The organism is Streptomyces sp. NPDC021356, from assembly GCF_040641015.1.
Lineage (GTDB): Bacteria > Actinomycetota > Actinomycetes > Streptomycetales > Streptomycetaceae > Streptomyces.
Genome location: NZ_JBFACU010000046.1, coordinates 1 through 49,757 on the forward strand (window position 1 = coordinate 1; position 49,757 = coordinate 49,757).

The 49,757-nt window shown below is 68.1% G+C and carries 42 protein-coding genes and 4 pseudogenes; 25 read left to right on the forward strand and 21 right to left on the reverse strand.

Features of this window, described 5'->3' with window-relative positions:
- Positions 1-828: 828 nt before the first annotated feature.
- Positions 829-4,059, forward strand: coding sequence for a TIM-barrel domain-containing protein (locus tag AB0G56_RS37200; protein WP_360979104.1), 3,231 nt, complete (start codon positions 829-831; stop codon positions 4,057-4,059).
- Positions 4,060-4,372: 313 nt separating this feature from the next.
- On the opposite strand, the gene AB0G56_RS37205 is transcribed toward AB0G56_RS37200, so the two are convergent.
- Entirely contained in the window at positions 4,373-4,711 is a 339-nt protein-coding gene (locus tag AB0G56_RS37205) for a hypothetical protein (protein WP_360979106.1), read from the reverse strand.
- Positions 4,712-4,717: 6 nt separating this feature from the next.
- On the opposite strand from AB0G56_RS37205, the gene AB0G56_RS37210 reads away from it, so the two are divergent.
- The 4 genes and pseudogenes from AB0G56_RS37210 to AB0G56_RS37225 all read left to right on the forward strand — a co-directional run bounded on the left by AB0G56_RS37210 (position 4,718) and on the right by AB0G56_RS37225 (position 7,069).
- A complete protein-coding gene (locus AB0G56_RS37210; RefSeq protein ID WP_360979109.1) occupies positions 4,718-4,924 on the forward strand; it encodes a hypothetical protein in 207 nt (68 codons plus the stop codon).
- Between the two features lie 172 nt (positions 4,925-5,096).
- Positions 5,097-5,804 carry a class II aldolase/adducin family protein gene (locus AB0G56_RS37215; protein ID WP_360979112.1) on the forward strand — a complete coding sequence of 236 codons (708 nt, stop codon included), beginning with the start codon at positions 5,097-5,099 and terminating at the stop codon, positions 5,802-5,804.
- A gap of 153 nt (positions 5,805-5,957) precedes the next feature.
- A pseudogene (locus AB0G56_RS37220) lies at positions 5,958-6,515 on the forward strand (Nramp family divalent metal transporter); the annotation flags it as partial.
- Between the two features lie 86 nt (positions 6,516-6,601).
- Positions 6,602-7,069 (forward strand): Nramp family divalent metal transporter, encoded by a 468-nt coding sequence (locus AB0G56_RS37225; protein WP_360979115.1) that lies wholly within the window; start codon positions 6,602-6,604, stop codon positions 7,067-7,069.
- Between the two features lie 119 nt (positions 7,070-7,188).
- Here the strand turns inward: AB0G56_RS37225 and AB0G56_RS37230 are convergent, their stop codons facing one another.
- The 5 genes from AB0G56_RS37230 to AB0G56_RS37250 form a co-directional block, all read right to left on the reverse strand.
- Positions 7,189-7,374 carry an MbtH family NRPS accessory protein gene (locus AB0G56_RS37230; RefSeq protein ID WP_360979118.1) on the reverse strand — a complete coding sequence of 62 codons (186 nt, stop codon included), beginning with the start codon at positions 7,372-7,374 and terminating at the stop codon, positions 7,189-7,191.
- 61 nt (positions 7,375-7,435) lie between these two features.
- The gene (locus tag AB0G56_RS37235; RefSeq protein WP_360979121.1) at positions 7,436-8,734 is read right to left on the reverse strand and encodes an MFS transporter; all 1,299 of its coding nucleotides are present in this window, start codon (positions 8,732-8,734) and stop codon (positions 7,436-7,438) included.
- A 60-nt stretch (positions 8,735-8,794) separates the two neighbouring features.
- On the reverse strand, positions 8,795-12,718 hold the full coding sequence (locus AB0G56_RS37240; protein WP_360979124.1) for an amino acid adenylation domain-containing protein: 3,924 nt from the start codon (positions 12,716-12,718) through the stop codon (positions 8,795-8,797).
- A 12-nt stretch (positions 12,719-12,730) separates the two neighbouring features.
- On the reverse strand, positions 12,731-19,162 hold the full coding sequence (locus AB0G56_RS37245) for an amino acid adenylation domain-containing protein (RefSeq protein ID WP_360979127.1): 6,432 nt from the start codon (positions 19,160-19,162) through the stop codon (positions 12,731-12,733).
- Positions 19,163-19,433: 271 nt separating this feature from the next.
- The gene (locus AB0G56_RS37250; RefSeq protein ID WP_360979130.1) at positions 19,434-19,703 is read right to left on the reverse strand and encodes an acyl carrier protein; all 270 of its coding nucleotides are present in this window, start codon (positions 19,701-19,703) and stop codon (positions 19,434-19,436) included.
- Between the two features lie 976 nt (positions 19,704-20,679).
- Between AB0G56_RS37250 and AB0G56_RS37255 the strand changes: the two genes are divergently transcribed.
- Entirely contained in the window at positions 20,680-21,054 is a 375-nt protein-coding gene (locus AB0G56_RS37255) for a hypothetical protein (protein ID WP_360979133.1), read from the forward strand.
- A gap of 717 nt (positions 21,055-21,771) precedes the next feature.
- On the opposite strand, the gene AB0G56_RS37260 is transcribed toward AB0G56_RS37255, so the two are convergent.
- Positions 21,772-22,248: a transposase gene (locus AB0G56_RS37260; RefSeq protein WP_360979136.1), complete on the reverse strand. Its 477-nt coding sequence runs from the start codon at positions 22,246-22,248 to the stop codon at positions 21,772-21,774.
- A gap of 691 nt (positions 22,249-22,939) precedes the next feature.
- On the opposite strand from AB0G56_RS37260, the pseudogene AB0G56_RS37265 reads away from it, so the two are divergent.
- The 4 genes and pseudogenes from AB0G56_RS37265 to AB0G56_RS37280 all read left to right on the forward strand — a co-directional run.
- Positions 22,940-23,317, forward strand: a pseudogene (locus AB0G56_RS37265) (alpha/beta hydrolase); the annotation flags it as partial.
- Positions 23,318-23,383: 66 nt separating this feature from the next.
- The gene (locus AB0G56_RS37270; RefSeq protein ID WP_360979139.1) at positions 23,384-23,644 is read left to right on the forward strand and encodes an alpha/beta hydrolase; all 261 of its coding nucleotides are present in this window, start codon (positions 23,384-23,386) and stop codon (positions 23,642-23,644) included.
- Positions 23,641-24,234, forward strand: coding sequence for an alpha/beta hydrolase (locus AB0G56_RS37275; protein ID WP_360979142.1), 594 nt, complete (start codon positions 23,641-23,643; stop codon positions 24,232-24,234). The genes AB0G56_RS37270 and AB0G56_RS37275 overlap by 4 nt, the downstream gene beginning before the upstream one ends.
- A complete protein-coding gene (locus AB0G56_RS37280; protein ID WP_360979145.1) occupies positions 24,231-24,458 on the forward strand; it encodes a hypothetical protein in 228 nt (75 codons plus the stop codon). The genes AB0G56_RS37275 and AB0G56_RS37280 overlap by 4 nt, the downstream gene beginning before the upstream one ends.
- A gap of 9 nt (positions 24,459-24,467) precedes the next feature.
- Here AB0G56_RS37280 and AB0G56_RS37285 read toward each other — a convergent pair whose 3' ends face one another.
- Positions 24,468-25,496, reverse strand: coding sequence for an AsnC family transcriptional regulator (locus AB0G56_RS37285; protein ID WP_360979148.1), 1,029 nt, complete (start codon positions 25,494-25,496; stop codon positions 24,468-24,470).
- Between the two features lie 271 nt (positions 25,497-25,767).
- Here AB0G56_RS37285 and AB0G56_RS37290 point away from each other — a divergent pair, with 271 nt between their 5' ends.
- The 7 genes and pseudogenes from AB0G56_RS37290 (at position 25,768) to AB0G56_RS37320 (ending at position 30,871) form a co-directional block, all read left to right on the forward strand.
- Positions 25,768-26,433, forward strand: coding sequence for a transposase domain-containing protein (locus AB0G56_RS37290; protein WP_360979151.1), 666 nt, complete (start codon positions 25,768-25,770; stop codon positions 26,431-26,433).
- A complete protein-coding gene (locus tag AB0G56_RS37295; RefSeq protein ID WP_360979154.1) occupies positions 26,369-27,310 on the forward strand; it encodes a transposase in 942 nt (313 codons plus the stop codon). Before AB0G56_RS37290 ends, AB0G56_RS37295 begins: the two co-directional genes overlap by 65 nt.
- 89 nt (positions 27,311-27,399) lie before the next feature.
- A pseudogene (locus AB0G56_RS37300) lies at positions 27,400-27,813 on the forward strand (transposase); the annotation flags it as partial.
- Positions 27,797-28,033, forward strand: coding sequence for a hypothetical protein (locus tag AB0G56_RS37305; protein WP_360979157.1), 237 nt, complete (start codon positions 27,797-27,799; stop codon positions 28,031-28,033). The pseudogene AB0G56_RS37300 and the gene AB0G56_RS37305, both read left to right, overlap by 17 nt.
- Positions 28,034-28,127: 94 nt before the next feature.
- On the forward strand, positions 28,128-28,760 hold the full coding sequence (locus tag AB0G56_RS37310) for a DUF6461 domain-containing protein (protein ID WP_360979160.1): 633 nt from the start codon (positions 28,128-28,130) through the stop codon (positions 28,758-28,760).
- 629 nt (positions 28,761-29,389) lie between these two features.
- Entirely contained in the window at positions 29,390-30,289 is a 900-nt protein-coding gene (locus tag AB0G56_RS37315; RefSeq protein ID WP_360979163.1) for an aminoglycoside phosphotransferase family protein, read from the forward strand.
- A gap of 147 nt (positions 30,290-30,436) precedes the next feature.
- Positions 30,437-30,871, forward strand: a complete 435-nt coding sequence (locus AB0G56_RS37320; protein ID WP_360979166.1) for a hypothetical protein — start codon at positions 30,437-30,439, stop codon at positions 30,869-30,871.
- A gap of 663 nt (positions 30,872-31,534) precedes the next feature.
- On the opposite strand, the gene AB0G56_RS37325 is transcribed toward AB0G56_RS37320, so the two are convergent.
- A complete protein-coding gene (locus AB0G56_RS37325) occupies positions 31,535-31,954 on the reverse strand; it encodes a VOC family protein (protein WP_360979169.1) in 420 nt (139 codons plus the stop codon).
- Positions 31,951-33,192, reverse strand: coding sequence for an IS256 family transposase (locus AB0G56_RS37330; RefSeq protein ID WP_360979217.1), 1,242 nt, complete (start codon positions 33,190-33,192; stop codon positions 31,951-31,953). Before AB0G56_RS37330 ends, AB0G56_RS37325 begins: the two co-directional genes overlap by 4 nt.
- A gap of 383 nt (positions 33,193-33,575) precedes the next feature.
- Between AB0G56_RS37330 and AB0G56_RS37335 the strand changes: the two genes are divergently transcribed.
- On the forward strand, positions 33,576-34,241 hold the full coding sequence (locus AB0G56_RS37335; RefSeq protein WP_360979172.1) for a hypothetical protein: 666 nt from the start codon (positions 33,576-33,578) through the stop codon (positions 34,239-34,241).
- Between the two features lie 140 nt (positions 34,242-34,381).
- Here AB0G56_RS37335 and AB0G56_RS37340 read toward each other — a convergent pair whose 3' ends face one another.
- The 5 genes from AB0G56_RS37340 to AB0G56_RS37360 all read right to left on the reverse strand — a co-directional run bounded on the left by AB0G56_RS37340 (position 34,382) and on the right by AB0G56_RS37360 (position 36,725).
- Positions 34,382-35,491: an MFS transporter gene (locus AB0G56_RS37340; protein WP_360979220.1), complete on the reverse strand. Its 1,110-nt coding sequence runs from the start codon at positions 35,489-35,491 to the stop codon at positions 34,382-34,384.
- Positions 35,455-35,736, reverse strand: a complete 282-nt coding sequence (locus AB0G56_RS37345) for a hypothetical protein (protein ID WP_360979223.1) — start codon at positions 35,734-35,736, stop codon at positions 35,455-35,457. The genes AB0G56_RS37340 and AB0G56_RS37345 overlap by 37 nt, the downstream gene beginning before the upstream one ends.
- 17 nt (positions 35,737-35,753) lie before the next feature.
- On the reverse strand, positions 35,754-36,275 hold the full coding sequence (locus tag AB0G56_RS37350; RefSeq protein ID WP_360979175.1) for a hypothetical protein: 522 nt from the start codon (positions 36,273-36,275) through the stop codon (positions 35,754-35,756).
- An 84-nt stretch (positions 36,276-36,359) separates the two neighbouring features.
- Positions 36,360-36,557: a hypothetical protein gene (locus tag AB0G56_RS37355; RefSeq protein ID WP_360979178.1), complete on the reverse strand. Its 198-nt coding sequence runs from the start codon at positions 36,555-36,557 to the stop codon at positions 36,360-36,362.
- Positions 36,558-36,563: 6 nt separating this feature from the next.
- Positions 36,564-36,725, reverse strand: a complete 162-nt coding sequence (locus tag AB0G56_RS37360) for a hypothetical protein (protein WP_360979181.1) — start codon at positions 36,723-36,725, stop codon at positions 36,564-36,566.
- Positions 36,726-37,561: 836 nt separating this feature from the next.
- Between AB0G56_RS37360 and AB0G56_RS37365 the strand changes: the two genes are divergently transcribed.
- Entirely contained in the window at positions 37,562-37,864 is a 303-nt protein-coding gene (locus tag AB0G56_RS37365) for a hypothetical protein (protein WP_360979226.1), read from the forward strand.
- A gap of 674 nt (positions 37,865-38,538) precedes the next feature.
- Here AB0G56_RS37365 and AB0G56_RS37370 read toward each other — a convergent pair.
- On the reverse strand, positions 38,539-39,558 hold the full coding sequence (locus tag AB0G56_RS37370; protein WP_360979184.1) for a DMT family transporter: 1,020 nt from the start codon (positions 39,556-39,558) through the stop codon (positions 38,539-38,541).
- Between the two features lie 88 nt (positions 39,559-39,646).
- Between AB0G56_RS37370 and AB0G56_RS37375 the strand changes: the two genes are divergently transcribed.
- From AB0G56_RS37375 to AB0G56_RS37395, 5 genes and pseudogenes are all read left to right on the forward strand, one after another.
- Positions 39,647-40,267: a helix-turn-helix domain-containing protein gene (locus AB0G56_RS37375; protein WP_360979187.1), complete on the forward strand. Its 621-nt coding sequence runs from the start codon at positions 39,647-39,649 to the stop codon at positions 40,265-40,267.
- A 651-nt stretch (positions 40,268-40,918) separates the two neighbouring features.
- Positions 40,919-41,218 (forward strand): hypothetical protein, encoded by a 300-nt coding sequence (locus AB0G56_RS37380; RefSeq protein ID WP_360979190.1) that lies wholly within the window; start codon positions 40,919-40,921, stop codon positions 41,216-41,218.
- Positions 41,215-41,739, forward strand: a complete 525-nt coding sequence (locus AB0G56_RS37385) for an IS3 family transposase (RefSeq protein ID WP_360979193.1) — start codon at positions 41,215-41,217, stop codon at positions 41,737-41,739. Before AB0G56_RS37380 ends, AB0G56_RS37385 begins: the two co-directional genes overlap by 4 nt.
- Before the next feature lie 15 nt (positions 41,740-41,754).
- Positions 41,755-42,006 carry a hypothetical protein gene (locus tag AB0G56_RS37390; protein ID WP_360979196.1) on the forward strand — a complete coding sequence of 84 codons (252 nt, stop codon included), beginning with the start codon at positions 41,755-41,757 and terminating at the stop codon, positions 42,004-42,006.
- A 131-nt stretch (positions 42,007-42,137) separates the two neighbouring features.
- A pseudogene (locus AB0G56_RS37395) lies at positions 42,138-42,738 on the forward strand (transposase); the annotation flags it as partial.
- A 534-nt stretch (positions 42,739-43,272) separates the two neighbouring features.
- On the opposite strand, the gene AB0G56_RS37400 reads toward AB0G56_RS37395, so the two are convergent.
- From AB0G56_RS37400 to AB0G56_RS37415, 4 genes are all read right to left on the reverse strand, one after another.
- Positions 43,273-44,163, reverse strand: coding sequence for an NmrA/HSCARG family protein (locus AB0G56_RS37400; protein ID WP_360979199.1), 891 nt, complete (start codon positions 44,161-44,163; stop codon positions 43,273-43,275).
- A gap of 83 nt (positions 44,164-44,246) precedes the next feature.
- Positions 44,247-44,687: a MarR family transcriptional regulator gene (locus tag AB0G56_RS37405; protein ID WP_360979202.1), complete on the reverse strand. Its 441-nt coding sequence runs from the start codon at positions 44,685-44,687 to the stop codon at positions 44,247-44,249.
- A 430-nt stretch (positions 44,688-45,117) separates the two neighbouring features.
- Positions 45,118-46,161: an alcohol dehydrogenase catalytic domain-containing protein gene (locus tag AB0G56_RS37410; RefSeq protein WP_360979205.1), complete on the reverse strand. Its 1,044-nt coding sequence runs from the start codon at positions 46,159-46,161 to the stop codon at positions 45,118-45,120.
- 132 nt (positions 46,162-46,293) lie between these two features.
- Complete coding sequence (locus tag AB0G56_RS37415) at positions 46,294-47,562, reverse strand: MFS transporter (protein WP_360979208.1); 1,269 nt, start codon at positions 47,560-47,562, stop codon at positions 46,294-46,296.
- A gap of 136 nt (positions 47,563-47,698) precedes the next feature.
- On the opposite strand from AB0G56_RS37415, the gene AB0G56_RS37420 reads away from it, so the two are divergent.
- Positions 47,699-48,604: a helix-turn-helix transcriptional regulator gene (locus tag AB0G56_RS37420; RefSeq protein ID WP_360979211.1), complete on the forward strand. Its 906-nt coding sequence runs from the start codon at positions 47,699-47,701 to the stop codon at positions 48,602-48,604.
- A 55-nt stretch (positions 48,605-48,659) separates the two neighbouring features.
- Here AB0G56_RS37420 and AB0G56_RS37425 read toward each other — a convergent pair whose 3' ends face one another.
- Positions 48,660-49,418, reverse strand: a complete 759-nt coding sequence (locus AB0G56_RS37425; RefSeq protein ID WP_360979214.1) for a helicase associated domain-containing protein — start codon at positions 49,416-49,418, stop codon at positions 48,660-48,662.
- Positions 49,419-49,757: the final 339 nt, after the last annotated feature.

Below are 49,757 nucleotides of genomic sequence, written 5' to 3' on the forward strand. Positions count from 1 at the left end.
CGACAGTCGGGCCACCGGCCTGACCATCACCCACCGGACAAAGCAAAACGGTCCGCCGACTCCGTCGGCAGACCGTCACGCAAGATCGAGGTTAGAGACTCCCTTTTTGGAGGGTCACGGACAGGTCGTGATCTTCGTAGCGGTGCCCTAATGCGGCACGCCCGGAATCAGCCCTGTGTCACTCCCAGGGTGGGTAAATCGCACCGGTAGGCTCTGCCCGCCCCGCCCTCCTCAAAGCTCTGCACCCCCAGGTACGGGGAACAGATTTCGTCACCAGCCGGTTGCCCGCGGCACGTCGGGGCGGCGGACAGCGGCGGCAGTCGAGCCCCAGCCCGACTGCCTCCATCCTGTTGCCGATCGCCTCGGCCAGCATCCTGGCCTGGCGCTCGCTGACGCAGTGCACAACCGCGTCGTCCACGTACCGTTCGAACTGGACGCCCGGGAACTCCCGGGCCATCCAAGCATCGAACGCGTAGTGGAGGAACAGGTTCGCCAGGACGGGGAAAGACCGCCGCCGACCCCTGCCGAGGGGCCGCCCGTCGACCCACCTAGCCGGCCGTGCCGACGCATTGACGAAGTGTGGCGCGGTGGGTTGATATTGAAAGGAACATGATCTGAGGTACCGGTGCCGGTCGAGAGGCGGTCGCGGATGGCTCGGACTACGTGTCCCATCGGCAACCGCCGTACTCGTACTCACACTTCGAGACGCGCCCCCGTCCTTTCCCGCACCCCGGTGCGCGCGCCCCAGCTGCCGCTTCACCGATTCTTGACATCGTTGTCAGTAGTGAAGCACCCCCTCGAGGAGATACCGAAGGAGTACCGGGTTCCATGACTCACAGACGGCGACAACGTCGCAAACTCACGGCGGCCGCTGCCGCGGCTGGCGTTCTGGTGGCCCTGGGGGCCGCCGGGTCCCCCGCACAGGCAGCGCAAGGCGCGCAAGCGGCTCGCGGTCACAGCGCCGCGCGTTCTGAGGTCGTCTCGGGCGACGCCCGGTTCGAGGTCCTCTCCTCGACGCTCATACGCACCGAGTACGCGGGGGACGCGAAGTTCGTCGACGCGGCGACCTTCAACGCCATCGGCCGCGACACGTTCGGCAGGACCCCGTTCACGTCGTCGACGCGCCACGGCGAGCTGACGATCCGCACGAGCGCCATGACGCTGACGTACAAGGTCGGCTCAGGGAAGTTCACAGCGGACAACCTGAAGGTGACGGAGAAAGCCGGCAAGCAGTCGGTCACCGCCGCTCCCTGGCCCAACGCGCCGGTCTGCGCAGTCGGGACGCGGTGCGAGGCAGAGGACCAGACCCTCAACGGCGTCGGCGTCGCCATGGACCACTCCGGTTACACCGGCTCCGGCTTCGCGGCGGGCTTCCAGTCGACGGGCAACTCTCTGTCGTTCTCCGTGACCGTCCCCAAGGCCGGCGCCTACCAGGTCGCCACCCGCTACGCGAACGCCGTCGGCGGCGACGGCGGCGACGAGGACCGCACCCTGAGCGTGTCGGCGGACGGCGGCGCGGCGAAGACGCTGACGCTCCCGAAGACCGCGAGCTGGGACACCTGGTCCACGACGTCGGTCACGCTCAACCTGTCGGCCGGCACCCACACCGTCACCTTCGCACGCACCGCGGCCGACTCCGGCAACGTCAACCTTGACAACCTTGCCGTCCTGACGCCGGGAGCGCCCTACCCGGATCCCGTGACGCCACCGGTCGAGGACTGCTCCTTCGGCACCGTCTGCCAGGCCGAGACCGCGGGCCTCGGCGGTTCCGCCGCGCTCAAGTCCGACCACAACGGCTACTCGGGCCGCGGGTTCGTGGCCGGTCTCGAGTCCTCGGGCGCGCGGGACACGCTGCACGTCGTCGACGTGCCCAAGGCCGGCGACTACGCCCTCCAGCTTCGGTACTCCAACGGCGACGCGAGCGGCGCCGCCCGTGACATCTCCGTCAAGGCCGGCGCGGGCGTCCCCGTGAAGGCCTCGCTGCCCGCCACGAGCGACTGGGACGCCTGGCGCACCGCCACCGTGCCGGTGCACCTGGCCGCGGGGGCCAACGACGTGACCGTCGGCTGCCCGGAGGACGACGGATGCCGCGTCAACCTCGACACCGCAGCGGTGACCTCGCGCACCTCGCCGCTGCTCTCCCCGCACGCGCCGCTCGGCGGGTACCGCCGCAGCCTCGACGGCGTCAACGGCGAGGCGCCCACGACGCCGGGCCTGCTCTACCAGGACGGCTGGACGCTGCTCGACGACACCGCCTCGGCGATCTTCGACAACGCCGCCCGGAAGGTCACGCAGCGGGGCGACCACGCGGGGAAGGGCTACCAGGACGGGTACGTGTTCGGCTACGGACACGACTACCAGCAGGGCCTGGCCGACCTCGCCACCCTGACCGGGCCCTCCGCGCTGCTGCCGCGCTGGGCGTACGGCGTCTGGTACTCCGAGTACTACGACCGCAGCGCCGCGGACTACGAGAACACCATCCTGCCCAAGTTCCGCAAGGACGGCGTCCCGCTCGACGTCCTGGTGACCGACACGGACTTCAAGTCGCCCAGCACCTGGGACGGCTGGGAAATGGACCCGAAGAAGTTCCCCGACCCCAAGGCGTTCTTCGACTGGTCGGCCGCGCAGGGGCTGCACAACTCGCTCAACATCCACCCGAGCATCTCCGGTGACGACCCCAGGTTCGCCCAGGCGCAGGCCACGGCCAAGGGCAAGCTGAAGGACAGCGGCAACAACACCTACACCTTCGACTGGGGCGACCCCGACCAGCTCAAGGCGTACTTCGATCTGCACGAGCCCATGGACAAGGCCGGCGTGGACGTCTGGTGGCTCGACTGGTGCTGCGACGCGTCCGTCTCGTCCCTCGGCGGGGTGACGCCTGACGCCTGGATCAACCAGCAGTACGCCGACGACTCGGCGAAGAACGGCCAGCGCTCCTTCGCGTTCTCCCGGGCCTTCGGGGCGCTGCCGCAGGGCAACTACAACCCGCACGGCCTGCCGACAGGGCCGTGGGCCGACAAGCGCACCACCGCACACTTCACGGGTGACTCCACGTCCAGTTGGGCCACCCTCAAGTTCGAGGTCGGCTACACCCCGGGCGAGTCGGCGTCCACCGGCCTGTCCAACGTGTCGCACGACATCGGCGGGTTCAACAACGACGGCACCCAGGCCAAGGGCGCGGAACCCGGGACCACGAAGCTGCCCGACGACCTGTACGCCCGCTGGGTGCAACTGGGCACCTTCCAGCCGGTGGACCGCCTGCACGGCAACCACGCCGACCGGCTGCCCTGGCAGTACGGCCCGGCCTCTGACGCGTCCGCCGAGAAGTTCCTGAACCTGCGGGAGGACCTCGTCCCGTACACGTACAGCCTCTCCGAGCAGGCCAACCGCACCGGGACCCCCGTGGTGCGACCGACCTACGTGCAGTACCCGGAGAGCCAGGACGCGTACGCGACGGCGGGCAGCGAGTACTTCTACGGCCCCGACGTGCTGGTCGCCCCGGTGACCACGCCCGGCGAATCGGCCACGACGTCCGTCTGGTTCCCGGCCGGCTCCTCGTGGACCGACTACTTCACCGGCAAGACGTACGCGGGCGGCACCACGCAGAAGATCACCACGGGTCTGGACACGATGCCCGTCTTCATCAAGTCCGGCGGCATCATGACGACGCGCACCGGCAACGTCGCCAATGATGTCCCGAACCCCCTCACCAAGGCGACGGTCACCGTCGCGCAGGGCGCGCCGGGGGCCACGAGCCTGTACGAGGACAACGGCACCACGGCCGACAGCAGGCAGAGCGCCACGACGGCGATCCGCTACGCCGAGCACGGCGCGAACCACACGGTCTCCATCGCCCCGGCGTCGCGATCGTTCAAGGGCCAGGTCTCCCGCCGCGCGTGGACGGTCTCCTTCATGAACGCGCACGCGCCGAAGCAGGTCTTCGTCAACGGGCGGCGGGTCTCCGCCTCCCACTGGTCCTTCGACGCGGGCTCGCGGACCCTGACCGTCACCGCACCGGCCCAGTCGGTGCACCGTCCGCTGGAGGTCAGGTACCACTGAGGCAGGCGGTCGAGCCCCGGCGGCAGCGCCGGGGCCGGCCGCGCGGCCGGCCAGCCGGCCCCTCCCGACGGGTGTGGCCCCCGGAGCAAAGGGCGGATTCAATCGATCGTCGCAACACCTTGATCGAGAGGTGGAGCGATGGGTGTCTTGGATCGGCGGCGGCCAGGGCGTCGATGACGAGATCGGTGCGCATGTGATGCGCGATCGCCCAGCCGAGGAGGCGGCCTGAGGCGAGGTCGATGAACGAGTGCCCGCCTGGTCTCTCTCGAGGGCTGTACGTGTGGAGCCGTCGAGCGGCGCTGGAGCGGCTGGGTCAGTGCGGGGCTTGGGCGCCGGCGCCGTGGCGGATGCGGTCGAGTACGTCGTGGTGGAGGGTCTGGAGTCCGTTGGGTGGGATGGGGGTGGGGCTGCCGGGGAGGGTGTACCACTCGTCGGCTTCCGCGTACTGGATGGTGAGGCGGGCCTGGCCGTCGGCCTGGGCGGTGGTGGCGAGGGTGAGGTCGCCGGTGGTGACGCCGACCTCGTCGGTCATCGCGCCGCCCGGGCCGGCCTGCACATCATCGACCAGCCTGCCGTCCTCCCGAGCCTGGCCCGGGGCTGGGGCTGGGGCTGTGTCGCCGGTGCCGCTGCTGCTGTTCTTGTCGTGGGTCATGAGCAGGTGTGCAGCATCTTGGTGGGTTTCGACCGCTCTGCCGTGGTGACGGTCAGGTCGAGGACGCCTACGGTCCTGTCTCGCTGGCTCGACGTGAACCGCGAGGACCCCGAGCTGGCACTGGCGGAATTCCGCAACGTGCGTATTCCCCGGGCACACGCCGTCCAGCGCCAGTCTCTCCTCAACAGCAAGCTCGTGCACGCCGGGGACTGAGAGAAGCGCCAGGAGACGTTCAAGGCCCGCGAACGACAGGGCGACACCCCCCTCGGCATGAACTGGATCTACGGCTACGACCCAGAGAGCGAGTGGCGTCACCGCCGGGAATATCCGCTGTCCTTCGCGTCCGTCGAAGACGCCACCGTTTGATCGCGGGGAGGGGCAGCCGATGAACACGACAGACCCTGCCGTCGAAGTCGCCACAGCGACCCGCGCACTTGGGGCCGCCGGACAGTCCGACCTGGTCTGGGGGCACGTCTCCCTGCGGGACCCGGACGGTCGCGGCGTCTGGATGAAGGCGTCGGGCTGGGGGTTCGAGGAGGTCACACCTCAGCGCGTTCTCCTCGTGTCCCCCGCAGGGGAAGCGCTGGCGGGGGAGGGGCGCCCCCACCTGGAGTACCTCATCCATACGGAGATCATGGCCGTGCGCCCGGACGTCGGCGCCGTGGTCCACACCCACGGACCCGCGGCGGTGACCTTCGCCTCTTTGGGCATGCCTCTTCTGCCGCTTTCCCATGACGCCGTGCCCTTCGTCGATCCGGACGTACGCCGCCATTCGTCGGGGAGGCTCATCAGCGATCGCCGGCTCGGCGCGCGGCTCGCGACGTCGCTGGGCGACGGTGCCGGGTGTCTCATGGTCAGTCATGGCCTGGTCACGGTCGGGCCCGATCTCGCCTCCGCGGTGATGCACGCCGTCCTGCTCGAACGGGCCTGTGCGATCCAACTGCGGGCTCTGGCGGCGGGCGGTCCGACCGCCTGGTCCGACGCCGACGAAGTGGCGCAGAAGAGAGCGGAGACCTGGTCCGCCCGGCAACTGAACGCCGGATACGCCTATCTCTGCCGAAAGGCACTCGACGATCCGATCCCCACCGAATGAAAGTGCTCCGCCATGACCACAGGTGTTGAGACTTCGACGGGCACCGTGCCCGGTTCCGTCCGGCCTCGTGTCGGGCGGCGGGTGCTTTCGGTGGTCGGCCCCGCATTCGTCGCGGCAGTCGCCTACGTCGATCCGGGCAACTTCGCGACCAACATGGAGGGCGGAACTCGCTTCGGTTTCCTGCTGCTGTGGGTGGTCCTCGCGGCCAACGTCGTGGCGATGCTCCTCCAGTACCTCTCCGCCAAGGTGGGCACGGCTACCGGCCGCAACCTGCCCGAACTGTGCCGCGACCACTACCCCCGCCCGATCGTGTGGGGCCTGTGGTGTCAGGCGGAGATCGTGGTGATCACGACGGATCTGGCCGAACTCATCGGCGGCGCCGTCGCGTTGAATCTGCTCTTCGGCCTTCCCGCCCTGCAGGGCGGGGTGCTGGTCGCAGCCGCCTCATTCGCCCTGCTGGCCGTCCGCACGGCCGGCCAGCGGCGGTTCGAGGCGTTGATCACTGCCATGCTCGCCGTAGTGACGGGAGCCTTCTTCTACCAAACCTTGCAGGCCGGCGTTCCGGCGACGGATCTGGCCGCGGGTCTCGTCCCCCGTTTCGACGGCAGCGCGAGCCTGCTGCTGGCCGCCGGGATCGTCGGGGCGACGGTCATGCCGCACGCCATCTACCTGCACTCCGGCCTGACCCAGGAGCGCTTCGCCGCGGGACACGGACTCTCCCGGCGGGCGCTGCTGCGCGCCCAACGACTTGACGTCGTTCCGGCCATGGGGGGGGCGCCGGCCTGGCCAACATCGCCATGCTGGTCGCCGCCGCGACGATGCTGCACGGCTCCGGTGCCGCACCGACTCTCCGAGGCGCCCACGCACAGTTCGCCACCAGTGCGGGCCCGTTCGTCGCGGTGCTGTTCGCCGTCGCACTCCTGGCCTCGGGCCTGGCCTCGTCCAGCGTCGGCATCTACGCGGGCCAGGTCGTCATGCAGGGCTTCCTGCGGCGCAGGATCCCGTTGTACGTGCGCAGGAGCTTCGCGGTCGTACCTGCACTGGCGGTCCTGGCCCTCGGCGTGGACCCGTCCCGGGTTCTGGTGATCAGCCAGGTGACACTTTCCTTCGGCATCCCGTTCGCGTTGATCCCGCTCCTCCTCCTCACTCGTCGGCCGGACGTCATGGGCAAGTGGGTGAACCGCTCGCTCACCACAGCGTTCGCAGGTGCTGCGACCCTGGTCATCGTCGCCCTCAACGCTCTGCTGATCGTGCCGGCGTTCTGACTGCCCAGACGGAGAAGCCAGATTCTGGGCGAACGAGCCGGGGCGCGGAATCATCCAGTCCGCGCCCGAGCCGGTGACGGCCCGTCTCCAGCGCTGTGATGGACACAAGCTAAACAAAGTCACTGGCGGATGCTGAGCGGACGCAGATCGGTCCAGACGCTCCTGATGTGCTCGAGACATTCACTCCGAGTGCCTCGATACCCGGTTTCACGCCACCCCTGGGGTACGGGTACGCGAACGGGCCAGACCGAGTATTGCTCCTCGTGGTTGACGACGACGGTATGTGCGGACGAGTGCTCGGACATTGCAGAGTGTTCCATTTCTTGTCGGTACGGATCCATAGCGAACATCCGGGGGAGGAAATGATCACCCGGCGATCGGGTCCGGCAGGTCGTGACGAATACGCGCTAGAGATGAGGTGCCCAGAGGAACCAGGGCGAAGCACAGTCCGATGGTGGTGATCAGGACGGTGCCACGCAGGCCGACGGTCGATCCGAGTATTCCGCCGAGGAGTGCGCCGAGTGGGGCGACTCCCATCGCTACGAAACGATTCGTGGCGGCCACGCGCCCCTGAAGGTGGTCCGGAGTTATCGACTGTCGGATCGTCATAACCGCCACGGTGTTGGCTACTCCGAACGAGGCGAAAAGAAAATTGATCACCATCAGAGCAGCGACTGTAAGGAAACCCCAGGGGCCCAGCAAGGCGATCAGCGGCATTACGGCATTGGCTACGCATGCAGTGAGTATGAGCGCTCGGCCGTAGCCCAACCGCTTCGGGAGCCCGGCGGCGAACATCGCACCGACCAGGAAGCCGGGTCCAAGCGCGGCCATCACCAGGCCGATCTCGCCGGCTGTCAGCTTCAGGTCGTGGGGCATGTACTGGACGAAGGCCACTTCGAATGCGGTGAACGAAAGGTTGAAGACCGCGGCCATCAGGCTCATCGACCGCAGTGGCTCGTTGCGCAGCACCAGCGCGAGCCCATCCCGTACCTGACGGAACGTCCCGGCGACGCCGCTGCCCGAGGAGGGCTCGGTGGCCGTCTCTCGGTGCCTGATCAACCAGACGTTGAGCACCGAGAGCAGATAGGAGAACGATGCTGCGCACACCGCGACGGGCGCGGTGAGCCACTGGACCAGGACACCGCCGAGCGCCGGGCCGCCGATGGTTGCCGCCGACTGGGCGCTGCCAAGGTGCGAGTTGCCGAGCACGATGTCGTCACGATCGACCAGCCTCGGCAAGTAAGCCTGCGCGGCGACATCGAACAGCACGGTGCCGCAGCCTGCTACGAAACCGACGACGTACAGAGAGCTGAGACCCAGCGCCTGCAGCCAGTACAGAAGCGGAATCATGCCGAGGACGAGTGCCCTGCCCAGATCCGCGCCCATCATGAGATGGCGTCGCCCCACCCGGTCGACGAGTACGCCAACGAACAGCGCGACCAGCAGATAGGGAAGCCGGATGGCGGTGGACAAGAGCCCGACCTGTTGGGACGTTGCGTGCAGCGCGAATACCGCGGTCAGCGGCAGGGCCAAGTCGCCGATCTGGGCCCCGACCAATGAGGCGGTCTGGCCGATCCACAACTTGGTGAAGTCCGTGTTCGCCCACAAACTTGGACGAACCGGCGGTTTTGGATCTGATAAACCCTTTGCGGCAGTGGATGACATGCAGCTTCCTGGGGTGTGAAGGGGAGCCGGGCGGGGACCCGCCGCAGTGGTTGATCGTGGTCAGCGGGCCAGGACGCCCGCGGGTCGGCCCGCAAGGGCTGCCGCGATCCGGGACGCGAGCTTTGAGGCGTTTGCGTCGAGAATCATGGAGAGGTGCTCGCCGGGCGTCTCATCGATCAGCAACTGACCGTCGACGCGCTGCTTCCATCCGTAGTCCCAGCCGGGGAAGGGCCCCTGCTCCGCCCTGATCAGCAGCACATCGCCCCGGTACGGCTTGCGGGGGGTGTCCCGGTACCTGATCAGGGCGCGGGAGTGCCGCTGGTACAGCCGGACCAGGCGGCGCAGATCCTCGACGTTGCCCGCATCGACGCGCTCGCTCGTGGTGCCCTGGGCGAGCCGTATGACGCATTCCAGCCGGGCATCCGGGTCCAAGACCTCGAGCTCTGCCTCGGTGATCGGCAACTTGTGGGCGAACGCGCCGAGGATCGCCGCGGCCTCCGATGTGATGTACCGCGGCGGCACCGGGTCGTCGATGCTGGCACTGACGATGGTCAGTGACCCTATCCGCTCGCCGACGGCCTGAAGCTGGCGGGCCATCTCATAGGCAACAATACCGCCCATACACCAGCCGCCCAGATGGTACGGCCCCTCCGGCTGGACAGCGCGCAAGTCGGCGAGGTACAGCTCGGCGATCGCCTCGACGGTCTCCGGTTTGGGGACCTGAGGCCCGGCGTACTCCGGCGCCTGGATCGCGTGGAACGGCTGGTCGGCGCCGAGTGCCTCGGAGAGGTCCGCATAGCTGACGACACTCCCTCCCAGCGAATGCACGAAGAAGAGCGGAGGTTTGCTGCCTGCCGCACGGAGCGGCAGTACGACGCTGCTCACGGCTTCCCGCTCGCCGTCGATGATCTCGGCAAATTCCTCGAGCGTACTGCTTGGTAGAGCAGCGAACGGAATATCGCGCTTGGCCAGCGAACGAAGCCGCATGATCACACGCAGGGCCGCCAGCGAGTTGCCGCCGAGTTCGAGGAAGTTGTCTGTGGCACTGATCTGATCGACGCCGAGGACGTCGCACCAGATCTCGGCGATGGCACGCTCGGTCGCGGTACGTGGCTCGATGAACGCTTTCGTCGCCAGCTCCTCCGCGCCGGGTGCCGGGAGCCGGTTACGGTCGATCTTCCCGTTCGGAGTCAGTGGAAAGGAATCGAGCACCACGAAGGCACCTGGCACCATGTATGCAGGCAGAGCAGAGGCGGCAGCGGCGCGCAGTTCCGCCGCACTGGGGGTGGCACCCTGCGGTGTCACATACGCGACCAGCCGCTGATGGCCCACTCGGTCCTCCCTGGCGGCCACTGTCACACCGCCGACGCCGGGGTGCCTGGACAGAACCGACTCGATCTCGCCCAGCTCGATTCGGTAGCCGCGGACCTTGACCTGATGGTCCGCACGTCCGAGGAAGTCCAGCGCGCCCGAGGGAAGTCGGCGCACCACGTCGCCGGTGCAGTACATGCGGCTGCCGTCCTGCGCGAACGGGTCGGGCAGGAACCGTTCAGCAGTCAAGTCCGCGCGGCCGAGGTAGCCGCGTGCCAGGCCGGCGCCGGCGATGTACAAGTGGCCCGGTACACCTTCGGGGACGGGGTTGAGGGCATAGTCCAAGACATAGGTCAGTGTGTTGGCGATCGGATGGCCGAGTGTGACCGGATCGTTGGGGCGGAGACGCTGGAGGGAGGACCAGATGGTGGTCTCGGTCGGTCCGTAGGCGTTCCATACCGCTGGGAACCGGCTGGTCAGTTCCGAGGCGAGGTCGGCCGGGAGGGCCTCGCCTCCCGAGATCGCCTTCACGGCCGGGTTCCGTTGCAGCCCGGCCTCCATGAGCAGCTGCCAGCTCGACGGGGTGGCCTGTATGAAGGTAGTACCGCTGTATTGCAGGAACTCGCGCAGTCGAATCCCGACCGCCGCGATGTTCGGTGCGAGAACAAGTTCGCCACCCGTCATCAGGGGCAGGTAGACCTCAAGTGCGGCGATGTCGAAGGAGAGCGAGGTTACCGCCAGCAGCCTGTCGTGTTCGGTGAACGCCAGATCACGCTGGAAGGACAGCAGTAGGTTCAGCAGGGCACCGTGAGTGATCTGCACCCCTTTAGGACGTCCGGTCGAGCCTGACGTGTAGATGACGTACGCGAGGTGTTCAGGTGTGACGGCGAGCGGGGGTTCGTGGTCGGGGTACGCGTCGCCGACGATGCCCACAGAGAGTACCGGCACATCGCCCGATTGGAGTGTCCCGGCCAGCTCCGGGTCGCACAGCAGCACCTTGACATGGGCATCGGCCAGCATGTACTGGAGCCGGTCTTTCGGGTACTCCGGATCCAGTGGTACGTAGGCGCCACCCGCCTTGAGTACCGCGAGCAGGCTTACCATCAGCTCGGCGGACCGGGCGAGATGAACTCCGACCAAGACGTCCGGCCCGACGCCGAGTTCGCGCAGACGCCAGGCCAGACGGTTCGATCGGGCGTGCAGTTCGGCGTAGGTGAGTTCTGCCCCCTCGGCACGAAGCGCCACAGAGTTCGAATGGGTGTCCGCCTGTTTGGTGAGGAGCTCGGGCAGCGTCACGGAGGGAAGGCCCCTCGCGGTGTCGTTCCAGCGCCATACCAGCCGGTCGAGTTGCTCGGGGCCGAGCAGGTTGGCCGCCATCGCCGGGGCGGTGGGGTCGGCGGTCAGCGCGGTGAGTGCCGCCGCGTAGTAGCCGCCGATCTCGGCGATCCGCTGCTCGGAGAAGGCAGCCCGGTCGAAGTTGATCCGCAGCCGTAGGTCGCCAGTCTTCGGATCAGTGCCAAAGTTGGCGGTGAACGGGAAGTTGGTCTGCTCGAAGAAGTCGTCGGACACGATGGCGATCCGGTCGAGCGGCATGTCGTAACTACGGAAGTTGCGGTGATCGACCATCGTTTCGAAGAGTTCGAGCCGCTGGAGGTCCTGCAACATCTGGGCCATCGGGTAGCGGCGGTACGGCAGAGCCTCGCTCTCCTGGCGGTGAATTTGCTGTGCCAGCTCGATCCAGCTGACCTCGGCCACCTCGGCGACCAACGGTAGTGTGTTGAGAAAAAGGCCGATCGTCTCATCACCGTCCGTCGTCTCTGGCCGGCCGTTGCTCACCCGGCCAGTCACCACCCGGGTATGCCCGGACAGCAACGCCAGGACCCTGGCGTGTGCAGCGAACATGACCGCCTTGACAGTGACCTTCGCCTGCGCCGCCACGGAGCGCAGCTCCACCGCGACGCCGTCCGGCAACGGAACCTCGACCACCTGTGCCTGACGGTGAGTGGTGAGGCCCGGTTCGTCATCCCTGAAGATCCCGGTGAACACGGTGCCGTCCAGGGCACCGGCCCAGTAGTCGCGGGCCTCCGCGCTGGCTAGTGCCTCCTGCTCCAGCATCACGTAGTCCCGGAACCGTGTGACCGGTGTGGTGGCGGGAGCGGTGCGGCCGGCCAGCACTGCGTCGTATCCGGTGAGCAGCTGAGAAGTGACGAGTGACAGGCTCCAGCCGTCCAGGACAGCGTGGTGGAAGCTGACGCCGACCTGGAAGTGCGCGTCGCTGAAGACATGGACGTGCACCCTGAGCAGCGGGGCGTTGGCCAGGTCGAAGGGGGTTGCCTTCTCTCGGGCGGCCCACTCCTCGGCCTGGCGCCGCTGCTCCTCCTCGGGTATCTCGCGCAGGTCGTCAACGGTGAGCGGTGTCGGCACCGAGGCATGCACCAGTTGCATCGGCTGGCTGAAATTGGTCAGATCGACGCTTGTGCGCAGGACGTCGGAGTCCTGGACAACCTGGGCGAGGACCGTGCGCAGAGCCGTCTCGTCGAAACGCCCGGCCAGCCGGATGACGGAGACGTCGTGGTACGTGGGCGTGTCCGGATCTTGCAAGCTGTGATACAGCATCCCTGCCTGAAGCCTGGTCAGTGGGTAGGCATCGATGATGTCGGAGGGGTTCGTCATGTCGTTCCTCTTCTAACGTTCGTTCTCGGACGCGTGGCCGGGGAGCTTGGCGAAGTCTTCTGGCGAGAGCAATCCGAAGGCGGCGAGCGGCATCTGTTTCTTCACCGCCGAGGTGGCGGATTTCTGGCCGGCGACGGTGGTGGAAGCCAGCCAGGCGGCAAGTGACTCGACCGTGGGATGGGTGAACAGTTCGGTCAGAGCGAAGTCGAGACCGTGTTCCCGGGCGAGCCCCACGAGCCGGACTGCGTGCATCGAGTCGCCGCCCAATTCGAAGAAGCTGTCGGTGAGGCTGACGTGCTCCTCTCTCAGCACCCGCTGCCACAGTCCGACCAGTCGGCGTTCGGTGTCGGTGCGCGGCGCGGTGTGCCCGGCGTCCAGGGGCCTGTGGTGCTTGGGCACCGGGAGGGAGCGGCGATCCAGTTTGCCGTTCAAGCCAGTCGGAAGTGTGTCGAGTACCACGAAGGCGCTGGGCAGCATGTGCTCGGGGAGCGTCTTGCCGAGTGCTCTCCGCAAGCCGGTCTGGTCAGGAGCGCCGCCAGCGTCTGCGGTGAGGTAGGCGACGATCCGCGGATCGCCCGGCTCGTCCTCGCGCACCACCACCACGGCCTGTCCGACACCGGGCTGCCGGGTGAGGGCTGTCTCGATCTCGCCCAATTCGATCCGGAAGCCGCGAACCTTGACCTGGCTGTCGATCCGGCCGAGGTACTCAAGCGTGCCGTCAGACCGCCACCGCGCAAGGTCGCCGGTGCGATACAGCCGGGCACCGGGAGCGGAGAACGGGTCGGGGACGAAGCGGTCGGCGGTCGTGTCCGGTCGGCCGCCGTACGCCCTGGCCAGTTGGGCCCCGCCCACATGGAGTTCGCCGGGCACTCCGATCGGAGTGGGTGTCATCCGGCCGTCCAGAACGTACACCTGGGTGTTGGCGATGGGGGCACCGACCGGTACGCTCTGCCCGGCCCAGTCCGGTCTGCTGGACCACCGGGTCACGTCGACGGAGGTCTCAGTCGGGCCGTACAAGTTTTCCAGCTTCGCCGGAAGCGTCCGGTGGAATTTGAGGGCGAGCTCGACGGGCAGCGCCTCCCCGCTGCACACCACGAGTCTTAGTGACCTGCATTGCGCAGCCGGTGGGGCCGAAAGGAAGAGGTCCAGCATGGGCGGCACGAAGTGGCAGACGGACACGTGCTCGTGCTGGATGAGGCGCGCCAGATAGTCGGGGTCGCGATGACCGCCGGGCTCGGCGAGAACCATCCGGGCACCGGTGATCAGCGGCCAGAACAGCTCCCACACCGACACGTCGAAGCTGGTCGGTGTCTTCTGAAGGACGACGTCGCCCGGCTCGAGCCGGAACGCCTCCTGCATCCAAAGCAGCCGGTTGACGATTCCCCTATGCGGCACCTGAACACCCTTGGGGCGTCCCGTGGAGCCGGAGGTGTAGATGACGTAAGCCAAGTGGTCCGAGCTGACCGGCGATTCGGGCGGCTGGTCGTCACGGCCGGCCCCGGGGTCGGGCCCGACGGCGACGACCCTGATGCTCCCGTCGGTGGCCAGCCCGTACGCGTGTGTTCCAGGACCGGTGAGCAGGACGTGAGCCTGGGAGTCGGTGAGCATGAACTCCAGCCGTTCCCGTGGGTAGCCGGGATCCAGTGGCAGATAGGCTCCGCCTGCTTTGAGCACCGCCAGGAGAGCCACCACCAGCTCGACCGAGCGCTCCATGTGGATGGCGACCACGACGTCCGGGCCCACCCCTAGTTCCCTCAGTTTCCAGGCCAGCCAGTTCGCCCGTCGGTGCAGTCCCGTCCAGTCGAGTTGGTCGTTACCGCAGCGCACGGCGATCCTGCTGTCCTCGCGCCGTGCCTGCTCTTCCAGGAGCGAGGTCAACGTCAGATCTGGATATGCGGCGCGGGTGGAGTTCCACTCGTGCACGACAAGGGCGCGCTCGGTCTGGCTGAGCAAGTCCACAGTGGTGACACAGGTCAGCGGCTCGGCAGATACTGCGGCCAGCAGGTTGGTGAAGTGGCCGGCCATCCGGTCGATCGTCGCCGCGTCAAACAGGTCGGTGTCGTAGTCGAGCCACCCGATGATCTCGTCGCCGGTGTCCGACATCCTCAGATTCAGGTCGAATTGAACGTTCGCTTCGGAGACCTCGACCTGTTCACTGATCAACCCTGGCGCCTCGAACGTACCGAGCCGGACGCTTTGCAGGGCGAAGAGCACTTGGACCAGCGGGCTGCGCGAAAGATCCCGGTCGGGTACGAACTCGTTGACCAACATGCCGAACGGCACTTGCTGGTGGGCGAAAGCCGCCAATGCGCTGTCGGTTGTGCGAGCGACCACGTCGGTAAAGCCAGGGTCGCCGGTCAGATCCAGAGGAATGGGCACGGTGTTGAGGAAGCAGCCGACCAGGTCCTCGAACTCGGCCCGTTCCCGGTTGGCGACAGGGCTTCCGACGAGCAGCCGATCCTGACCGGTGTAGCGAGAGAGAATGACGCCGAACGCCGACAGCAGAGTCATGAAGAGAGTGCTGCCCGCGTCCCGAGAGAGTCGACGCACCTGCTTGGCCAGGCTGGACTCGATCACCAGACGGTGTCGCGCGCCTTGGTGTGCCTGAATGGCGGGCCGGGGACGGTCCGTGGGCAGTTCCAGAACGGCCGGTATGTCTTCCAGCTCTCGTGACCACCAGGCAAGCAGTTCTGTGAGCGGTTGCCCTTCTAGTCCGGCGCGTTGCCAGCGCGCCACATCGGAAAACTGCAGACCAGCACCGAGGTCTGCCGAGCCGCCATCCAGCAGTGTTCGGTAGGCTCGGGACAGGTGGTCCAGCAGCACCGCGAAAGACCAGCCGTCGAAAACAATGTGATGTGCCGTCAGGACAAGGAGATGTTCCTCGGCGGCCGTACGTATCAGCAGCCCACGGAAGGGCGAGCCCGCGGCAAGATCAAAGGGGCGCTTGGTCTCCCGCATCGCCTCCTGGAGGGCGGTGTCGGCGTGGCCGCGCAGGTCGATGTGGCGTAGGGGCACGCGGGCGTCCGCGACGGCCTGTTGCACAGGAGCGCCCTGTACCAGCACGAATCGGCTCCGCAGCACCGAGTGACGGCGTACGACAGAATCCAACGCCTCCTGCAAGGCGTTCACATCCAGCGGACCGCGTAGCCGCAAGACCGTGGGCATGTTGTACGCGGCGTCACTCGGACGCAATTGGTCCTCGAGCCAAAGCCGCTCCTGGGTCCAGGACAACGGCGCTGGCTCGGATTCGTCGACGTGCAGGATGGGCTGCTCCGGTGTCGACGCGACTGACCGCTCGATCAGCCCGGCGAGGGCACCGATCGTGGGGTGGTCGAACAGTTCGCGGAGCGACAACTGGACCTGCAGGGTCCTGCGGATTCGCACCAGGATCTGGTTGAGTAGCAACGAATGCCCGCCAAGGGCGAAGAAGTTGTCTCGGGAACCGATGCCCTCCTGGCCCAACACCTCTTGCCACAGTGCTGCCAGCATCTCCTCGATGCCGCCCGCTGGCGCCATGTACTCGTTTGCGTCGGCAGCGGACTCCTGGCGACCGAGTCCACGGAGGGCTGCCCGATCGATCTTCCGGTTGGCGGTCAGGGGGAACGCGTCCACGACCACGTAGGCCGCGGGTATCTTGTAGTCGGCCAACTGCTCGGCGAGAGCGGCCCGCAGCCTGGCAAGGTCTGGGCGAACCTCACCCGTCGCCAGATAACACACCAGGCGGTGGCCGCCACGGGGCTGGGGTTCCGGGATGACCACGGCCTGTTTGACATTCGGGTACGCGGCTGCGGCGGCCTCGATCTCAGCCGTTTCGACACGGAAGCCGCGCACCTTCACCTGAAGGTCGGCCCGTCCGAGGCAATCGAACAACCCGTCCGGCCGCAGACGGGCGAGGTCACCGGTGCGGTACACCAGATCGGTTTCGCTGTCCGTGAGAGGGTTTGTGGTGAACCCGCCGTTGTCGGAGGAGTCTGCATACCGCGCGAGGTGTGGACTACGGACGACCAATTCGCCGATCTCGCCGATCGCCGCGGGGCGGTCGCCGGCCAGAACAAGCAGCTGGACCTCGTCTATACCGGGGCCGAGCGGTACCAGGCCGACACCTGTCCGCACCGTCTCACCACCGCGCCTCGCCATGTGCACGGAGACGGCCTGTGGCGTCTCCGTCGTGCCGTACATGTTGAGCAGGTCGGCTCCTGGGGCGAGTGCGGCCCATTCCCGCACTGTTCGTCGCTGCAGCGCGTCACCGCCGAAACCGACCAGCCGCAAGGTGGGCCATCCCGAGATGCCGGCAGCCACGGCGGCATCACCCAGCGCGTCGGCGAGCGCCGGAGTCAGGTGGGCGACAGTGATCTCCTGACGGCCCAGCATCTCGGCCAGGGCCGCCGTGTCCCGGAGGTCGGCCTCGGGAAACACAGCTGTGGCCCCCGCCCAGACGGGCGCAAGCACGTCGCGCAGGAACGGGTCGTGACCGAGTCCTGACAGCACCGAGAAGCGATCGCTGGGGCCTATCGCAAACGTCCGGGTGTACCAGTCGAGGAAGTGGGCGAGGGGGCCGTGGGTCCCAAGGATCGCCCGGGGCCGGCCGGTGCTGCCGGAGGTGAAGCTGACGTACGCGAGGTCCGACACCGACGGAACGGTGGTTCCGGTCAGCGACTCTCCCTCGTCGTTCATCGCGACCACTGGACCACTCGCGTCTGTCCAGGCCATCTGACCGGGCACTGACTCGATCCATGCTTTCGGCCGCACCTGCTCCGCACGTGCGGCCAGTTCGGCCGCGGGTAGGGCGGTGTCGAACACGGCGAAGGCCGCACCCGCACGAACTGTCGCGAGCAACGCCACCACGACGGCAGGGTCACGAACGCCCTGAACGGCCACCACGTCACCCGAACCCACGCCCAGGTCGGCGAGGCGGCACGCTAGTCGCTCGGTATGGTCTGCCAGCTCACGATAGGTCCACGTGCCGGACGGGCCGGTCAGCGCAGGACGGTCAGGGTGCTCTGTCGCGTGTCGGAGTAGCCGTTCCAGCAGAGACCCCGTCGCCGTTGCGTGGAGTTCGATCGTGGGGTCGGGAGTGAGAGCGACAGCCTTGCAGGTGGCGAGAGCGAAGTCCGCGACAGGCCGTTCAGGGGCGTCGAGCGCCTGACGGAGCACCGAAGCGATCTGTTCCAGAAGGTCGTCGATCCGGTCGGCGACGTACAGGTCCGCGTCATAGACAGCTTCCAGAGCCCACTGATCGCCCTGTACAGACGCATAGAGGGTCAGGTCGAATTTGTTGCCTGTGTCGGGCATAGGCAGCTGCTGTGCGGTACAACCCTGTAGCTTGAGCTCGGGGACCGGCGGGAGCACATTGAAGAACACCTGGAACAACGGGTTCCGTGCCCGCCCGTGGACCTGCGCCCGGTCCTTGACCAGCAGCTGGAAAGGTAACCGTTGGTGTGTGAAGGCATCGAGAGCGCCGTGCCGGACCCGGCCGAGCAGCTCTGCGAAAGACGGGTTGCCGTCCAGGTCGAGTCTCAGCGTCAGCGTGTTGAGATAGCACCCCACAGCCTGGTAGTCGGCCACCTGGCGTGTGGATACCGGAGTCCCGACCAGTAATGAAGTCTGATGGGTCTGACGGGACAGAACCACGGCGAACGCCGACAACAATGTCATGAACGGAGTAGCGCCGTGCTCCCGGCCGAGGTCTCGTACACCGGCGCTGGCCTCCGGGTCGAGTAGCAGTCGCCGCTGTCCGCCGGTATGTCCCCGGCGCTCCGAAGCAGGCTGGTCCGGCGGCAGTTCCGACATGTCCGGTGCGTCGGCAAGGTAGCCGCGCCACCAGTCAAGCAGCCCGTTGATGGCATCCGGCGTAAGCTCCTTCCGCTCCGAACGGACGGCATCGGTGAACTGCCGACGTGGAGCATTCAGCTTCGGTGCCAGACCGGAGAGCGCGGCGTTGTACGCCGCCGACAGCTCTGCGAAGAAGGGGGTGAAGGACGATCCGTCGAAGCAAAGGTGGTGGACAGTGACCACCAGCAGGTACTCCCGGTCGGCAATCCGTAGGACGGCCACCCGCAGGAGTGGTCCCCGACCGAGGTCGAACGGCAGCCGTACCTCCCGCAAGGAAGCGTCTTCGCCTGCCGTGGCCGCGTCTGGCAGTGTTCGCAAGTCCTGTTCGGTCACTGGCACCCGTACCTCTGGCAGCACCATTTGCTGGGGTGTGCCGTTGGTGTCCGTGAAGACAGTGCGCAGCGCATGGTGCCGGGCGACCACTGTGTCCACTGCCTGCTGCAAGGCGACGAGGTCGAGTGACCCGGACACCCGCACGATCATCGGTACGTGGTACGTTGGGGTGTTGCGACGGATTTGCTCTTCGAACCAGATCCGTTCCTGAGTGAAGGACAGCGGGAGCGGGTCGGTGGCCACAGGATCGCCGGAACCGGCAACGTTCGTACGGGTCATACAGGTCTCCCGGCATCTAGGAAAGCGCTCTTCGCTTTGAGGTGGTTGGGGAGCAGGGGGGGGCCGCGGCAGGGGGCCGTGAGGTGCTTGCGCCTCTGCCGGTCATGTCAGCTCTGCCGCCCGGTTCCCAGACGAATGCGACCTACGACCCCAGATGCGGACCAGGCCTGCGCGCCGCCCGGTGCGTGACACTGCGTCTTACGCGGAGCCTGTCATCGGCGGACAGACCCGATCAAAACGGCACTGAGCTATGAAATTCGATCACCCGTCGTCACTGCCGAAGCTCCGCGAGTGCGGCGTTGAGCGTTTGGACGAGTCCCTCCAGCGTGGAGTTGAGGACAGTCAACAGATCCATCTCGACCCCCCACGCCTCGTGGATCCGGAAAATAAGGACCACCGCGTTGAAAGAATCGCCGCCATACCCGATGAACGTTCCGTCGGCAGGGACGTCGACGCCGAGAACCTCCGACACCATCGCCAGGACCGCTGCTGGGTCGGCCTGATCGATTGGGTCCCGCAGATATTCCGGAGGAATGCCCATGGATTGCCTCCTGGGTCAATGGGGTTCTCTACTAGTACCACAGTCACTGGCCGCTGCGCACTAGCAGTGGAGTTGGAGGGATTGTGCGAGAGGGTGGATGAAGTGTTCGCGTATCCGGCAGCGCGGGAGAATCTGCGCATGACGATGTGGGGGCACACCGCTATGTACGAAGATTCAGGAAAAGCGCAGGTCGCAGAGATGCCTGAGGCTCATTCGGCCTGTTGTCACGCCAGGCGACCTGGTCTTCGGCACAGCGAGAACTCTTCGGTAGTGAAGGGGTGCGGCCAAGGTCGAGGATGGAAGCCGGCCCTGCCGTAGGCGGCTGATAAAGGCCACCGAAAGCGGGCGCCTGGCGTGCCGAAATTCCGCCTCCAGGGGCATTCCGTTCGGGCGGTGAACGGTCTTCTCCGGTGATGAAATGGACTCCTCAATAGGTTTAGCCGCGACGCAGGCCGGTAAGCAGCCGACGCAATCGGGCAATAAAACCACATCACGTCGGAGTGATCCGGGCATGGGTCCAGACAGCGATCCCACGCTGCCGAGGGTTTTCCCGGGTCTCGATCATTCACCGTCCTGAGTGATCACTTCTGCCGGCGCTGTGTTGGGCTGTCGCCCCTGAGCATCCCGGAACCCGAACCGTCACGGGCCGCACGAACTCTGTCACGGCGACGGTCCGGAGGGCGGCTCTCCCGGCTGTAGCTCATCGAGGGCGGGTCACCGGACTGCGGGAAGCAGGCGAGGAGCGTACGCGGTCCGTACCAACGCACTCTGAGCAATAGGCCGTTGGGCTCGCGCCACCCGACTGCGGGTGCGCCGGTACTTCTGCGACGTCGGGAGCTGTTCCCGTACGACGTTCGTCGGGCAGGGGCCGGGTCTGTCCGTGCCCTACCGCTGTTCCAGCACCGGGCCAGCGGGGTGGCCGGGGTCGATTGCGGTCGAGTTCGGCGGTCGTCCCGCCGCCCGGCTGTGCCGGTGCGTGCGGCTGACCGCGGGCCGGACGCGGCTGCTCAGGCCGGCCCTGGACAACGCGGACGGCGACCGCCTGTATGCCGTGCAGTGGAAGGAAGCCAAGCGCCACCGGGCGCAGCGTGAGGCCGCGAAGCGGGAGGCGCAACGGCCGGTGTGCACGCGCTGCGGAGCGGGGTTCACCGATGAACGCTGGCAGCTGGTGAAGCGGTCCTCGTGGCCGGAGAAGCGGGACGACCTGTGCGGGCCGTGCGTGACGGAGGCCGCCAGCGGCGCGGAGGCTGAGCGCGTCGCGCGCCGCCAGGCGGAGGAAGCCGAACGCGCGGCCGCCGAAACGCCGGCGGTGAACCCCCGCGGCCGGTTCGGCATCACACGCCGCCGGTAGCCGGGCGGCTGGTGTCTCCGGCCGGACAGACGGCCCGGCCGGAGGCGAGGATGAGCACCGCGAACAACGACGTGCAGAGCGGATCGACGGGTCCCTGGTGCGCTCGCCCCCGGCGGGGGAGTCGCCCCGGGGTGTGGTGTGAGGTCTCAGGACTGAGTTGACACTTCTGACTCATCAGACGTCATCCGCTTTCCGAACGTGATTGTTTGGTTCGGCCTGGGTGGGAATGAGTGGTGCCTCGCGGCGGGAGAGATGGGTGTGTTCGTCCGCTCTTCTCGGTCGTGGAGGTGGCTGATGCCGTCGGTGATCGGTCTGTTGGAGGCTCGGGAGAAGGGGATCCGGGAGGAGGTGGCGCGGTTGCGTGCCGCGCTCGATGAGGCGGAACGTGCGCTTCAGCGTCTGGTGGATGCCCGGGTCACGGTGACGGAGGTGCTGACCGTGGCGCCGGCCCCGGCGCCGGGGTCTTCGCTGAAGGGGGCGGTTGCGGGATCGACGGTGCCGCACCGGACCGAGGGCATGGCGGTATCCGTGCTGGCAGTGGATTACCAGCACATCGTGGAACTGCTGGAGTCGGACGTCGGGCGGGAGGGTATGCGCTGTCAGCAGCTGGCTGCGGCGCTGGGGCTCCAGGTGGTGCCGGCGAAGGTCGAGGGGGTGCGGTCGAAGACGAAACGGCTGGCGGAGCGGGGCTGGATCCGGCAGGTGCGGCCGGGAGTTTCACCGCTTTGCCGCAGAGCGGCTGAACCCTGCCGAGTGCCGGCCGGCGAGGCGGCCGCTCATGAGCATCGTCATCGACCACAGCACCATGGCCTCGTGCATGACGGGCAGCGCCTCGTAGTCCCGGACGAGACGACGTGAACGCATGAGCCAGCTGAGCGTCCTTTCCACCACCCACCTGCGCGGCAGCACCACGAACCCACTCGTGTCGTCGGTACGTCGGACGATCTCCAGGGTGAGATGGAGGTTCTCGGCCGCCCAGTCGACCAGCCGTACCGCGTATCCGCCGTCCGCCCACACCAGGCGGATCGAGAAGTACTTCGTGCGCAGCCCATCGAGCAGTCCGACAGCGGCATCGCGGTCCTGGACACTCGCCGCGGTCGCCGTGACGGCCAGGACGGGGCCGAGGCAGTCGACCACCAGGTGACGCTTGCGGCCGCCCACCTTCTTCCCGCCGTCCCAGCCGGACGTCTGCACCGCACGGTCCGCTCACCCCATGACGGGACTCGTACGGCCTCGGCCCCGACCCCACGCCCGGCGTCGGGGCCGACGTGCGCTCCGCTGAGCCGGACGGCCTCCCCTTGGGCGGAGCCCGCTGCCGGAGCCGACGCGGAACAGTCCACGACCAGCGCGCGCGTTCTCCATCCGCAGGCGCGCCGTCCGGGGAACCGGCCTGCGCGGTTACGCACGGCCGGTTGCACAGGGGGCGGGCGAGGTGATCGGCGCCGGTCGGGAAGGTGCAGCCCTCGGGGCAAGCGGTTCCGGCAGTGACGACCACGTCACCGTCGACTCCCTCGTTCGGGGTGAACGTCCCCTGTGCACTCGTGCAGGCGGATTCGCGGACGCCCCGAGGGTGCCGCCGCCGGCCCTGACAGGTTGTACGTGGCACCGCGGTGTGTCGATTTCTTGCAATCGACGGCGATTGATGTCGCGTATCCCTTGGATCGGGATGTTCGGGAGCGGCCCAGTCCACGATGAGTGCTTGTCTCGTGTCGAAGGAGCAGCACCACGCCGGACACAAGGAACAACCGTATGAGCACTCTGCACGTGAACGACATCTCCCTCTACTACGAGACCCACGGGGATGCGGAGGCCCCGCCGGTTCTACTGATCTCCGGGTTGGGCGGGGTGGGAGCGAGCTGGGGGAGGCAGACCGCGCGCTTCGCCGAGAGGTACCCCGCTGATCCTGCCGGATCAGCGGGGTACGGGGCGCACGACGAGGGCCTCCGACGGATACACCACTCGGCAGCTCGCGGCGGACATGGCCTCGCTCGTCGAGGAACTCGCTGTCGGTGCGGTCCATGTCGCCGGTTCCTCGACGGGCGGCGCGATCGCGCAGGACATGGCGCTGGACCATCCGGAGCTTGTGCGCTCGCTGACCCTGAGTTCCACCTTTGCCCGCTTTGATGCCTTCACCAGGCGGGAGTTCGAGGTGCGGCGCAGGCTCGCCGCCGAATGGGACAGGCGTGATCTGCTGTCCTGCTACTCACTGTTCCTGTTCGGTCCGCGCTACACCCGTGAGCACCCAGAGGCCGTCGTGGAGTGAATCGATCGCGCAGCCGCGCTCCCGACCCACCCCGAGGACCGGAGGATCGGCCTGGCCCGGATCGACATGATCGCGGCGCACGACACGTTCACACGACTCGGCGAGATCGTCCATCCGACGCTGGTGTTGTGCGGCGAGCACAACTTCTGCACGCCGCTTCCGCTGTCGGAGGAGCTCGTGCGCGGCATCGAGGGCGCGACGCTCACCGTCTTCGAGGAGGCGGGCGAGCTCATCGAACTGGAGCAGCCGGAGAGGTTCTTGACCGAGGTGGCTGGCTTCATCGACGGGCTGCGTGACCCGGCCCGGGGAGCGGGGTCCGGGCGATGAGACTTGAACTGCCCGACGCCACCATCGTCTACGACGACGTCGGTGAGGGCGAACCCGTGGTCTTCTTGCACGGTTCGCTGTGCGCCGAATGGCTCACGCCCCTGGCGCGCGAGCTGACGGGGTTTCGGCGCATAGCCATCCATCGTGCGGGCTACGGCGGCAGCGAGGACCGCACGAGCGGGGTCGGCGTGCCCGAGCAGGCCGCCCGGTGTGCCGCGGTTCTGGCGGAGCTGGGGGTGCCGCGTGCCCACTGGGTGGGGCATTCCGCGGGGGCCGACATCGCACTGCACCTGGCCCATTCCCGCCCGGACCTGGCTGCCTCGCTGGTCCTCCTGGAGCCCGCGCTGCCCCGGGCGGACGACGAGCCCGCGAGTACGGCAATGCCGGCCGCGATCGCCGAGGCCAGAACCGGTGCATGGGAAGCGGCGTTCCACACCTTTCTCACCGGGTGTGCGGGCCGGACGTGCGCCGTCTGTTCGCGGACCGGCTCGGCGAAGAGGGGCTCTCCGAAGCCGTCGGAAGCAGCCGCCACTTCTTCACCCGGGAATCGGTCGCGTTCGCCGACTGGCAGTTCGGCGCACAGCAGATGAGCGCGGTACGCGCGCCGGCGCTGCTCGTCGTCGCAGGCGGGGGAGACCGGCTCGGCACGCCTCACCGGGCACGCGCCACCGCCATCGCCGCCCATCTCCCGCGCGCCGAGACGCTGGTCGTCGACGATCTCACCCACGCCATGCCGCTGGAGGACCCGGTGTTGACGGCTCGCATCATCAGCGAGTTCGTCACCCGCCACCGGCTGTCCGAGTCGGCCGGTTGAGACACCGGGTCACCGTGCGTCGGGGCGCGGTGACCCGGCTCGGAGCGGTGCGTGCCGCGGCGCGTGCTCCGGCGGACGGGAGAAGAAGGCGACGGCGCCCTTGACCGGGCGCAGGGCCGTCACCGTCTCGACGTCCCGCAGTCCGGGCAGCCGCCCCACGACCGACGTCAGGAACCGCCACAGAGCGGACGTGTCCCGCGTGGCGACGCTGGCGAACAGGTTGCTGGTCCCGGTGATCCCGGCGGCGAACGCCACTTCGGGACTCGCGGCAAGCACGGCCCCTGCGGCGAGAAGTGCGTCGATCTCGATCGTGAGCCACAACATGGTACGCACCGACGCGTCGAAGGCGGCGAGGTCGATGTCGACATCGAAATGCAGAACACCGCTGGCCCGCAGCTCGTGCAGTCGGCGGTGGACCGTGCTCGCCGACGCGGTCGTGGCGGCCGTCAGTTCCTCGACCGACGCCCGTCCGTCGGCTCGCAGCACCTCCAGCATGCGACCGCTCGTCTCATCCATCTTCGGCGGCGGTCCGAGCGCGGGAGGAACGTGCCGCGCGAGCTGGGTCGTCTGGCTCTCCGTGAGAGGCCCCCGCTTGGTGAACGGCTGACCGGCACCGCCATAGAAGACGTGCAGCACTTCATGCGCCCCCACATCGAGGATGTGACGAGTACGTGGCACCCCCTCGAAGAGCAGTGACTCGACGCTGTCGCCAGAGGCTGACGCCACGATCTCCGTCCCGCCCGAACACAGACTGATCCAGCTGGGGTCCGAACGCCTTCCCAGGGCATCAGCGATCTCCGCCGCAGCTTGGGGAGCAGCCCGGACGCGCAGAACCCACTGCCGCTCGTGCAGCACTACCAGATCGGTGAGCGCAAGCACGCGCAGGCCAAGAGCACCGGACAACCTGCCGAATCGCCGCGCGACGGTCTGGTCGGAGACCCCGAGCACCTCGCCGATACGCCGGAACGGGGCGCGTCCGTCGATCTGCAAGGCATGGATCACCGCCCGGTCGAGTTCGTCAATGCCGTCCCGCTTCATGTCGGCAACGCTAACCTCGCGCTTTCACGAGGTGGGCGGTCCAAGAGCTGATCAGAAACACGGAGAGTGCTCCTGACCTGCAATGCCGGTGATTTAGGGCATCAGTGCAGGTAGGGCGCGTGACGACGACTGTTCTGGGTGGGTAGACCCTGGGCTGCACAGGCGGTCCGCCACGATCTGATGATGCGCCAGGTGATCTCGGGACAGGGCAACGGGGCTCCCGGTAGGACAGGAGATCGACCAAGATCCGACTGTCTGCGAGGGAGCCCCGTTGGGCACTCAGTCTGCCATCGCTGTTGCCCCAGCTATCACCACGGCGGTCCGTCCGGTGCCATCTCGAAGTGCCCGAAGGCGGTCGGAACCGCAGTTCGGCGACCGGATCAGGCTCGGTGTACTCACCGAGGAGATCACACCCGAAGTAGTCGACGAAGTACTGGAGTTGACCGGAAGGGCCGAGCGCCGCCGCAGGCTTCTCCCGGCCCGCGCGGTGGTCTACTTCGTCCTGGCTCTGTGCCTGTTCAGCAGCTCCGACAGCGCTGGGCCGCCGGGATACCGGGCGGTCCTGCGGGCCCTGACCGAGAAACTGCGGCACCTGCCGGGCGGGCTCGTTCAGCGCCTGCCCACCAGTTCGGCCCTCACTCGAGCCCGCCAGCGCCTGGGAGACAAGCCCTTGCAGGCCCTCTTCGAACGCCGGTGCGGCGCCCAGGCGACACCCACGACCCCGGGAGCATTCGCCTTCGGTTTGCGGCTGGTCGCCTGGGACGGCACCGCGCTGGACGTACCGGACAGCCCCGAGAACGCCGCCACGTTCGGATTCACCGGCCGTGACGGCACCAACAAGAGCGGAAACCCCCAGGTCAGGCTGATGGACCTTGATCGAGTGCGGCACCCACGCCGTCATCGACGCGGCCTTCGACTCGATCGCCAGGTTCAGTGAGCACAAGCTCGCCCGCCGCCTGCTGGCCTCCCTGCGGCCCGGCATACTGCTGCTGGCCGACCGCAACTTCGCCGGCCACGAGCTGTGGGGCCTGGTCGAGGCGACCGGCTGCCACCTCGCCTGGCGGATCAAGAAGAACCTCGTCCTGCCGCCGCTGTGGGTCCTGCCCGACGGCTCGTACGTGTCCGTCATGCCCACTCCCGCCGAGGGCCAGCGCCTGGGCAACGCCCGCTTCCAGGGCCGCACCCCGACAGGGCTGCCCGACGGACACCTCGTGCGCATCATCGACTACACCGTCACCGTCCGGCCCCAGCACGGGCCGGTGCAGGTGGAGAAGATTCGCCTCGCGACCAGCCTGCTCGACCACCGGCAAGCGCCCGCACGGCAGTTGGCCCAGCTCTACCATCAGCGCTGGGAGATCGAGAACGGCTTCGCCGAACTCAAAAACCCCCTGCGGGGCTCCGGCTTCATCCTGCGGTCCAAGACCCCCGAGCTGATCTGCCAGGAAATCTACGCACTGCTCACCGTCTACCAGGCACTGTGCGCGCTCAAAGTCCGCGCAGCCGAACAGGGAGAGACCGATCCCGACCGAATCTCCTTCACCACGACCGTGCGGCTCGCCCGGCTCACCACCGCCGGACAGACCGCAGCGAACCCGCAGACCCTGTGCGCCGCCCGACTCGAAGTCGTCCAGGAACTCCTCAACGACCGCCTGCCCCCACGCCGCGACCGCCGCTGCCAACGACTGAAGAAACCATCGCGGAACACGTTCGAAGCCAAACGCCGGGACGAGCCCCGCCCGCCCAGCCGCGTCAGCTACTCACTCAAAGTCACACGGAACCCGGGACACCCACCCTCACCTGCGGAAAAGTCCTAAATCACCGGCATTGTCCTGACCTGCAAAGATAGGACTTGCTGAGGGTCCTGTTGGCTGCAAGGAAAAGAGCACTTTCCAGGTGAGAGACTATCGCGTCGTACCCACGTGTCCGTGTCCAGGGGGACGGCCGACAGGTGGTCTCGCAGGCAGGTTCGGTCCTGCTGGTGGAGACGATCCGCAAGACCGGTCTCGACCGGGCGATATCCGCCGCGCTGGCGCCCTGGCGGAAGCAGCGGGCCGTCCACGATCCCGGGAAGATTCTCCTCGACCTCGCGCTGACGGTCGCGATGGGCGGAGACTGCCTGGCCGATGTCGCCATGCTGCGGGCCGAGCCGGCCGTCTTCGGCCCGGTGGCCTCCGACCCGACGGTCTCTCGCTTGGTCGACACTCTCGCAGCCTGCGGCGACAAGGCGTTGAGAGCAATCCGCGCCGCCCGAGCCGAAGTGCGCGAACATGTCTGGCCGTTGTCCCTCGAGACGGCGCCTGATGCGGGCGGGACGGTCACGCAAGCTGTACGACGACGAGCGCAAGGCCGGCCCTACGTGGAAGGAAGTCTGCGGCCGGTCGGCCATATCCGGCCGGATCAACTCCACCTCCATGAGCCGTCCCCCCAACTTCGCCAAGCAGTACCGGCTGCTCGACCAGGACCTGCACTTCGTCAGGACCCCTGGCTTCGACAAGTGCGACGCGAGCAAGGCGGTCGTGAAGTGCGACATCAGGTAACCCTGTAAAAAGACAAACCCCGCCACACGACAAACGGGCGTCTGCGGGGGGCGGTGCTATGCGCCGTCCCCCGCTTCCCCGCAGGAGACACGAGATGCACGACGGAATTACCTGGATCGCCCACAGCAACATTTCCTGGCTCGGCTACTGCATCACGCTGGCACGCGGCATGGAGCCCGAAGAACTCGTCCGCCGCCTCGCAGGAGAAAAGGCCCCTGCCCCACTGGGTCAGCGCACCGCTGCAGAGCTCGAGAGGTATCTCAGCCAACGGGACCAAGAGAGGGGCAACGCCGGCACCATCGCCGTGCGGTACGGCGCCGTCGCCGACCTGGCCTTCGCCATAGCGGACGGCCACTGGCCAGGAGAGATGGATCTGGGAATTTCCGACGGCCTGTCCCAGGACGGTGCCCACGTCTTCCGGCTGTACTACGAGAAGGAAAACCCCAAGCTCCCCCCTCCCACGTTCAGCTACTTCCACGACGGACGCTACATGTGCGGATTCGACATGTACATGTATACGTGGTCCGTGGAGATCACAGGGGCACACCCCGGCCTGGTAAAGGAAGCCGTCCTGACGGCGGGCATCCCGGGCGAAACGGAGCGAGACGTCGCACACACAAAATCCCTGGCCATCGTAGAAAACCAGTTCCAGCTCACCCTTCCACGGGGACAGGTCTTGGACGAGGCGCTGCCCACGGCGTTGATCAGGGGCCAGACCGCTGGATGACCTCGTCAGACCGCCGCCTTGGGGGCCCCGGGCCTCCGGGTGCGATCCGAGCGTCATGAACTGGGCGCTGACGAACTCGTACAGGCGGTCCTGGCGCCGGTGGTCGCTGCCCACTCCTGCCGAACCCCTGTCGTTCGTCTCGCACCGACCCAAACGAGTCGTCGGAACCATCAACCGCGGCTGGGCAGGGGGTACTCCGGCGTCACAGTGCTGACGCGCGAGCAAGGACACAAGCTGGCGACTACGGGGAGACCAGCCCGGGGTGCAAAACGCGGCAGATGACTACATGTTGCACCGCGACGATCTGCGGCGTTGCGTCGCCGGAGTGCACGCGGCTCCACCCGGGCGAACCGCCCCGCCACCTTCGCCGTCAGGCTGTCGAACACCGGCTGCCAACGGGCAGGGTCTACGCTCTGACCTGCGGCCGTCTTCTGATCTTCTTGTGTCGACACGACTCACGATGGTCAACGGTGGCTGTCTTCGTCTACAGACCGGCTATGCCCATCACGATCAAGGCCGGCTCCAGCCCACACGCCGGGACATGGAAAACCGGGTGACAGGCGACCTCCGACGCACTGAGATGGCCCCAACTGCCTGCCGCACGGGCGGGCGCGCTCCAGGAGCTGCTCTTGTCAACTGAGAGAAGCGCGGCCACCGACCCCGCGATCGATGCCGCACTGGTGCGGCGCCTGGTCGAAACGCAGTTCCCTCAGTGGGTCGCTCAACCTCTGGAACTGCTCGACCCGGCCGGCTCGGACCACGTGATCTACCGGTTGGGTGAGGAGCTGGCTGTCCGGCTGCCGCGTCATATCGGCGCCATCGGACAGGCCAGGAAGGAGTCCGAGTGGCTGCCTCGGCTCGCGCCGCACCTGCCACTGGCTGTCCCGGTTCCAGTGGGGGCAGGGGAGCCCGGCTTCGGCTATCCGTGGCCGTGGGCGGTGTCCCGCTGGGTGGACGGCGAAGTGGCGACCGTCGAGGCACTGGCCGACTCGCCCGATGCCGCCGTCGAACTGGCAGAGTTCCTGGCCGCCCTTCAGCGTTTCGAGCCCGGGGAGCTCCCGGCCCAGGGCGCCCGTGAGGATCTTACTGGGCAGCCACTGGCCGCACGGGATCAGGCGACGCGGGCCGCTATCGCGGAGGTCGACGGCGTGTTCGACGCTGCGGCCATGACCGAGCTGTGGAACGCAGCGATCAGCGCCCCCGAATGGGATGGTCCTCCGGTCTGGTTCCACGGAGACTTCCACACCGGAAACCTGCTGACCGTCGACGGCCGCCTCAGCGCAGTCATCGACTTCGGCGGGCTCGGTATCGGCGACCCAGCCTGCGACCTGATGATCGCTTTCACGCTGATGTCGCCTGGGAGCCGGGCCGCTTTCCGCGCCGCGCTCGGCGTGAACGACGCCACCTGGACCCGAGGCCGCGGCTGGGCACTGACCACGGCCCTCAGCGCATACACCCACTACGCCACCGTCAACCCCCAGGTCGCCGCGCAGACCACCCGGCAGATCACTGAGGCCCTCATCGGCTAGGACCTGTCCGGGCGATCTCTGCGCCGCCGACCATGCTCGGGACGCCGCAAATCCGGGAAGTCAGCCTGAGCCCAGTGCCAAGCCCGGGTGTTGTCAGTGTCCGCCGCTAGCGTTTGGCCGTTCACGATCTACAGGGAGGGAGGCTCGATGGGCGCCAGTGGATGGGACTACGTCACCAGGTACGACGGGGACGTCGAGGCGGCTTTGGCAACTTTGCAGGCCAGGGTGTTTCAGGAGGAGTACGGCGACGGTGCCAACTACCAATGCCTGGAGGACCTGTATGAGGATGAGGAGTTCATGGGGACAGAGGGCACCCATACGATCCTCGACGTCGACAGGGTCGTTGCCACAGATGCTCCGCCGGTGCCGTCTCGTGTCTCTGACTACGGCACCCTGCGCCCTCTGACACTCAGCCGGGTGGTTCACCATTTCGGTACCGACCGCCCTACTGTCGAGCAGTACGAGGAGCACGTGCGGAGCCTGTTCGACGAGTGTCGGATGCGGTGGACCGGCTATTACGTCATCCTCTACTCCAACGCCAAGCCCACCCACCTGGGAATCTTCGGCTTCTCGGGCGATTAGGACTCGTCCGGTCAGTCAGGTGACTGCCTCGTGTCCGGGTCGTTGATGCAGATATGGGCGGCGTGATCTCAACGCCGTCGTAGACGATCGGCAGCTCGTGGGGGGCCACGTGCTGGAACTGGTGCATGCGCTGGGTCATCAGGTCGTGGATGACGCCGAGGGCTGTCGGGTAGTCGCAGCCGAAGAAGTCCACTTCCAAGAGCAGCGGGGCAGACCGACACTGCCGGAACTCTCCCGATCGACCAGCTTGGGACGGCTGTCGAGCTATCGCGTGTGTTCCCGGAGTCCGGCTGCCGCGGTCTCGAGGGAGGCGAAGAACTGCCAGTGGGGACGGATGCCGGTCTCTGGCTGTCCCGACCAGCTCAACGCGACCAGCGCCCAGCGGATCGGCTCTTCGGTAACCTTGAAGAGCAGGTGGTCTCGTTGGCTGCAGTGTGCAACTGCCGTCAGCGGACGCTCCGCGAGCGGGTGGCTCGGCTTGAGGTCGGCTGCGACCTCCGTGACGAGTTCGGCCTCGAAGACGGCACGGTCGTTTCCTGAGACGAGGACCCAGCCAGTCGGCAGGTCGACATCCGTTCCTGCCGGGTCAGCCTGGCGTGCTTCCTCGACAAGGGCGCGGAGCTCGGCGGCGAGTAATCGTCAAGACCTGTGGATCGGTTGATCTCACTTTCGTTCAGGTGAGTTGATCGCGACGAGTTCGACTTCGAAGCCGTCGTCGTTCTCCAGGTAGGCGGCGTAGTGCTGTCCGCCGCCGGCGTAGGGATGCTGCTCGGGGAACATCAGGTGCCAGCCGTGGTGGGCGGCATCGGCCACCAGCTTCTCGAGCGTGATGGCGTCTTCGACGTGGAAGGCCAGGTGGTTCAGCCCTGGGCGGCAGCGGTCGTGCTCGTCGGCGGTCAGAGCCGGCGACTGCTCGATGACCAGGTAGATCGGCCCGAGCCGCCAGCTACGTCCGCCTTCCCAGCTCTGGAAGAGGGCATACCCCAGCACCTCCAGCAGCCAGCCGAGCGAGACGAGCGCGCGATGGAGGTCCGGCACCCACAGCTCGACGTGATGCAGCATGCCGTGCGACGGCCGACTCATGCAGCGACCGCCTCAGGGCGTTCGACGAGCTGGCCGCGTTCGAAGCGGGCTCCGGCGCGGACGAGGGCGACGAGGTGGGGGGCGTTCACCGCGCGCCACCGTTGCTGGGCTGACTCGACGAGCTTGAAGACCATGGCCAGGGCGGCGGTGCGGGAGCCGGCGCCGCGGGCGACCTTGGTCCGAAGCTTCACGGTGGAGAAGGTCGACTCGATCGGATTCGTGGTCCGCAGGTGGATCCAGTGCTCGGCCGGGAAATCGTAAAACGCCAGCAGCTGGTCCTGGCCATCAGTGATCTTCTTGACAGCCTTGGGGAACTTCGCGCCGTAGAGCTGGGCAAACGTCTTGATCGCCGCCTCGGCATGGTCGCGGTCCTCGGCGTTGTAGATGTCCTGGATGGCCTTCTTCGTGCCCGGCTGCGCAGACTTCGGCATGGAGTCGAGGACATCGGCCGTTTTGTGAACCCAGCACCTTTGCTCGCGAGTGGCGGGGAACACCTCGGCCAGGGCCTTCCAGAAGCCCAGAGCTCCGTCGCCGACTGCGAGGACCGGGGCGCGCATGCCACGGCGGGCACAGTCGCGCAGCAGGTCGGCCCAGGACTCGCCCGACTCGCGGTAGCCGTCCCTGAGGGCGACGAGTTCCTTGGAGCCGTCGGCGCGGGCCCCGATGAGCACCAGGACGCAGGCTTTGGCCTCCTCCAGGCGGACGTTGAGGTGGATGCCGTCGGCCCACACGTACACGTAGTCGACTTCCGACAGGTCGCGGTCCATGAACGCCGTATGGTCGGCCTGCCATTGCTGTGTGAGCCGGGTGACCGTGGCCGGGGAGAGCCCGGCCGCACTGCCTAGGAACTGCTCCAAGGCCGGGACGAAATCGCCCGAGGACAGTCCGTGCAAGTAGAGCAGCGGCAGCACCTCGCTGATCTTCGGGGACTTGCGGCACCACGGCGGCAGGATCGCGGAAGAGAACCGCTTACGCTCGCCCGTGCTCTCGTCGACCCGCTTGTCGTTCACCCGCGGGGCCTTCACCTCCACCACCCCGGCCGCGGTGGTGACTTCCCTGGCCTGGTGGTAGCCGTTGCGGACCACGAGCCGACGGCCGGTCTCGTCCCGCTGAGCTGCCAACTCGGCTGGATACGCGTTCACTTCGACTTCCAGGGCCGCCGCGAGCATGCGCCTCGCGCCTTCCCGGACGATCTCGTCGATCAGGGAGCCGGACTCGGTGGAGCCGTCGGCGTTCACTACGCTGCGTGCCTTCCCGACCGGTGCTGCGAACACCGGCCTATTCGATGACCATCAGTCGATCACTCGGGAAGGTACGCCCTCCGCGTGCTCCCCGAGCTCGATCCACAGGTCTTGAGCATGGCTCGACCGGGAATCGGCCGGTGCTGTGTTCGGTGAACCTCCTTCGCGGTGCGCTCTATAGCGCATGAGGGTGTGGGGCGGAGGTGTAACGGGGCCGTTGTCACTCGTCCAAGTGAGCGAAGGGGCGCGCGCCGGGTGTCGGCTTTAGCGTCTCATCCGTCGCGCCTGTCACGGGCGTTTGCGTGAACTGCTTTGTGTGGGACGGTACTTGACGTCGCGGAGGCTGGTGCAGTGATCACTGCCTGGTTATCGGTTTGCTCGTGGCCTTGGTGTCGGCTCCGGTGACGGTGGACGGCGATGCTCCTGGGGCCGGGGATGACGGTCTGGGGCGGCACCGGGACGAGCTGCGTCCCGCCGCGGTACGTGAGTTGCTGCGGCTGCGTGGGGCGGGGGAGTTGACGACGGCGCATGTACGGCTGGTCGCTGATGCAGTGGGTGTGCATAAGCGGACGGTGTGGGTCTGGCTCGCGCAGGCGGAGCGGACGGGCAGTGTGGAGAAGCTGGAGCGGCGCCGGTTCACGATCACCGATGAGGTGATCGAGGGCCTCGCCGATTACCAGGGCAACGTGAAACGCGCTCACGAGCACTTGGTGCGCGTCGCGAAGAAGGCGGGCGTCAAGCCGGTCGGTCTGACGACGCTGCACGATGCGATCGCCCGTGATCTCGATCCGGGTTTCATGGCGGGCCTGCGCGAGGGGATTCCGGCGACCCGCGGGTTCGATCGATGTTTTCAGCGGCCGCAGGTGGCGCGGAACGAGGTGTGGGAGGGGGATCACAAGCAGGCCGAGACGGTGGTGATGATGCCGGACAAGCCCGCCCCGCCCCGGCGGAATCCGCGAACAGACCACCCGCCAGCGCTCGTACAAGCTTTGACGCCCGGGCGCCGGGGGCGCACGCATCGGGCGCCCGCGCCCAGCGTATGGTGACCGGCCCACCCCCGCGACCTGCGAGGGGGTACCCCCATGGGTACACGAAAGTGTGCGCCGCTCCGGCTCGTGCCGGAGCGGCGCACACCACGGGGGAGCTACCGCGTCTGGGGCGGCCCAGGTACGGTGGTTCGGTCGGCTCACACTCCTGAGAACTCGGGCTCGGGCTCGGGAACGGTACGGCTCTCAGGCAGGTTACGCATGGTGCGCAGCGGGGAGAAGAAGACCCACAGGGCAGCGCTCCAGGTGCCGAGGACGCAGATCCACAGTGCGGTGCGCAGGCCGAGCGTGCTGGCGAGGCCGCCGCCGGTTAGGGAGCCCAGTGGGATTGCCCCGTAGCAGATCCAGAGGACCGAGGCGTTGACCCTGCCGAGCATGTGGGCCGGGGTGACGCGTTGCCGGTATGAAGTGGCGGCGACGCTGTACAGCACGATGTTGGCGGAGAACGCAGCGAGCCCGATGCCGTACAGCAGGACTCCCCAGCCGGGCTGGGCGAGCGGCATGCAGAGGTACAGCGGGCCGGGGGCGACCATGGCCACCCAGATGATCCGGGCGCTGCCCACCCGCTCCGAGATGCGCCGGGACAGCGCGCCGATGACCAGACCGCCGACGGCGCTGATGCTGTACACGACGCCGACGAGCCACGAGGGGGCGTCCAGCTCGCGCACCATGAAGGTGACTTCGATGGCCCCGGAGGCCATGACGAAGAAATTGGACGTCGTGCTGCACAGCAGCAGGCTGCGCAGGATCGGGTGCCGGCTGATGAAGACGATCCCTTCCGTAAGCTCGGCGCGCAGCGGCCTGCGCTCCTCAGGGGCCCCGGCCGACCGGTCGACGGGCTCGGCCCGGATCATCCACAGCGTGACGGCACTGGTCAGGTACGCCAAGGCGTTGGCGAAGAAGGTCCTGGCGGCGCCAAGGACCCCGATCAGCACACCTCCGATCGAGGGGCCGACCAGCTCGCCCAGGTCCTGGCTCATGGTGAGCTTGGCGTTCCCGTCGACGAGCTGGTGCTCCGTCAGCAGGCGTGGCAGCGTCGACCGGTAGGCCACGTTGAACAGGACCGTCAGTACGCCGCAGGTCAGGATGAGGCCGTGCAGGAAAGCGAGGCTGAGCACCCCGGCGAGCGAGGCCAGAGGCAGCGACAGCAACAGGGTCATGCGGCCCAGGTCGCAGGCGATCATCAGCTTGCGCTGGTCGACCCGGTCGGCGATCAGTCCGGCCGGCAGCGAGATGAGCAGGTACGGCAGCCAGCCAGGGTGGTCAGGAGCGAGATCTGGAAGAGGCTCGCGTCGAGCGTCTCGGCGGCGAGCAGCGGAACCGCGACACTGGATATGCGGGAACCCAGCTCGGCGACAGTCTGACCGCCCCACAGCAGCAGGAAGTTCCCGCTGCGCCACACTGTCTGGCGATCGGCCTGTTCGGGCCGTTCCTCGGTCGTCGCTTCTTGCGTCACTGTTCCGCCCGTCCATTCCTGTACGTACGTGATGTTCATGCCGTGCGGCTGCCGGCTCAATGAGAGGTGGGTCGCAGCCCCCGGCGCCAGAAGCCGCCGATGGTCCAGGGGACACCGGTTGACTTGAAGAACGCGGCGATCTGCTCGTCCACCCGGCGTGCTCGCGCGGGCACCATGACCGAGGCTTGGCCGCCGCGGCCGATGTAGGCGTCGACGGTGTCCAGCGTCTCGTCGACGTCCTGCCCCGGCTCAGTGCCCGGAAGGTGGATGGTGTCCACGGCGGCCTGGAAGGCTGCCCGGACCGTCGGCTCCGGCACCGGCAGACCCTCTCCGAATAGGAAGAGGGCCACGTCCGCCGGTCGCTTCCCTCGCCCGGACAGCCGGGCCAGACCGAGCACCAGAGCGAAGCCAGCGGCCACCGGCTGCGAGGTACTGCCCTGGCCGCGGCCGAGCCCTGCGCCATGCGCGTTCGCCGGGAGCAGCCCGTGGCGCCTCCACCTGCCCAACTGCTTGCCCGTCACCGTGAAGTCGTGCTCACGCGCGTGATCGATGAGCTGCTGGTCCGCCCGGCTGGGCACCGCGCCATACACGTCGTTTCTCCAGGACAGCGCGCACTTTGCCATGCCCGCGCCGGCGGGCGGGCCGGGTTGCGGGGATCCACCTCAGTCGGCGCGGCGCACCATGTAGGCGGTGCCGACCGTTTCGGGTGTGGCGGAATCCGCCAGGACGGCGAGGCGCGGGGCTGCCGTGGTGAGGCGGAACGCCTTCGTCACCGGCTGCGTGCAGTCGAGGCGCCTGACGGCCCTGGCGGTGCCGGAGACGGCCGTGAACGTGACCGTGCCGTCTCCTGCGCAGGTCACCTCCACTCACAGCGCGGTTCCGGACTCGATGGTCTCGTCCAGGTTCTGTCCGGGGATCGCGAGCGTCCCGGACGCTATGAAGCCGTCGCCGTCCGTGCTCGGAGGGCCGGTGCTGCCGAGCAGGCGGCGGGCCTTGTTGTCGAGCCGCTCATGGTCGGGCTGGGACACCCACTGCGCAGGGGATGTGGCCGGAGTGCTGGCGGTCGTCTTCTTCGATGAGGAAGCCTTTGGCGTCTCGGCCGAGCCGGCAGGCCGGTGTTGCGGCTGTCAGGAGTGCGATGACGGCCAGGGCCGTGGTGATACGGCGGGTGCGACGGTACATGGGGTCCCCTGATGAGCGCGAGCCGGACCGGGCGGGTGCGCGGAACCCCGTGATCATCCCTTGCAGATCCCCGAACCGGAAGTACCTGCCCAGGCCAGTGGCACAGATCGTGCCCCCACCGTTCCCTGTCTCCCCTGGCGTATGCGCGATTTATGTGCGGTCGGCCATGTGTCCTTGTCCCGCTCAGCCAGGCTGAGTCTTCGGTACGACGCAACACTCGATTTCACCAAGAAAGCAGACGTACAACTGCACTGATTCCGAGAGAAGTTGGAAAAGGCTCGCTGACTGGCAAGGCCCGACTCCGGGAACCACCGCCTGAGACTCCGTCTGTTCACCGTCGTCGGCCAGCTCGTCACCACCGGCCGCCGCCGCATCCTCCGTCTCGCCCGCCACTGGCCAGGTCCCCCTCGAGCGCGCCAGCGATGCCCTGCGCGCCGAGGGTGCCAGCCGGCCAGCAGCCCCGCCTCCCGCGATGTGGTGACCTTCCTCAGCCCGCGGCTGGCGGGCCAGGCCTGGGTACTGCGGCGCTGGGACCGTCACGACGACGCCGTGACGCTGCATGCGGATGACGATTTCGCAGTGTCCAAGCTCGCCGAGTACGTGCGCGGAGTCTGGGCCGACCTCGTGGGTGAGGGAGGAGTCCCCGACCAGCCGCCCACCGGTGACCGCGAGGCTGGCCGGCTTGACTACGGCCCCGAACGCGACAGCCGCACGGACGAGGGATACACCCCTCTACGCCGAGACCATCGCCCGGCACGGCCGGCCCCGCATCGGGCTGCTCGACTACCGCTTCCTCGACCAGGACGCGAGTCAGCAGGCCAACCGCCACGCCACCTTCCACCCGCAGACCGATTACGACAGCTTGTCGTGCGTCGAGGTCGACGGCGTCCTGGTGTTCGCCTACCTGGCCCACGAGGCCCGCGCCGTGAAGGCCTCCGTGTACCTCGACTCCGCGGCCAACCGGCTGCTCCGCCCTGGCTCTTGAGCAGCCGCTCGTCCTGAGCAACGAGTCGGCAGTGGCGGCGATACCGCGGTACCGGATCGTCTCCACTGCAAGTTGTTTGGCTCTGGGTGTCCATAACCAGGATCTGATAGCCAAGGTGCGCGCTGAAGGCCGCTTCTGGAAGATCGACAGGGGACACGATCTCATGATCAGCGAGCGGGAGCCGTCGCCGGTCTGCTGACAGAGATCGTGTCCGCAGCGGGCTGACCGCAGGTGGAGCGCAGGCGTGAACCTGCACCGAGACGTCGGCCCGGGCCCGAGTGCTGGAGCACGCCGATCCGTTGATCGCCCGGTAAGGCGTCCACCGTTCGGCATCGCCATTGCGGCGCTCGGCACCGTGGGCCTGGCGCAGTCCGGCACCCACCCCCTGCTCCAGCCTTGCCTCGCCGATGCGCTCATCGCCCTCGTCCTGTTCGTCCTCCTGCTGGTGATGCGTGAGCCGCACCCCGCCACGGCAGGGAAGGGCTCACCCAGGGCAACGAGATCGAGTACCTCTTCCGCAAGATCCGCAAGATCCGCAAGGTCCGCATGTTCCGCATTCTCACCGGCATGTTCGAGATCCAGCGCAACGGCGTCGCCAGGATCCTGGCCTTCGACCACTGACCCGGCCGGGTCCGGCCCTGCGGTGGTGCTGCTGCACGGGTGCCCAGGACCGGTCACCGCTGGCGCAGCATCGACCTGGCGGAGGAAGTCCCCGACGAGCCGGCCGACGTCCTCCTGCCGTTCCTGGCCGCGTCCCCATCGCCGGCACCGACCGCGGCCTGACCGGCGTCTCCCGGGCCGGCGGCTGATCGGGCCGGCCGAGCGGGGGCGCCTGCCCCGCGGCGGACGACGGCGACGGCTGCGAGACCGGCGGCCAGTCCGAGGGCGGTCCGCACGCCGAAGGGCTCGCCGAACATGAGGGCGCCCCACAGGGCGGTGACCGGGGCCATGAGGAACATGAGGGTGTTGACCTCGGTGACGCCCCTGCGGCGCAGGATCAGCCAGTACAGTCCGTACCCGCCGAAGGTGGGCAGCACGACGAGCCAGGCGGTCGCCGCCCAGAACGAGAAGGAAGCGGGCGGGACCGCCGCTCCCGTGCCGAGAGCCAGCGCAGAGAAGAGGACGGCGCTGGTCACGCAATGGATCGTCAGCGCCGCCCGGGGTGCGACCGGTACGCGCGAGCGGCCTTCCAGGAGGGTGGCCGCCACCAGGGACAGCATGCCGAGGAAGGGCACGAGGTATACCCACCAGGCGACGTCGGAGCCCGACGCTGCCGCGTCGGCGGCGGTGACGGTGGCGACCCCGGCCAGGCCCAGCCACAGCCCGGCCCATTGCCGGCGTGAGACGTGCTGCCGCAGCAGCGGTCCGGCCAGCGCGCCTGCGACAAGCGGCTGGACTCCGTCGATCAGAGCGGTGGTTCCGGTGGAGACGCCGAGCTGGATGGCGTGGTAGACGCTGAGCAGGTACCCGCTCTGCGACAGTGCGCCGATGGCGATCTGCCGGCCGAGATCCCGCGGCCCCAGGCCCCGCCACGGCGCCCGGGAGAGGGACGCGGCGGCGACGAGAGCCAGCGCGAGCGGCAGGAAACGCCACATCAGGAGCGTGGTCACGGTCGATGTTCCGGCGCCGAGCTTGGCTCCGATGAAGCCGGAGCTCCAGCACAGGACGAAGGCGACGGAGAGCAGGGCGTTCACTTGACCACATCCCGTGAATACTCGAAATTATACAGAACGGTATACCTGCCATGGGTGCCCACTATACAGACCGGTATACTCGTGGGTCATGGAGACCGATGAAGTCCCGCACCGCATCCGCATGACACCCGGCGCGCGACGGGTGCTGGAAGCCGCCGACCGGCTGTTCTACGAGCGCGGCATCCACCCCGTGGGCGTGGACCTCATCGCCGCCGAGGCGGGGGTGACCAAAAAGACGCTGTACGACCGGTTCGGCTCGAAGGAGCAACTCGTCGTGGAGTACCTCGCCCGACGCGACCAACGCTGGCGGGAACTGCTCGGCACCCACCTGGACGCGGCCGCAGGACAGGCGCCGGCGGCCCGGATCCTGGCCGTCTTCCGGGCCGCGCGCGCCTGGGCGGGGGAACACGGCTCCAGAGGGTGCAGCATGATCAACGCTCATGCGGAGATCGGGGATCCGGCCCACCCGGCGTACCCGGTCATCACGGGGCAGAAGCAGTGGATGATCGGCCTGTTCACCCGCCTAGCCCGGGAGATCGACGAGGCGGAGGCGGACCGGCTGGCTCAAGGACTGATGCTCCTGCACGAGGGAGCGGTGGTCGCGCACGGGCTGGGTGTCTTCCATGACCCGTTCGGCCAGGCCCTCGACCGGGCCCGCGAGCTGCTGGAACACCAGGCCGCGGCCGGGCCGGGCGCGCCGCCCCGGTGAAGCGGGCGCCCCGCGGACGACGCTCCCGCCCGGTGCCGCACGACCCGGCGGTCGTTCACCCGCCGCCGGGCCGAGGACCCGCCACGACGACGGAGGCGGTACATGGGATAGTCCGGTGCAGGGATGACAACCTGATGATGGGGGTCCAGGAGCGCGTGCGGGGCCAGGGGTGCGAGCTCTGAAAATCCGTTGCCGAGGTAGATGTCGCACGACCGTACGGTGTCGAGCCTTTTGCCGCTGCCGGCCACCGCGTCACGGGCATCCGGGGGCCCGGCGGCGCTGTATCCGCAGGAGTCGTCGAGCTGGTCACGCACCGTCTGCACGGCCTCGCGGGCGGGCGGCAGACCGTGCGCGGCGGGGTCGCCGAGGTTCAGCGCGAGTACGTCCTCCCTGGCGGCTCGCATGCGTTCCCCTGTGCCGCCAGCGGGCCGCGCAGACTACAAGAAGTGTCCCCTCGGCAGAGGGTACTCAATGAGCTTGGACTCCGCGTTGATCGTCAACGCTTCGCGCAGCGGCGGTGAATGCCCGCTGACCGGGTGCAACCTGTCCGGTAGGGATACTGAGGTGACTCCCTTGGCGTGGCCACTCTGACAATGGATCTTGTAGGTCCGAGGGAGGGTGTCCTGGTGGGGACGGGAGTCTCCATATCCGGTGGAGTTCAGGAACTACGCGGTGGCGTTGTACCGCGTGGCGGGCGGGAAGCGGACGTATGCCGTGGTCGCTGCGGACGTTGGGGCGACCGGCGAGACGCTGCGCAGTCGGGTCCGGCAGGCCGACGAGGTCGCCGGCCGTGGGCAGGTCCGTGGTGACGAGACGGCGGAGGACCGGGGCGAGGAACTGGCGAGGCTCCGGCCGAGCTCGGCTGGCTGCGCAAGGCAGAAGGAGTGGGAACTCGAGTGCGAGATCCTGCGCCGGGCGGCCCAGTATTTCGCCAAGGAGATGAGGGCATGACCGGCCGCTGGGACTTCATCTCCGCTTACCGCGCCGACTTCGGCGTGCAGCGGATATGCCGGTTCCTTGAGGTCTCGCGCTCAGGCTATTACCGGTGGCTGGCCGGGGCTGAGGCACGACAGTCCCGCTGGGCGGGCGACGATGCCCTGGTCGAGGAGATCCGCGAGATCCACGCCGATCACAAGGGCACGTACGGAGTCCGCCGCGTCCACATGGCTTCGGCCTCCGCGACGCGCAAGTGGAAGGTCATCAGTTTGCGGAGGTTCTCCCGCGCGGCCGCGGTGAGCACCCCGGTCTGCGACGCCGCCAGCCGCGCACGCCGCACATCCTCCGTGTCCGACCCCTGCTGCGCCCGGTGCCCGTATTCGGGGGTCGCGGATGTCCACGCACACGACCTGGTAAGCGGCGATCAGCCGGCGCTCGATCGCCTCGGAGAGCGTGAGCTTGCAACGAGACCGGGTGACCGCCTGCGACCGATTCCGACCGATGGCGCCACTCACCTGCCCCATCGGTATACCTGATATTTTCTTGCCTCCATGGCACACACGACGATCAAGGTCGAGGACACCGTCCGGGACAGACTCGCCGCCCTCGCCGCCGAGAAGGGCACCAGCATCGCGCAGCTGGTCAGCGACTTCGCGGCGCACACCCAGACGGCGAGCGAGCGCGCCGAACGCACTGCCCGCACCCTGGTGGTGCTGCGGGAGATGTCGGGCTACACCCCGACCCCCGAGCAGGACTCGGCGGCAGACGCCGAACTGGCCCGCCGACTCGGCGACACCGCATGAGCCCTGCCCCCGCCCAGGCGGTGGACGTGGTCCTGGACGAGAGCGCCCTCCTGGCCCTGGGGGGCGGACAATGTTCTGGTCTCGCGGATCTTGCACAGAGTCTCGCCGCTGAACATTCCGCTGACGCCGCACTGGGCGTCCTGTCCCACTTTCGTGACCAGTTCTGCGACTGCCTCTATACCCGGGCGGATGCGCTCTTCGAGCTCACCGACGCGGTGCTGTGCTCGGACGGCCCGGTAACGTCGCTGGGCGAGTTGACGCTCACGGCCGAGCACCGGCGTGGGCATGGGGCGATGTACGACGCAGTCAATCACGGCTGGCTGGAGCCGTGCCGCCTGCGCAGGCTGCTGACCTCCACGCCGCTGCCGCGTGCGGCCGACGGGCGCATCGTGCTCGCGGTCGATGTGAGCAACCGGCTGCGTCCCGACGCCCCCACCAGCCCGGAGTTTGCTGTTCTGTCACGTCTATGGGCGGGGCCACAGCGCGGATCAGCTCGTCCCTGGCTGGCCCTACTCCTTCGTCGCTGCGCTGGAGACGGGGCGCACGTCTTGGACGGCCGTGCTGGACGCGATCCGGCTGGGGCCGGCCGACGACGCCACCGCGGTGACCGCCACCCAGCTGCGCGAGGTGGTCACCCGGCTGGTGCACGCCGGGCAGTGGTGGCCGGGCGACCTTGACATCCTCGTCGTCATGGACACCGGCTACGACGTCACCCGCCTCGCCTACGTCATTGTCACACGAGCATCCGCAAGACGCTGAAGCGCGCGTTCCGCCTCGCCGAGTGCGGCCTGCACCCGCTCGGCCTCATCTCGCAACCGCGCGACCTCTTCCCGGACCTTCTTCTCCCGGGCCTCCAGCAGACCGGGCACCGACGGCACCAGCCACCTCCACAAACGAGACGAACGGACCAACTACGCCCATCCCTCCCGCCGCCAACCGGAGTTCATGCCCACCCACCCCGAACCAAACGATCACGTTCGGAAAGCGGAAGGCGTCTATGCGGCAGCAGCGCTGCATTGGGCGAACGCGGAGGGCCGGCTCGCGGGCGTAGTCGGTGAGGTCTTTTGTCTGGCGGCCCGGGGCCTCCTGGACGTGGATCTTTACCTCGCCGTCGACCGGCGGCCTCTCGACAACCAGTGTGCCGGTGTCGGCCTCGGGCACGCCCCGGGAGCTTCGTGACTACTTTAACCGTTGGCGGATGCGTGGCCGTGCCCAGAGCGCCGAGACCGTGGGCACGATCGCGGGGCGTTCATCGCGGCCGGAGGCTCAGGAACCAGCCACGTTTGTGGGCGCGGTCCAGCCGGTAGCTCGGATCCACTCGACCAGGTCCAGGGTGGCCGGCTCGATCGAGCGCACCACCGCGAGGTCCGAAGGGTATTCCGCCGCCTTCGCGAACTCGCGGAACATCGCCTGGTCGAGGTCGTTGGGAAGCACGCTCAACGGGAGGGCCTCGTACCGTGCCGGGAGCCCGGCGCGCGCGCCGAACGCCGCGGCGATCTGAGGGCCCGTCAGCTCGTCGCCGACGAGCTCGACGGCTCCGCCGGGCGCCTCCGCGGTGTCGAGCAGGAGCGCGGCGGCGACCCGGCCGATGTCCCTGACCGAGATCATCTTCAGGGCGACGTCCTCCGGCAGTGGCAGCCTTAGCACGATCTCCCCATGCTCCAGGCTCGGTGCCATCACGCTCGCGAAGTTCTCCATGAAGGCGGTCGCGCGAACCATCGCGGCCCTCAGCCCGGACTTCCTCAGGTGCTCCTCGATCCAGTGCTTCGAGTCGTGGTGCGGCACACCCGACTCCCGGTCCGCTCCGAAGACCGAGTTGAACACGACGTGCGGGACGCCGGCCTCGACCGCCGCGTCGACGAGCGCGGTACCGATGCAGATCTCCGCCTCGACCTCTTCGAGGCTGTTCGCCTCCGGGGTCATGAAGTAGAACCCCTCGACCGTCGTCAGCGCGGCGGCCAGCGACGCCGGGTCCTCGGCCCGGATGGCCGCCAGCTCGACGCCGCGGGCGGCCAGCGCCTGAGCCCGGTCGGACTGCGGGTTGCGGACCAAAGCCCGCACCCGCGCCTTGTGGTCCAGCAGCGCGTCGACCACCGCCCCGCCCTGTTGCCCCGTCGCGCCGAAGACTGCGATCGTGCCGGTCGTCTGTGTGCTCATCGCTGCCACCCTTAAGTAGTTCATGGCATGAACGAAATTAGTTCATGGCATGAACGTCGTCAAGGTGCGGGTGTAGCGGGACCTCACGGTGTGATGGGTTGGTTCGAGGTGGGCGAAGAGAGGTCCGTGGTGTCCACGATGGCGGTGGCCACGCGCTCGAAGTCGCGCTGGTCGTCGGCGTCGAGGTTCCTCGCGATCTCGGGCAGGCGCTTGGCGACCTCGGCGTAAACGGCCTCGGCGAGCACCTTCCCCGTGGGTGTCGCACTGAGCATGACGACCCGTCGGTCCTGCGCCGAGCTTGCCCGGCCGACCAACTCGCGCCGCGCGGTGCGATCGACCAGCTGGCTCAATGCGTTCTTGGTCATACCCAACGACGCGGCGAGGTCAGCCATCTGCCGCGGCTCGTTCCTGACTGCGCAGAGCAGCGTGGCCTGCGAGGGGGTCAGGTCGAACTCGGTGCAGATCTGCGCGTACTTGCGTTGAATCACAACCGAGAGCCAGAAGAGCTTGTCGCCATAGTCCACGCCGACCTCCCACGTCCGATGACGAACGATCAGCCTACTCGTCGCGGGCCGGCAGACCACGCCACTCACTTCCTGGCCTTCCTCGGACTCGCGGCAGCTCTGACCTGCTACAAGAAGCTCGCCAAACCCGCCACGTGAGACAAGCTCTTACCCTGTCCCTTCACCCTCAGTATCCGGCAAAGGTTATCGACATCCTCCACTGGGCCCGCAGCGGGCGGAATGGAACCAATGAGACGGATCAGGTACGGATCAGATCCGGTGAGAGGAGACCAGCTCAGCTGAGAACCCACAGCAGGTCCTGGAACTCGAGCACTTCCGGGCGCTCGTCTCGGACTGCTTCTCTGTCAAGTTCAGCGTGTTGGAGTGAGGTGACCAGCCAGGCGTGGCCGGAGGGGGCTGGCATAGCCGCGGCCCCCTCCGGCTACGAGGGTCAGGGCTTGACGAGGACCTTGAGGCTCTTGCGGTCGGCCATGTCCCGGTAGCCGGCCGGGACGCCGTCGAGGTCGGTGGTGGCGTCGAAGACCTTCCCCGGCTCGATGGTGCCGTTGAGGATGTCGGGCATCAGTTCCTCGATGTAGGCGCGCACGGGGGCGGGTCCTCCCGCGAGGCGGATGTTGTGGCGGAAGAGGCTGCCCATGCCGATGGGCGCGTCCTCGTACTGGGGCACGCCGACGCGGCTGATCACGCCGCCGGGGCGGACGACGCCGAGGGCCTGCTGGTAGGCGGGCATGTGGCCGACCGCTTCCAGGACCACGTGCGTGCCGTGCCCGCCGGTCAGCTCCCGGACCGCCTCGATTCCTTCCTCTCCGCGGGCGGAGACGACGTCGGTGGCGCCGAACTCGCGGCCCAGGTCGGTGCGCGCCTGGTGGCGGCCCATGAGGATGATCTGCTGGGCGCCGAGCCGCTTGGCCGAGAGGACCGCGAGCAGGCCGACGGCGCCGTCGCCGATCACGGTGACACGGGTGCGGTCATTGACGCCGCCGGCGACGGCGGCGTGGTAGCCGGTGCCGAAGACGTCCGAGAGGGTGAGCAGGGACGGGATGAGGGCGGAGTCGGCCGCGACGGGGAGCTTGACGAGGGTGCCGTCGGCGAGTGGGACGCGGATGGCTTCGGCCTGGCCGCCCTCTTCTGCTTCGCCGTCCCAGAAGTTCGCCTGTGCGTGCGCGCAGGAGGTGTGCAGGCCCTCACGGCAGAACTCGCAGGTGTTGTCGGAGATGGCGAACGGAGCGACGACCAGGTCGCCGCGCTCGACGGTGGTCACTTCGGAGCCGGTGTCCTCGACGATGCCGATGAACTCGTGGCCCATCCGGGCGGGGCCGTCCTCGGGCTTCATCGAGCCGTAGGGGTGCAGGTCGCTGCCGCAGACGCAGGAGGCGGTGATGCGGACCAGGGCGTCGGTGGGGTGCTTGATGACGGGGTCGGGGATGTTCTCGACGCGGACGTCGCCGGCGCTGTACATGAGGGTCGCGCGCATGAGTGGTGCTCCGTTTCCAGATGGTGCGTGATGGTGTGGGCCGGATGCCAGTGACGAGCGGGTGCTTGCCGGACCACTTTCGTCGGTTTGGCAGGTTTTATTCGTATTTGCGGTCTTGGTCTTCGCGTCTCTTTACCGCGCGGTGCCGGCGGTGGCCTGGGCGATGGCTGTTGCCGTGCGGCGGCGCTTGAGGAGCGCGAGGGCGACGGCGGGCACCAGGGTGAGGGCGGCGATCACGGTGCCGACGAGGGCGGGGCCGGTGGCGCCGAGCGAGGAGTCGAGGGTGCGGCCGGCGATCCCGGAGCCGATGGCCGTGCCGAGGTTGAATGCCGAGACGGTCAGGGCGGAGGCCAGCACGGGCGCCTGCTTCGCGAAGCGCACGGCCAGGGCCATCAGCACCGGGTTGGCGCCCAGGCCGAAGAAGCCCAGCAGAGCGACCAGGATGACGGTGGGCACGGCATAGCCGGCCAGCAGGGAAATCGCCAGCAGCAGGAGGGGCGCTCCGGCGGCGGCCACGATCGTGACCGTGTGCGGACGGCGGTCACCGAGGCGGCCTCCGACCAGCGAGCCGGCCAGCGCGCCCAGGCCGAAGCCGACCAGGACCAGCGGCACGATCCCCGAGGCGATCCCGGTTCGGTCGGTCAGCAGCAGCGCGATATAGGAGTACGCGGCCAGGACACCGCCGGTCGTGGCGGCGCAGGCCGCCAGCACCAGCCACACGCGGCCCGAGCGCAGCGCGGTCAGCTCGGAGCGGACCGACACCGTCTGCTGGGCCGGTCCGTCGTGCGCGACGGTACGGGCGATCAGCACGATGGCGGCGGCGGAGAGGACGGCCAGGGCCCAGAAGGGTCCGCGCCAGCCCACGAGCTGTCCGGCGAACGCGCCCAGCGGCACGCCGACGACGTTGGCGAGCATCGCTCCGGCCCCGACGAGGCCGAGGGCGCGGGAGCTGGCGGCGGGGCCTGCGGCGTTCGCGGCGGCCACATTGGCCACCGCCCAGAACGCTCCGGTGGCGATCGCGGTCAGGAACCGCGCGGCCAGCAGCAGGGTGAAGTCCGAGCCGACGGCGACGACGACGTGTCCGGCGGCGAAGACGCCCAGGGCGAGCATCAGAGTCAGCCGCTTGGGCAGCCGCAGCGTGAGCATCGCCATCAACGGTGCCCCGATGATCATTCCGACCGCGAAGACGGTGATCATCAGGCCGGTCCGGGCCACGCTCACGTTCAGGTCGCCCGCGATCTCGGGCAGCAGGCCGGCCACGACGAACTCGGTCGTGCCCATCAGGAACGTGCCCAGCGCCAGGATGTAGACGACGAGCGGCAGCCGGGCCGGCGCTGCCTGCCCCGGCTGCTCGGCCCGCACGTCGGCGGGGGCCTGGAGGGTTCCTCCTCGCGTACTCACGGTTGATCTCCATGGGGGTTGTGATCGGGGTGCGTGTTCCAGGAGACCGGCATCCGCGCAGGCGGGGAAGGTCGCGTTTATGGGGGGTACAACCTCAACCCCTCTTCCGCGGCCGAGGCCGCCTACCGTGGAACGCATGGACGACCAGCACGACCACCGCACCGAGATCCGGGACTTCCTCGCCAGCCGCCGCGCGAAGATCACCCCGGAGCAGGCCGGGCTGCCCACCAGCGGCCGGCGCCGGGTCCCGGGCCTGCGGCGCGAGGAGGTCGCCGTCCTGGCCGGAGTCAGCACGGAGTGGTACACCCGTCTGGAAAAGGGCCACATCGGCGGAGTCTCCGCAGACGTCCTCGCCGCCGTCGCGCAAGCCCTGCAGCTCGACGAGGACGAACGCACCTACCTCTTCGACCTGGCTCGTGCCGCACGCCCTGCGAGCCGCACGCCCTCACGCCGCAGGGACGTCGCCGTGCCGCCCCGCACCCAGTGGCTGCTCGACTCCATCACCATGTCCGCCGCCTTCGTCCGCAACGGCCGCCTGGACGTCATCGCCCACAACGCCCTCGGCCGCGCCCTGCACGCCTCGATGTTCGACAGCCCCACCACCGACAAACGCGGCCGCCCCAACTTCGCCCGCTACCACTTCCTCGACGACGCCTCCCGCGACTTCTTCGTCGACTGGGACGCCGGCGCCGCCGCCACCGTCGCGCTGCTACGCGCCGAGGCCGGGCGGGAACCGCATGACCGGACCCTGCGCGAGCTCATCGGCGAACTATCCACCCTCAGCGCCGACTTCCGCACGATGTGGGCGGCGCACGACGTCCGCATCCGCCACGACGGCGTCAAACGGCTCCAGCACCCCGACGTCGGCCTCCTGGAACTCACCTACCAGTCCGTGGACCTGCCCGTCTCACAGCGAGCCGTGCACGACCTGAGCCTCTACACTGCCGAACCCGGCAGCACCTCCGAAGACCACCTCAAACTCCTCGCCAGCCTCGCGGCCACCCCGGTCCAGCCGACGGAGCCCACCGACCAGCTGCGCTGAGTAGCCGAGCACGGACGCTTCCACGGGCAGTGAGCCCTGCCGGGCCCCTTCCCGGCTACCTGGTACCTGGTGCCTGCCCCGGTAGTACGCGCACGACGGCCCGGCCGTCGGCGAACTTCTGGCGCAGGTGACTGTTCTCCACCGTGGCCTGGTGCAAGGCGCCCACCAGTGCCTCGACGTCCACCGGACACCACCCCGCATCAATCGCTTCCAGCGCCTCCCGGCGGCTCTCAGGCAGCTCCCCAGTGCTCGGTACGCCCGTTTCCCCCGCCTCACGCCGTGCGGCGTTCACAGCGGCTTTCCGGGCGGCCTGACGCTGATTCTTGGCCCACGTCCCGATGGGCTGCCCCTCCCACACGGCTGTGGCCGGGGGCACGAAGTGGCCGTGCACGTCCGCGTACGAGCGGGCCACGGCCAGCATGCCGTCCCATTCCGTGTAGACCGACCACACCATGCCGAGCTTCTCCAGCTCGGCCACCCGCTCAGCCTCCAGCGTCCCGGCCGCGTAGTACCGGCGCTGATCCGCCAACCACGCACCCAACGGGTAGGAACCGACCTTCGCCCAGTCCTGCGGGCTCCGGTACGCCACCGGCACCGACAGCACCTCCGAACCGGTCTCCCGCCGCCACCGCGACGCGGCCTCGATGCCGCGCCGCCAGTACGCCCCTTCGGGGTCGATGACCCGCAGCCGCACGAATGCGGCCACGGCCGCAGGGTCGCGCTCGGTGCTGAACCGCAGCACACCAGCCGCCGCCGCACTCACCCGCGCCGCACCCTCGCCGCCCTGCTCCTGGTCCTCGCCATCCTCGGCCAACTCTGCCTCAGCAGCAGCAAGTTCGGACGTGCACGGCCGCCCACGGCTTCCCAGCATCCCCACTCGTCCTGTGCGCCTCATCAACGACCATCAGGTCCCACACCGGAAGGCCGACCCCGTGCGCCCGCTGGAGGATCCCGAGCCCCACCGACGCATACGTCGCGAACACGGTCACCATCTCCAACCCCCCGACCCACGCCGCGAGTTCGCCCGGATCCGTCGTGCAGGGCACCCCGTCCGACTCATGTGAGGTTCGGGGAAGGCGCCACTGGGGTGTTCGGGTTTCCGCGTCACTGATGCGGGCTGGTGTTCGTGCTGGTCGGTCAGCATTTCGGTTGG

Bases quoted from the DNA above. Each gene is read 5' to 3' on its own strand.
- AB0G56_RS37200 (WP_360979104.1), top strand. From the start codon at position 829: ATGACTCACAGACGGCGACAACGTCGCAAACTCACGGCGGCCGCTGCC.
- AB0G56_RS37205 (WP_360979106.1), bottom strand. From the start codon at position 4,711: ATGACCCACGACAAGAACAGCAGCAGCGGCACCGGCGACACAGCCCCA.
- AB0G56_RS37215 (WP_360979112.1), top strand. From the start codon at position 5,097: ATGAACACGACAGACCCTGCCGTCGAAGTCGCCACAGCGACCCGCGCA.
- AB0G56_RS37225 (WP_360979115.1), top strand. From the start codon at position 6,602: ATGCTGGTCGCCGCCGCGACGATGCTGCACGGCTCCGGTGCCGCACCG.
- AB0G56_RS37230 (WP_360979118.1), bottom strand. From the start codon at position 7,374: ATGTCCGAGCACTCGTCCGCACATACCGTCGTCGTCAACCACGAGGAG.
- AB0G56_RS37235 (WP_360979121.1), bottom strand. From the start codon at position 8,734: ATGTCATCCACTGCCGCAAAGGGTTTATCAGATCCAAAACCGCCGGTT.
- AB0G56_RS37240 (WP_360979124.1), bottom strand. From the start codon at position 12,718: ATGACGAACCCCTCCGACATCATCGATGCCTACCCACTGACCAGGCTT.
- AB0G56_RS37245 (WP_360979127.1), bottom strand. From the start codon at position 19,162: ATGACCCGTACGAACGTTGCCGGTTCCGGCGATCCTGTGGCCACCGAC.
- AB0G56_RS37250 (WP_360979130.1), bottom strand. From the start codon at position 19,703: ATGGGCATTCCTCCGGAATATCTGCGGGACCCAATCGATCAGGCCGAC.
- AB0G56_RS37270 (WP_360979139.1), top strand. From the start codon at position 23,384: ATGATCGCGGCGCACGACACGTTCACACGACTCGGCGAGATCGTCCAT.
- AB0G56_RS37275 (WP_360979142.1), top strand. From the start codon at position 23,641: ATGAGACTTGAACTGCCCGACGCCACCATCGTCTACGACGACGTCGGT.
- AB0G56_RS37280 (WP_360979145.1), top strand. From the start codon at position 24,231: ATGAGCGCGGTACGCGCGCCGGCGCTGCTCGTCGTCGCAGGCGGGGGA.
- AB0G56_RS37285 (WP_360979148.1), bottom strand. From the start codon at position 25,496: ATGAAGCGGGACGGCATTGACGAACTCGACCGGGCGGTGATCCATGCC.
- AB0G56_RS37305 (WP_360979157.1), top strand. From the start codon at position 27,797: ATGCGGGCGGGACGGTCACGCAAGCTGTACGACGACGAGCGCAAGGCC.
- AB0G56_RS37310 (WP_360979160.1), top strand. From the start codon at position 28,128: ATGCACGACGGAATTACCTGGATCGCCCACAGCAACATTTCCTGGCTC.
- AB0G56_RS37320 (WP_360979166.1), top strand. From the start codon at position 30,437: ATGGGCGCCAGTGGATGGGACTACGTCACCAGGTACGACGGGGACGTC.
- AB0G56_RS37325 (WP_360979169.1), bottom strand. From the start codon at position 31,954: ATGAGTCGGCCGTCGCACGGCATGCTGCATCACGTCGAGCTGTGGGTG.
- AB0G56_RS37345 (WP_360979223.1), bottom strand. From the start codon at position 35,736: ATGAACATCACGTACGTACAGGAATGGACGGGCGGAACAGTGACGCAA.
- AB0G56_RS37375 (WP_360979187.1), top strand. From the start codon at position 39,647: ATGGAGACCGATGAAGTCCCGCACCGCATCCGCATGACACCCGGCGCG.
- AB0G56_RS37385 (WP_360979193.1), top strand. From the start codon at position 41,215: ATGACCGGCCGCTGGGACTTCATCTCCGCTTACCGCGCCGACTTCGGC.
- AB0G56_RS37390 (WP_360979196.1), top strand. From the start codon at position 41,755: ATGGCACACACGACGATCAAGGTCGAGGACACCGTCCGGGACAGACTC.
- AB0G56_RS37400 (WP_360979199.1), bottom strand. From the start codon at position 44,163: ATGAGCACACAGACGACCGGCACGATCGCAGTCTTCGGCGCGACGGGG.
- AB0G56_RS37410 (WP_360979205.1), bottom strand. From the start codon at position 46,161: ATGCGCGCGACCCTCATGTACAGCGCCGGCGACGTCCGCGTCGAGAAC.
- AB0G56_RS37420 (WP_360979211.1), top strand. From the start codon at position 47,699: ATGGACGACCAGCACGACCACCGCACCGAGATCCGGGACTTCCTCGCC.